Below are 56,468 nucleotides of genomic sequence, written 5' to 3'. Positions count from 1 at the left end.
CGCAATACCGCGTCCCGAATGATCCTCAAGACTATGCCAAAGCGATGATGCCGAAGAGCAAAGGAAACGCGAAATGACTGATGTGAAGACCCAAATTGACGATACGGTCAAAGCCAACGATGTCGTGCTGTATATGAAAGGCACGAAAGAGATGCCTCAATGCGGGTTCTCGTCGCGCGTGGCTGGTGTTTTGAACTTTATGGGTGTCGAGTACACCGACGTGAACGTGCTGGCCGATGAAAATGTTCGCCAGGGCATCAAGGACTATTCCGATTGGCCGACCGTTCCCCAGCTTTATGTAAAGGGCGAATTCGTAGGCGGCTGCGACATCATCACCGAGATGACCTTGTCTGGTGAGCTGGACACCTTGTTTGACGATAACGGTGTTGGCTACAATAAGGACGCAGCCGACAAGATCCGCGAAGCAAACGCCTGATCAGCGGCTTTCACAGCCTTCCAAAACAACCTGTTCACTGGCGGCATCTGAACCTGTCGCCAGGAAACTGACGTTCGCGTCCCAACCTTTCGATCGCAATATGTATGTGCCAGCACTGCCATCTGATTCATAGCGGATGCCCGAGCCACTCGGGACTTGGCGCAGTGTGACCAACTGATTGTCTAACACCATCGCCGCTGCACTCGACCCGTCTGTCGCGTTGAAATAGGCGACTTTCAGTTCAACACCGTTCTCACAAGTGAATGTAACCGGCAGAATATCCATGTCAGCGGATGCCACCGCTGGCGGCAGTGCGAACAGCGCAACAACAGCCGCCGGTTTCAGTGCGTTCATCCGGCGGACCTCTCCTCGATCACGGATGCAATCGCCTCTGCCCGAGCGGCAACCTCTGCTAGCGTATCCGTCACTGATGGTGGCACCACGGCGACCTCAAACCGCTCTGGTTCGGGTTGCGGCATGTTCTTAACGGCTTGCAATTCGGCCTCGACCTCGGCCAGCTTGGCCTCAAGCGCTTTGATCCTGTCATCTGTACCAGCCACCTTATCGGCCAGCATCAGACCTGCCATCAGCAGCATACGGGATTCGGGCATGCGTCCGATCTGATCGGACAAAATTTGCGCCTCATCATCCAGCATCTTGGCTGCAGAATGCAGGAATGGCTCTTCCCCCTCCTGGCACGAGACGTCAAAACCGCGCCCACCGATTTGGATCGTTACTTCGGGCATTATTCAACCTCTCCTTCCGCAAGTTTCGCTTTGGACAGCAATGGTTCAAGCCGGGCGAGAACCGCACGCGCTTCGGCGGCATCCGTCGCCTGTGCGGCACGGGTTGCCTCAAGCTCGGCAACCGTTGCGCGATTTAGCAGATCCGCATCAGGCACGCCGTCTTCTGCCGCTTCTCGCAACTCGTCAATCGACCGGCGCAGCTGTTCGTTCGCCTTGCGCATCCGCTGCAAATCGTCATCCAACCGTGACATCGCTGCGCCGTGGCTTGACCGCTCGGCGCGCAGCATATCCAGCTCAGCGCTCAGTTCGGTCACGCGCTCACTATCTGCCAATTCGGCCCGCAGACGGGCATTCTCGGCTTTAAATTCCTCGGCCGAGGCGGCAACGGCTTTCAGCTGTGCATTCTCGGATTTCAAAGCCTCAAGCTCGTCCTGGTTTTCAAGCGCCGCCTTGGCCTCAGCAAGTTCGGCGCGTGCGGCCTCGACCGCCGCAATTTTTTCATGCGCCTCAGCCAGTTGCTCTTGCAATGCAGCGCTTTCGGTGTCGCCCGCTGGTGCCGTTCGCAGGCTTTCCAGTTCTGCGCGCATCGCGTCAGCTTCCTGCTCATGGCGTTCTTTCAGAACTTTAAGCCGCTCTTCCAACTGCGCATTGGCGATACGTTCATCCTCCAGCGCTGCGCGAAGAGCGTCATCCCCACCACTGTCAGCTGGAGCCGCATCCAGCGTCGCATCCAGTAGCGTGTCGACACCGGTCCCGATCCGATCCATCGCGGCAACAATACGGCGCTGTAGTTCTTCGATCTGGCTCATGCCCCTGCCACCTCTTACCCAAGGTTCGTTTCTATCGCGGGTTTGTCCGAATCAATTTCGGCCGCAACTTGCCCTAGTGTATCCTAACGGTACTGAAAATACCCACTGTTTGCTTTCAACGGCTTGGGCTGTTTTCTTGAACCATACTGGCATTAAAACGCGGGGTTCCGCTTGCACTTTGGGGGGTGGATGGTATTGAGCGGCCCATCTGCCTGTAATCCAAAGGAACAACGCCCGTGGACCTGACTGCGCTGCGCAATGCAAACCCTGAACACTGGGACAAAGCTGCGGCCATCCGCACCCTGACCCTTGACGCCGTCGCTGCCGCCAATTCTGGCCATTCCGGCATGCCGATGGGCATGGCCGACGTCGCGACCGTACTGTTCGAAAAGCACCTGAAGTTCGACGCCTCTGCCCCAAACTGGCCCGACCGCGACCGGTTTATTCTGTCGGCAGGTCACGGCTCGATGCTGGTTTATTCGCTGCTGTACCTGACAGGTCATGCGGATGTGACACTGGACGAGATCAAGAATTTCAGACAGTTGGGTGCAAAAACTGCGGGCCATCCGGAAAACTTTCTGATCAACGGGATTGAAACCACAACCGGGCCGCTGGGCCAGGGCATTGCGAATGCTGTCGGTTTTGCAATGGCCGAGGAAATCCAGCGCGCGCATTACGGCAAGAAGGTCGTCGATCACTATACCTATGTGATCGCGGGCGACGGCTGCCTTATGGAAGGCGTCAGCCAAGAGGCCATCACCCTGGCCGGTCGCCACGAACTGAGCAAGCTGATCGTCTTTTGGGACAACAACAACATCACCATCGATGGTACCGTTGATATCGCTGATCGCACCGATCAGGTGCGCCGGTTCGCAGCTTCTGGCTGGCATGTGATAGAGATCGACGGTCATGACCCGAAGGCGATCGATGCGGCCATCGTGCAGGCAAAAAAATCGAACAAACCGACCATGATCGCGTGTGAAAGCCACATAGCTCTGGGTCACGCGGCGCAGGATACATCAAAAGGCCATGGCGCCCTGACCGATCAAGACCAGTTGAAGGCGGCCAAAGACGGCTATGGCTGGCCGCATGGCCCGTTCGAAGTTCCTGCGTCGGTAAAGTCCGCATGGGAGTCCATCGGTACCCGCGGTACAACCGAACGGGCAGCATGGGAAGAGCGGTTCGCCGAGCTGTCCGAGCGTAAGCAGGCGGAATTCAACCGTGCATACGCGTTCGAAGCGCCCAAAAGACTCGCGGGTGCGATCCGCGCATTTAAAAAGCAGATGTCGGAAGAGCAGCCGAAACTGGCCACGCGCGCCTCGTCCGAGAAAGTTCTGAATGTCGTGAACCCGATCATGACCGAGACCGTGGGCGGCTCGGCCGACCTGACCGGTTCGAACAACACCAAATCCGCAGACATGGGCGTATTCCTGCCGGAGAATCGCAAGGGTCGCTACATCCACTACGGTATCCGCGAACACGGCATGGCCGCTGCAATGAACGGCATGGCCTTGCACGGCGGTATCCGTCCCTATGGTGGCACCTTCATGGCCTTCACCGACTATGCACGCCCGGCGATGCGTTTGGCGGCGCTGATGAAAATCCCGTCGGTTTTCGTGATGACACATGACTCGATTGGCCTCGGTGAAGATGGCCCGACCCACCAGCCGGTTGAACATCTGGCCATCTCGCGCGCAACGCCGAACACCTATGTGTTCCGCCCCGCGGATACCATTGAAACCGCAGAAGCCTGGGAATTGGCACTGAGCTTCCAGAACAGCCCCTCGGTCCTGTCACTGACGCGTCAGGGGGTGCCGACCGTGCGCACCCAGCACAAGACCAAGAACATGGTTGCTCAGGGCGCTTACGTGCTGGCAGAAGCGGACGCCAAGCGTCAGGCGATCTTGATCGCCACGGGCTCTGAGGTTTCGCTGGCGATGGAAGCCAAAGCGATGCTTGAAGCCGAAGGCATCGGCACCCGCGTCGTCTCCATGCCCTGCATGGAACTTTTCGCGCGGCAAGACGAGGCCTACCGCAAGCGCGTACTGCCAGCAGGTCCTGTGCGTGTTGGCATCGAGGCCGCTGTTCGCGCTGGTGGCTGGGACCGTTGGCTATTGGGTGAGCGTGGCCGTGAGGCAAAGGCCGGGTTTATCGGCATGTCGAGCTTTGGTGCATCAGCCCCTGCAGGTGAATTGTACAAGCATTTCGGCATAACGGCCGAGGCAACAGTGGCCAAGGTCAAGGACTTGCTTGGGCTTTAAACCCGTTCAGAAAACAAGCAAAGGGCGGCATTGGTCGCCCTTTTGATTTGGAACTTAGTGCGCTTTGGGTGTCTTGGACAGCATCGGTCCGATCACCTTGGTTGCCACGGGGATCAAGACAAATCCCCATGCCAAACCAAACACGCCATCCATTGTGGCCTTGGATATCCACTCAACTGCCCCGACCCATTGTTCCGAGACCGAATGCCCAATGGCATAGGCCCAGTCATGAATGTGGTGCCCAAGCCAGGTAAAGCCTAAAACCTCCATCCCGTGGATGATGATCGACCCACCGACCCACAGCATTGCCGCCGTGCCGACAATCGAAAGAGTCTTCATAACGCTCGGCATCGCCCTGACTAAACCGCGGCCAAATCCTCTGCCGATTGGAGTCGGCGCATTCTGGGCCAAGAATAGCCCGACATCATCCATTTTAACGATCAGCGCGACCGATCCATAAACGGCAATCGTCACGCCAAGCCCAACAACTGCCAAGGTAGCCGCTTGCATCCAAAGGTTCGGTGCCTCAATAGCGGCAAGGGCGATGGTCATGATTTCCGCGGACAGAATGAAATCGGTCTTGATTGCACCCTTGACCTTTTGTTCTTCAAGATGGCCAGGATCCTTCACGCTCATATCTTCTTCGATTGCCTGACTGCCGTGCGGGAAAAGGACGTGGAATATCTTTTCTGCCCCCTCGAAACACAAATACGAGCCACCAATCATCAAAAGTGGCGTAATCAGCCAAGGCGCGAAATTTGCCAGCAACAGCGCCACCGGCAGCAGTAGAACGATTTTGTTGAAGACCGACCCGCGGGCGATGCGCCAGATAATTGGTAACTCGCGCGCTGGCGCAAAACCTTGCACGTATTTCGGCGTGACAGCCGCATCGTCGATGATGACCCCAGCCGTTTTTGTGCCTGCCTTACCCGCCGCTGCAACCACATCGTCCACCGAAGCTGCCGCCACTTTGGCAATGCCCGCCACGTCATCCAAAAGGGCCAGTAGACCGCTCATCGCGCATCCTTTCGTGTCACCTGCCGCACTCGGACCCTACCCGATCTCACAGCTAGCGCAAGCGTTAGCGCAATCGCGTGAGGTTTGCGCTAACACCTTAAAAATATGCCGTTTTTAGTCTTTTGAGATTCAGAAATCACCGCTATACGGCCTGCAACGCAAGCGCATTTGGAGACGTCACATGACCATCAAGGTCGGGATCAACGGATTTGGCCGCATCGGCCGCTGCACCCTGTCGCACATCGCCGCGTCAGGACGGAACGACATCGAAGTGATCAAGGTCAATGCAACCGGCCCGCTGGAAACCTCGGCGCATCTTTTGAAATACGACAGCATCCACGGGCGCTTTCCGCGCGACATCGCCGTCAACGGCAATACGATGGATCTGGGGCGCGGCCCGATGGAGATGTTTTCGACCTACGACATGGCTGAATTGGACTGGCAGGGCTGCGACGTCGTTCTGGAATGCACCGGCAAGTTCAATGACGGCAACAAGGCGAAAACCCATCTCGAGCGTGGTGCAGCCAAGGTTCTGCTGTCGGCGCCCGGAAAGAATGTCGATAAAACCATCGTGTTTGGCGTGAACCACAACACTCTGACCGCGAACGATAATATGGTTTCGAACGGCTCCTGCACCACGAACTGCCTTGCTCCGCTTGCGAAGGTTCTGGATGAGGGTATCGGCATCGAGAACGGAATAATGACGACAATCCACGCCTACACGGGCGACCAGCCGACGCTGGACCGTCGCCACAGCGATCTGTACCGCGCCCGTGCGGCCGCTATGTCGATGATCCCGACCTCGACGGGCGCGGCGAAGGCTTTGGGCGAGGTTCTGCCCAATCTGAAAGGTCGTTTGGACGGCTCAGCCATCCGCGTGCCGACCCCGAACGTGTCGGCGGTGGACCTGACTTTCCGCGCCGCGCGCGATGTAACGGTTGACGAAGTCAACGAAATCGTGCGCCACGCCGCACAAGGCCCGATGCAGCGTGTTTTGGGATATGAACCTGCCCCTCTGGTTTCGACCGATTTTAACCATACTGAGGAAAGCTCGATCTTCGCGCCGGATCAAACGCGTGTTGTCGACAACCGCCTAGTACGCGTTCTGGCGTGGTACGACAATGAATGGGGTTTTTCGGTTCGAATGGCCGATGTCGCTGTGGCCATGGGTCGGCTTAACTAAGGGCGATTTGATTTCTTGAACCTATTTGCCCGCTCAGGTTATCTGGGCGGGCATATTCGTTTGGGGCCGCAATGACCAACCAAATCGCTATCTGGCTTGGCCTTTTGATTCTTGGTGGAATTATTTTAGACTTAACCATGTTTGGACCCGAGCATTTGGTCTTCCTTGGCAAGAAGCTTTTTGCCTTTTTGGACTGGCTCGCATTCTGGCGCTGATAGATGTTTTACTTGACATTTCTGCCCATCTGGATTTGTTAGCGCTAACTCGTCAACAGCCGACATTCGGACGGAGCAGAACATGACACTAAAGCTGGCAATCAACGGATTTGGACGGATCGGACGCGGAGTTCTTCGCGCAGTGATGGAGAACAAGCGTACTGATCTGGAAGTCGTCGCAATCAACGACCTTGGCAAACCCGAAATGAACGCGCACCTGTTTGAGTTTGATAGCGTTCATGGCCGTTACCCTCATAAAGTCACACTGACCGAAGCGGGCTTGGATGTTGGCGCCGGCCCGATCCGTCTGACCAGCGAACGCGACCCCGAAGCGCTGAATTGGTCGGATGTAGATGTCGTTCTGGAATGCACCGGCGTGTTTCGCACGCGCGAAGCGGCGGAACGCCACCTGAAAAACGGCGCGAAAAAGGTTTTGATCTCTGCGCCTGCACGCGGAGATGCTGCCGTAAAAACGATTGTTTTTGGTGTGAACGATCACGAGCTGACGGCCGAAGACACAGTCGTTTCAAATGCGTCCTGCACCACCAACTGCCTGTCACCTGTCGCTGCTGCTCTTGACGCGGGTCTTGGCATTGTACATGGCAACATGACAACCGTACACGCCTACACCGCCAGCCAGCCAGTTCATGACACTGTAGGCAAGGACCCTTATCTTTCCCGCGCTGCAGCCCTGTCGATGATCCCAACCACCACCGGCGCCGCTGCTGCAGTTGGTCTGGTTCTACCGCAACTGGTGGGTAAACTGACAGGTCAGGCCATTCGCGTTCCCACACCGAACGTGTCGGTTGTTGATCTTGTGGCAGAGGTTTCGCGCCCAACCACAGATGAAGAGGTAAATGCGCTGTTTGTTGAAGCGGCTGCAAAAATCCCCGGTGTTCTGGCCGCCGAAAACCGCCCGCTGGTGTCGATTGATTTCAATCACGATTCACACAGCTCGACCGTGTCGCTGGCTGAAACCAAAGTCACCGATGGAACACTGGTGCGTGTGTTGGCCTGGTACGACAATGAGTGGGGATTTGCGAACCGCATGCTGGACACCGCGGCCGCAATGGGTGCCCTAGCCTAATCTCTCTCGCAAGGCTTCATTAACCTGGGGCGTGACGAATTTCGACACGTCCCCATCAAGACGAGCGATCTCTTTCACAAGCTTTGAGGCGATGGCCTGGTGCCGCGCCTCAGCCATCAGAAAGACAGTCTCGATCGAGTCATCCAGTGCGCGGTTCATGCCAACCATCTGGAATTCATACTCGAAATCCGCCACAGCCCGCAGCCCACGTACGATGATTTGAGCACCCACATCACGGGCGCAATCGATCAGCAGGTTTTCAAACGGGTGGGCTACAATCTCGGTTCCGGTCTGCTGCGAAAGATGCGCGCATTCTGCTTCGATCATGGCCACGCGTTCCTCCAATGAGAATAACGGCCCTTTGTCGCGGTTAATGGCGACGCCAATAACCAGTTTGTCCACCAAGGCCGAGGCGCGGCGAATGATATCTATATGGCCCAGAGTAATCGGGTCAAAGGTTCCTGGGTACAGAGCAACCCGCATCGCACTCTCCTGCGTCCTGGAAATTACGCGTCAGCAAACACAACTTTGCTGACAGCGCAAGAGGTCGCAAAGAAACCGGGCCTGTTAGTGCCCCATAATCATGCCCTGAAGGGCGTCTTTTTCCATAGCAAGTTCGGTCAGTTGCGCTTTAACCACGTCACCAATAGTCACGATGCCAATCAGCTTTCCGTCTTCGACAATTGGCATGTGGCGAAAACGGCCTTCGGTCATGCGGGTCATTATATCCTGCACGCTTTCTTGTTGCGTCGCAGTCATCAACTCGCGCGTCATGTAAGATTCGACCGGTTGGTTCAGACACCCGCTGCCGCTGGCGGCCAATTCTCGCACGATATCTCTTTCGGACAGGATGCCGATGGCCGTTTTGCCTTCATCCTCTGACACGACAACCGTACCGATCCGTTTTTGGGCCAGAATCTTAGCGGCCTCAGAAACTGTCGCTGTCGGGGCAACCGTAACCACTCCGTCCGCCGCCTTGGATGTAAGAATAGCCTGAACAAGCATATAAAAACCTCCGGAAAATAACGTACTGTTTTCCAAAGCGTTGCCGGAATGGCCAACCCTGTCAAGCGTCGGCTTCGGCTTCAAGTCGCGCAATCTCTTCCCGGATGCCCTGCATCAACGCGTCGGCAAAGCGGTTCAACCTTTCGTTGCGTTGATCCCCCTGATGCCGGACAAGGTAGAAACTTCGCGTCAAACTCACTTGATCCGTCAGGATTTTCCGCAGTGCCGGATGGAACGGCAAAGTAAAGTCATGCGCCACGCAGATACCGGTGCCCAGCGAAACCTGTCGCAGCTGAACCGAAACCGAATTCGATGCAAGGGCGACACGGTCAATGCCAATGTCGCTGAGATAGTCCAGCTCTCGGTCAAAGATCATATCCGGGATATATCCGATCAGGCGATGGCCCTTAAGGTCCTCGACTGACCGAATTGGATCGTGAAGATCCAGGTAGTTTTGCGTCGCCACCAAATGCAGTCTGTAGTCACTGATTTTCTTGATTAGTAGCTTGCCAGCGGTGGGCGCGCTGACGGTGACGGCCATGTCCGCCTCTCGTCGGGACAGGTTTATGATTCGCGGCAAGGCGAGGATTTGGATATCCAGATCCGGGTTGGCATCGCTGATTTTCGCGCAAACCTGCGGTAGCAAGTAGTTGGCGCTACCGTCCGGGGCGCCGATCCGTATCTGACCGCTGAGTGATTTGGCAGAACCCGCAACGGCCCCCGCCGCCGCGCGCATCGCTTCTTCCGCATGCAAGCCGTGATCCAGCAGACGTTCACCCGAGGCGGTCAACACGTATCCTTGTTGTGACTTCGTAAATAAAGTTGTGTCCAAAGATGCCTCAAGCCGGGCAATCCGCCGCCCGACCGTGGCCGGATCTATCTTTAGGATACGCCCTGCGGAAGACAGACTTTCCTCGCGTGCGACGGCCAGAAAAATCCGCATGTCATCCCAGTTCGGGGTCATGGTGTTCCTTTTGCATTTTTGCAAAGCAATTTTGAAACATTGCCTCTGTTCGTGCGATTTATGCAAGCCTATTCTAGCCGCAAATTATCGGAGGAGTTTTCGATGCAAGACCTGACACACTTCCTGAATGGTGAATATGTCGCTGGCACGTCGGGCCGGTTCGACGACGTCTTCAACCCTGCCACGGGTGAAGTACAATATAAGTGTCCGATGGCAAGCGCGGCTGAAACCACCGCGGCGATTGAACAGGCGGCGATCGCACAGCCCGCATGGGGCGCGACCAATCCGCAAAAGCGCGCGCGCGTCATGATGGCGATGGTCAACCTGATGAACCGCGACATGGACAAGCTGGCCGAAGCGCTGAGCCGAGAGCATGGCAAAACGCTGCCGGATGCAAAAGGCGATTTGCAGCGTGGCTTGGAAGTGATCGAGTATTGCATCGGCGCGCCCCAGATGCTGAAGGGAGAGTTCACTGACAGCGCGGGTCCCGGTATCGATATGTATTCGATGCGTCAGCCTCTGGGTGTCGTGGCTTCGATCATGCCGTTCAACTTTCCAGCCATGATGCCCTTGTGGCACGTGGGCCCGGCGCTGGCCTGTGGTAACGCTGTCGTTCTGAAACCGTCTGAGCGTGACCCCTCAGTGCCGCTCATGTTGGCTGAATTGTTCGTCGAAGCCGGCCTGCCAAAAGGTGTCTTCCAGGTCGTAAATGGCGACAAAGAGGCCGTGGACACCCTGCTTGATAGTGAGATCATTCAAGGCGTTTCCTTTGTCGGTTCAACGCCGATCGCGCAGTACATCTATTCCCGCGCGACGGCGAACGGTAAGCGCGCGCAGTGTTTCGGTGGCGCCAAGAACCACATGATTGTTATGCCGGATGCAGACATGGATCAGGCCGCTGACGCTCTGGTCGGTGCTGGGTTCGGTGCTGCGGGCGAACGCTGCATGGCCGTGTCCGTTGCTGTGCCCGTGGGTGAGGAAACAGCCGATGCGCTGATAGAAAAGCTGGTGCCGCGGATCGAAAAGCTGAAGGTTGCGCCGTACACCGCTGGCGATGACGTTGACATGGGTCCCGTTGTGACTAAAGCTGCGAAAGAGCGTATTCTCGGGCTGATCAACTCGGGAGTCGAGCAAGGCGCGAAACTGGTCGTCGATAACCGCGATTTCAGCTTGCAAGGGTATGAGGACGGCTTCTTTGTCGGCCCCCATTTGTTCGACCACGTCACACCGGATATGGACATCTACAAACAGGAAATCTTTGGGCCCGTACTTAGCACCGTCCGCGCCGGATCGTATGAAGAAGCGCTGAAACTGGCCATGGACCACGAATACGGCAACGGAACAGCAATCTTTACCCGTGATGGTGACACCGCGCGCGATTTCGCCAGCCGGGTTAACATTGGTATGGTCGGTATCAACGTTCCGATCCCCGTGCCGCTGGCCTATCACACTTTCGGTGGCTGGAAAAAATCCATGTTTGGCGATCTGAACCAGCACGGACCGGATAGCTTCAAGTTCTACACGCGCACAAAAACCGTCACGTCGCGTTGGCCTTCTGGCATCAAGGAAGGTGGCGAGTTCAACTTTAAAGCGATGGATTAAATCAGGCGCTTTAAGCAAATGAGGAACCCGGCCCTAATACGGTCGGGTTTTCTTGGCTTCTTAACTCCAAAAAACAGCCTAACTCACAAAGATTTCAGACTGCGAACTCTGGAAAATCGAGGCGGTAACTTATATTTTACCGAATTATTAACACTCGAGCAGTCCCTGAACCGGAGGCTAATTTGTCAAACCATCGAATGACTCGCCGCTCTGCTTTGTTGGGCGCTGCATCTCTTGTTGCGACGCCCGCAATTGTGCGTGCGCAAAGCACCGATGCATTTCCGCAGAGCGAAGAAGCCATCAGCACGCAATTGCCCGTGCGCCGAAACGTATCCTCGTTCTCTCATCAGAACTGGGAGGATCATTTCAGCGAGATTGGCGTTGGTTGTTTGCTGGCCGATATCACAAGCCGTGCAGTGCATTACTGGGGTTCGGACGGAACATACAAATTGTATCCCAGTTCAGTTCCAATGAGTGAAGAACTGACAAAGCGCGGCTATACCAAAGTTGTGCGTAAAACCGAATACCCAAGCTGGACCCCAACCGCGTCCATGCGCGAACGTGATCCATCCTTGCCCGTTCGCATGGAAGGCGGCGACCCTGGAAACCCTCTGGGTACACGCGCGATGTATTTGGATTGGCCTGCTTACCTTGTGCATGGCACCCACGACACGCGCAAGATTGGCCGTCAAAGCTCATCTGGCTGCATCGGCCTGTATAATCAGCACGTTGAGGAGTTGTATCCTCTGGTACAGATCGGAACTCAGGTCAGATTGGTCTGATAGAAAAAGCCCCGGCCAAACGGACCGGGGCTTTTTTTGGGTAGGAATTACTCTGGCAAGATTACTGCATCCACTACGTGGATCACTCCGTTGGTGGCCTCGATGTCAGCCTGAACCACTTCGGCGTCATTGACCTTGACGCCACGCCTTGCATTAACGCTCAGACGGTCGCCCTGAACGGTCAGGACCTGCGCACGCTTACCCGCGATGTCGCTTGACATAACTTTGGCAGGGACGACGTGATATGTCAGGATTTCAATCAGTTGATCTTTGTTTTCGGGCAAAAGCAACGTTTCTACCGTGCCCTCGGGCAGCGCGGCAAATGCTTCGTCCGTTGGGGCGAATACGGTAAACGGACCATCCCCTTTCAGCGTATCAACCAGACCGGCAGCCTGAACAGCAGCGACCAAAGTGTTGAACGACCCGGCCGATACGGCGGTATCCACGATATCGGCCTCCTGCGCCTGTGCAGGCAGTGCAAGGGCAAGTGCGGCGGCGGCGCCCATGAATGTGCGACGGAACATTGCTGTTGTCTCCTCTCCAGCTTGTTACGGAAGGGAGTACGGGCATTTTGCCGCACTGGATCACTAATTGATCAATTTTCCTTTACCTGAAACCAGAGACTCTGCGCGCGACCCTCTTTTAGGAACGGCAAAGCCTTGACAGCATCGGGCCGGTCTTGTTGCAGATAATATCCTGGCCAAAGCATCCAATAGAAATCGGATTGCAACAAGGCGTGCAGTACATACTGTTCGCCCCACCCTGGACAATCATAGAAGAAACGCTTGGGGTATTCGTAAGGCAGGAAAACATCGTGGACATGGACGACGACACCCGGTTTCAACGATGGAATGATGCGGCAGAAAAGATGCGCAACATCGTTGCTGATCCGAACCACGTGGCTGGAGTCAATGAACAGCACGTCGCCTGACTCAAGCTGTTCAAATACGGCTGGATCAACGTCCTCTAGCCGTTTTTGTTCGAATTGATCGACGACATGGGCGATATCAGCCCGTGGATGAGGATCAATCGCAGTTATCTTGGTGTCTAGCGCACCGTCAATAATCGCTTGCCGAGTCACACGGGTTGAGTTGCCACAGCCAACCTCGATCACCCGTTTGGGTTCAAACCGACGTATCATAAGGTAAAGCGCGTCAGCATCCGGACTGTCGTAGTACCCGTTTCCCGGGCGATAGCCCGTCTGATTTCGCGCAGGGTCTTTGAGCGCCGTCAACGCATCAGAATGGCGCGTATACTCAGAAACGATCTGGCTGATATCAAACCCCTCCATCCCCGGCGACAGGGCATAGGCCGGGCGAGTCAATCCGCCCGCATTCTCAAACGCCTCAAGCCTAGCGCGCTCTTCCCGCTCAACGGCCTTGTCAACCAGCTTAACCCCCAGTTCATCAAGGGCGTCGTTGATCTTTGGGAATTTTCTGGGTTTCACGGGCGGCTCCACTTTTCGGTACGCCTGTTCCATACCGTTGCTTGACCGGGCTCTGCAAGTTGTGCAGCGCCAAACGCTTGGCAAAACAGAAATTTGCGTATTCACTGGTCGGACCGGAAAAAATCGAGGGCAGCCATGCAGCAGGAATTCACATTGGGTATCGAGGAAGAATATCTGCTGGTCGATCGCGACAGCCTTGAACTCGCCGAAGCGCCTGCCGCGTTGATGGAAGCTTGTCAGTCAGATTTTGAAGGACAGGTTAGTCCTGAGTTCTTGCAGTGCCAGATCGAAGTCGGTACCCGGCCTCATACTACTGTGGACTCAGCCCGCGAAGATTTGAAACGCCTGCGGTTTTGCGTGGCTGAGAGGGCCGCTGAATTCAATCTTGCCCCAATTGCCGTGTCCTGCCATCCATTCGCAGACTGGAAGAAGCAGCATCATACCCGAAAGGATCGCTACGACGCGCTGCATCATGCCCTTGGGGGCGTTGCACGGCGCATGTTGATCTGCGGTATGCATGTCCACGTCGGTGTCGAGGACCCTGCTCTGCGCGCTGACCTAATGCCTCAGCTCTCGTATTTTCTGCCGCATTTGTTGGCGCTGTCTACATCCTCACCGTATTGGAACGGCGAGGATTCGGGCCTGTCATCCTATCGTCTGACCGTGTTCGACAACCTTCCGCGTACCGGGTTACCTCCGGTTCTGGCCAGTTGGACGGATTATGAACGCACCACTGGTATTCTGGTTGATCTCGGCGTGATTGAGGACACTACCAAAATCTGGTGGGATCTGCGGCCGTCTCATCGTTTTCCGACGCTGGAAACGCGGATCATGGATGTACAGCCAAGGTTAGAGGACACCCTGTCTCTGGCAGCAATGGTTCAGGCGCTGACACGCATGCTGTGCCGTTTGAAAGATCGCAACCTCCGCTGGCGGCACTATGATCGATTTCTTATCGGTGAAAACCGCTGGCGGGCGCAACGATATGGGGTTGGTGAAGGTCTGATTGATTTTGGCGACCGTTCGATCAAACCAATGCCCGAGTTAATGGGCGAATTGATGGGCTTGCTGGCCGAAGATGCCGAAGCCCTTGGTACCATGACAGAATTGGCGCGCCTGCAGCAGATTGCACAGAACGGAACCTCAGCAACCCGACAACGCCGCGCCTATGCCGAAGCCGCAGCACGGGATGAAGACCCGGGAAAGGCCGTCGTAAAGCACCTGATAGACGAGTATCATCATGACCTTTAAACCCCATGTGCCAATGATTGCCGGACCTGCAAAATTTCTGTAAGGATTGCGAAATAAACACTCGTTCAATTCATCCGGCAGCGTGGGAGGCAAGCCTTGGATTTTGCACTGACAGAAGAGCAAACCGCAATCTTCGACATGGCGTATGATTTCGGACAGGACAACATCGCCCCGTTCGCCCGCCAGTGGGAGGCCGACGGAACCATCCCCAAGGAGCTTTGGCCGCAGATTGGCGAACTGGGTTTTGGTGCGCTTTATGTGTCCGAAGACAGTGGAGGTTCCGGCTTAAGCCGTCTGGACGCGACCCTTGTGTTCGAGGCGCTGTCGATGGCTTGCCCCTCGGTCGCGGCATTCTTGTCGATCCACAATATGTGCGCCAAGATGCTGGACAGTTTCGCCAGCGACGCGCTGAAATCCCGCATCATGCCGGACGTGTTGAGCCTGAATACAGTGCTTAGCTATTGCCTGACCGAGCCGGGCTCGGGCTCGGACGCTGCGGCGCTGAAAACCCGCGCGGACCGTACCAATGAAGGCTATACCCTGAACGGGACCAAGGCGTTCATCTCAGGTGGCGGGTATTCCGACGCCTATGTTTGCATGGTTCGCACCGGTCAGGACGGGCCAAAGGGGATCTCGACTGTGTATGTCGAGGATGGCACACCGGGTCTGAGCTTTGGGGCATTGGAGCAAAAGATGGGTTGGAAAAGCCAGCCCACGGCGCAGGTGCAATTCGATGACTGTCACATTCCATCCGGAAACTTGGTCGGCACCGAGGGCGACGGGTTTAAGTATGCGATGATGGGTCTGGATGGCGGGCGGCTGAACATCGCGTCGTGCTCGTTGGGCGCCGCGCAAGCCGGGCTGAACATGACGCTTCAATACATGTCTGAACGCAAAGCCTTTGGACAGTCCATCGACCAATTCCAAGCGCTTCAGTTCCGGCTGGCCGATATGGAGATTGAGCTTCAGGCCGCCCGCACGTTTCTGCGGCACGCCGCGTGGAAACTGGATCAGGGCGCACCAGACGCCACAAAGTTCTGCGCTATGGCCAAGAAGTTCGTGACTGAGACAGGATCGAAAGTCGTCGATCAGTGTCTTCAGTTGCATGGCGGCTATGGGTATCTGGCTGATTACGGTATCGAAAAACTTGTCCGCGATCTGCGCGTCCATCAGATCCTTGAAGGAACAAATGAAATCATGCGGGTTATCGTGGCCCGGCAAATACTCGCTGACCGCTGAGGACCCTATGCCCGATATCGAAATATGCACCACTGGTCGCGCAGGACGTATCACACTGACGCGTCCGAAAGCTCTGAATGCGTTGACCTATGAAATGTGCCTAGCGATCGACACGGCTCTGCGCAACTGGCGTGAAGACGACGGTGTGGATCTGGTGATTATGGACGCCGAAGGCGACAAGGCTTTTTGCGCTGGCGGAGATATTGCTGAGCTTTACGAAACGGGCATCAAAGGCGACTACGATTTTGGTAGAAAGTTCTGGCGTGACGAATACCGCCTGAACGCGATGATTTTTGAGTATCCCAAACCGGTGATCAGCTTCCTTCAAGGTTTCACGATGGGTGGGGGTGTTGGCATAGGGTGTCACGGCAGCCACCGTGTCGTTGGCGAAAGCTCAAAAATCGCACTGCCGGAATGCTCGATCGGACTGGTTCCTGACGTGGGCAGCACACTGATGCTGGCCCTGGCCCCCGGACGTTTGGGTGAATACCTGGGCACCACGGGCTATCGCATGGGACCAGGAGACGCCATTTTCGCTGGCTTCGCCGATCACTTCATCCCCATCGCAGAATGGTCTGACCTGATCGAAATGCTTGAGGCCTCAGGCAACGCGGAACTGATCAAAACACACGCCAGAACGCCGCCGAAAAGCGAACTTACAGAACAACAGCCCGAAATTGACTCCTATTTTGCCGGGGAAAGCCTGGGTGATATCCTAAACACCCTGTCGCATTCGGAACATGAAACGCCGGCTGAAATACTGAGGTTGATGGGACGCAATTCACCACTGTCCATGGCCTGCATCGTTGAGATGCTACACCGGCTGCGCGGCCCCAGCCTGACACAGCGCAAAGCGTTAGAGCTTGAATACCGATTCACATACCGCGCCATGGAGCACGGAGATTTTCTGGAGGGCATTCGCGCCCAGATCATCGACAAGGATCGCAGCCCAAGGTGGCAGTTTTCGGATCAGTCCGTGCCCCCAGTGGCGGTGTCAAAAATGCTCCAACCATTGGGCCAGAATATGCTGACATTTGAGGAGACCTAAGAGATGAAGATCGGGTTTATCGGCCTGGGCAATATGGGCAATCCGATGGCCGCCAACCTTGCCAAAGCCGGGCATGACGTGACCGGTTTCGACATGGCAGATGTCGCCGTTGAGGGTGTCACCCTGGTTGGATCAGGCGCCGAAGCTGCTGCCGACGCCGAGGTTGTTATCACCATGCTGCCAAACGGAAAAATCCTGCGCGCAGTCGCGGATGAGATCATCCCCGCGATGCAGCCCGGCGCCGTTTGGGTTGATTGTTCGACAGTAGACGTCGATAGCGCCCGCGCAGTTGCGGATCAGGCTCAGAACGCTGGTGTCCTTGCGGTTGATGCACCGGTTTCGGGTGGAATAGGCGGTGCGGCCGCGGGTACGCTGACCTTTATGGCCGGTGGCAGCGAAGAGGCTTTTGCCAAAGCCGCCCCCTTATTCGACATAATGGGCCAAAAGGCCGTTCATTGCGGCAAGTCCGGGGCCGGCCAGGCCGCTAAGATTTGCAACAACATGATTCTGGGCGTCACCATGATCGCCACGTGCGAGGCTTTCGCCCTTGCTGACAAGCTAGGGTTAGACCGGCAGAAGATGTTCGACGTGGTCAGTACCTCTTCAGGCTATAGCTGGACAATGAACGCCTATTGCCCTGCCCCGGGCGTCGGTCCTCAAAGCCCTGCGGACAACGACTACAAGCCCGGATTTGCCGCTGAACTGATGCTGAAGGACCTGCGACTAAGCCAGCAGGCCGCCGAAAGTTCAGATGCCGACACACCACTTGGTCAGACCGCAACCGCGCTGTATGAACAATTTGTCGAAGCTGAGGACGGATTGGGCAAAGACTTCAGCGCCATGCTTCCTCGGTTCGAAAAGCGCGGACGGAGCTGACCTGATCTACGTCTTTTGACGCCGTGCATCGCAGTTTGCAGTGCACGACCCTTTTGGCGTTGCTACCCATCCTTGCAGCCAGTGCGTGATCGACTTTGAAAGTTGTTGTATGCCCTACTCCGCCGCGACCCGGTCCGGGTTCAACATGGGTTTCAGGTAACGTCCGGTATGGCTGCGTTCGACCTGCGCGACTTCTTCGGGCGTTCCTGTTGCTACGATCTCACCACCGCCATCACCACCCTCAGGCCCGATATCAATGATGTGGTCCGCCGTTTTCACAACGTCCAGGTTATGCTCGATCACGACAACCGTATTGCCCTGATCGACCAACTCGTGAAGCACCTCTAACAACTTACGCACATCCTCAAAATGCAGCCCGGTTGTCGGTTCGTCCAAGATGTACAAAGTCCGCCCGGTCGAGCGTTTCGACAGCTCTTTGGATAGCTTCACCCGCTGCGCTTCACCGCCTGACAAGGTTGTCGCTTGCTGGCCAACTTTGATATAACCCAGACCGACCCGTGCAAGCGCGTCCATCTTGTCCCGGATCGAAGGTACGGCCTTAAAGAACTCCTGCGCGTCTTCTACCGTCATATCAAGCACATCCGCTATGGACTTGCCCTTAAACTTGATTTCAAGCGTTTCGCGGTTGTACCGCGCGCCCTTGCAGGTTTCACAGGTGACATAGACGTCAGGCAGGAAGTGCATCTCGATTTTAATGACGCCGTCGCCCTGGCACGCCTCACACCGGCCACCTTTGACGTTGAAGCTGAAGCGGCCGGGCTTGTAACCGCGCGTTTTGGCTTCGGGTAAACCGGCGAACCAGTCGCGGATTGGCGTGAAAGCCCCGGTGTAAGTCGCTGGATTTGAACGCGGAGTTCGGCCGATAGGACGCTGGTCGATATCAATGACCTTGTCCAGATGTTCCAGACCTTTGATCGTTTCACAAGGTGCCGGGGTTTGCCGCGCCCCATTTAAGCGCATCGACGCTGTTTTGAACAAAGTTTCGATCGTCAGGGTCGATTTTCCACCGCCAGACACGCCAGCCACGCAGACAAACTTACCCAGAGGGAAATCGGCAGTGACGTTTTTAAGGTTGTTTCCAGTCGCCTTAACGACCGAAACTTTTTTCCCATTCCCCTTGCGACGCTCGGACGGAATGGGAATTTCACGCGTACCCGCCAGATATTGACCCGTTAATGAGGCGGCATCGGATGAAATATCAGCAGGTGTACCCTTGCTGACCACCTGACCGCCATGTACGCCCGCGCCGGGACCAATATCAAAAACGTAATCAGCCTCGCGGATGGCTTCCTCATCATGCTCTACCACGATCACGGTGTTGCCCTGATCACGGAGGTTTTTCAGAGTGCCAAGCAGGCGGTCATTATCGCGTTGGTGCAACCCAATTGAAGGCTCGTCCAGCACGTACAAAACGCCGGTCAGGCCCGACCCGATCTGACTTGCCAAGCGGATGCGCTGGCTTTCCCCACCGGACAACGTACCACTTGAACGTGACAGTGTAAGATATTCCAACCCCACATTATTCAGAAAGCCGAGCCTTTCGCGGATTTCTTTTAGTATAGCCCGCGCAATTTCGTTCTTTTGAGCGCTTAGGTGGTTCGGCGCATCTTCGACCCAGGCCAAAGCCTCTTTGATCGACATTTGAACCACCTGCCCCACATGAAGCCCGGCTATCTTTACAGCCAGTGCCTCAGGCCGAAGCCGGTAGCCATGGCAGGTACCGCAAGGGCGATTGTTTTGATAGCGCTCGAATTCCTCACGAATCCAGGCGCTGTCCGTCTCGCGGTAACGGCGCTCCATGTTCGGAATGACGCCCTCAAAGCTGCGCGTGACCTGATAGACCCGACCACCTTCATCATAGCGAAACTGGATTTCTTCATCGCCAGAGCCACGCAGGAATACCTGCTGTACGTTCTCGGGCAGGTCTTTCCACGGGGTGTTTTTGTCAAATTCGTAGTGCCGGGCGATAGCTTCAATCGTTTGCAGGAAATACGGCGACTTTCCCTTGCGCCACGGTGCTAATGCCCCATCGTAGAGCTTCAGCGTCTGGTCAGGGACTACAAGCCGTTCGTCAAAAAACAGTTCGACCCCCAACCCATCACAGTCCGGACACGCACCAAAAGGGGCGTTAAACGAAAACAGGCGGGGTTCAATCTCGGGGATCGTGAAGCCGCTGACAGGACAGGCAAAATTCTCGCTGAACGTGATACGCTCTGGGTCACCTTCACGCGGTGCAGTCTCCAGAACCGCAATGCCATCCGCAAGGTCCAGAGCGGTGCGCAGGCTGTCGGCAAGCCGCGTCTCCATACCGTCGCGAACGACCAGGCGATCGACCACAACATCAATATCGTGGCGGAATTTCTTGTCTAACGTTGGCGGTTCGTCAAGTTCGTAGAACTCACCATCCACCTTCACGCGCTGGAAACCCTGCTTGCGCAGTTCTATGAATTCCTTTTTGTATTCGCCCTTACGGTCGCGCACGATGGGTGCCAAGAGATAGCCACGCGTGCCCTCCTCCATCGACATGATCCGATCGACCATGTCTTGCACCTGCTGTGCCTCGATCGGCAAACCGGTCGCTGGGCTGTAGGGTGTGCCGGCACGTGCGAACAAAAGACGCAAATAGTCGTAAATCTCGGTTACTGTCCCAACCGTCGAACGCGGGTTTTTCGAGGTTGTTTTCTGCTCAATCGAAATCGCTGGAGACAAGCCGCTGATATGATCCACATCCGGCTTTTCCATCATATCGAGAAACTGACGCGCGTAAGCCGACAAGCTTTCGACATAGCGACGCTGGCCTTCCGCGTAGATCGTATCGAATGCTAGTGACGACTTACCCGAGCCAGACAACCCGGTGATCACCACCAACTGATCGCGCGGAATATCCACGTCGATGCCTTTGAGGTTGTGTTCACGCGCGCCGCGCACTTCGATATTCTTCAGCTCAGCCATTTTGGCCCCCAACACACAAGTGTCCTAGAAATAGGCGAGCAGCACCGAGTCTCCAACAGAAAAGTTAGAACAAAGTGTGAACGAACGAATTATTGCCGACATCTCCTGACAACGTGACCCATTTCCGATCAGGTTCCCCAAGAGAGGGGCTGTATTAAGCAAATCGAAAGAAAGTGGCGCGGTTGACGGGGCTCGAACCCGCGACCCCCGGCGTGACAGGCCGGTACTCTAACCAACTGAGCTACAACCGCGCATTAGGGTCTATGTCTGATCCATTGACCCGGATCAAAGGCTGGCAGCGATGGCGCGGTTGACGGGGCTCGAACCCGCGACCCCCGGCGTGACAGGCCGGTACTCTAACCAACTGAGCTACAACCGCCCGCTGCCCGTTCGTTGCTGAACGTTGGGGTGTATTATGGCTACGCTTGGACATCGTCAAGCGGCGTTTTGAAGTTTTTTCCGAATTCCCAGAATTATCTGGCGGTGTCGTTTGTCTGACTGTGCTGACGGCAGGTCGAATCGAAGAAATTGGCAGCTCGCGCTCCGCTTACCTGTCTACGGCTTCAAAGGTTTCAACTTTAGACTGTGTTTGCCTTGCGACATTACGTACCAATTTGAACTTCGCGGTCCACAATCCCAATGTATCGAACTAAAGCAGCCCTGCTCACTTAGTCTCAAAAAGACTCTATAGCAAAAACAGAAATGACGGAGCAGAATCATGAGAAAATCTTTTATTTATAGCCTTCTGGCATCCACAGCTTTGGTCGGCGCAGGAGAAGCCGCCGAGTTTTCCGGCGCTTATTTGAACCTGGACTACTCAACGTTTACAGATACTGATTTCGGAGATGTATACAGCTTTAACGGGTCCGGAGAGCTTGCCTTTAGCCGAGCGTTCAGCACCCAACTGGATCTTGGTGTCCAACGGTTTCAGGACCTTGGAGAGACGTCCGAGAACTGGACGCTACATGGTAACTGGCACACAGCAAACAACGTGTCTTTCGGTGTCTTCTACGGCCAAGAAGACTTTGACGAAGCTGACTTTGAATTCTACGGCCTGGAAGCCGGATTTGACGCCGGGCCAGCCGAAATCGAAGGATACATCGGCCGTCAAGATGAGACGAACTTCTCTAATCTGGACGGCATGTTGTTCGGCATTTCCGGATCAACTGACCTGAATGACTCATGGGAATTTACCGGCAGTTTTGACATCATCCGGGACTTGGGTGGTGTGCTTGATTTCAATCTGTTCTCGGTTGGCGCATCTTATGCCGCGACTGACCAGGCGGAAGTCTACGGCAACATCGGTGTCGCCCACATCTCGTCCCCCATTGTTTCAGGAAGTGAAAATGAGGCTTATGTCAGCTTTGGCGTTCGCATGAATTTTGGCAACGAACGCGGAACGACCTTCGGCCGTCGTGGACCACTGGCGAAACTTCCTGGCCTACCGGGATAATCCACAAACCCTTAGGCATTTCCTAACGGAGACCTTGCTGATCGGTTCTGATCTGTAATGCTCATCAATCTGTCTTGCAGCGGGTTAGAACTCGCTGTAAGACGCGTCCCTACGGGTGATTAGCTCAGTGGTAGAGCGCTTCGTTCACATCGAAGATGTCAGGAGTTCAAATCTCTTATCACCCACCACGCCTTCTTTCATTTAAAATCAAATACTTATATGAAAAGTCAATATACCTTCCTTGGTACTTTTGCCACAATTTCCATGGTACTTTTGAGCGAGTTGACTGGGATTTTCCCGCCTTAGCGGGCGTCGGTTTCGTCCCTTTCATCATCCGATCCCGCTTCCTGATCCTGACGTCGGATCGGAAAGCCCTTCTCATCCAGCCCGAGTTCCTGACGCCGTTTGACGATCTTCGGGTAGTGCATGCCGGTCGGATGCCCCGGAATCTTCATTTCGTATGCCATGTGTTTTCCCTATCTGTTCGAATGAAGCGCTTTCTGCGCCGCTGCCAGACCTTCCGCCGCAATCTGCTTTTGCGATTTTCGGAAGCTGTCCGCGTTGGGGGTTTGGATGTGGTAGATCGGGCGAAAATCAATTGTGTTTCCACCGCCTGCGCCTTCTGCGCCGCCCAGATCGACGGGAATCTTTCGCCCTTTGCTGAGCGGAATCACTGCCTCGTTCGGGTGCAGAACCGCCGGGATTCCGCTAGTGTTCGCTGTGCCCTCTGAGAAGTGTGGCGCGTTTCGCCACGCCGTGATCGGCGCGACGGTCTGAGCGGGTGCATCGGTGCTATATCCGCCCTCCGCCAGCGATCCGACTGCGGCTCCGATGAGGTTCCCGAGGAATCCGCCGCCGCCTTCACCGCCGCCATTCAGTAGGCCCCCGAAAAGCTCCTTGACGGCGAGCTTAGCGGCGAGCTGCGTCATCGTGGCCAAAATCGAGTCGGCAAGGCGCTCAAAATCGAATTTTCCACTCTGGACGAAGCTGGCGAATTCACTACTCAGGCTGTCCAATACATCGGTCTGAATCTTGTCCGCAGCTTCCTTGTAGCTGGGCACCGCAGCGAGCCACCCCGCCGCACCGCTGTTGGCGGCGTTCTTCATTTCGTTTGCCGACTTTTGAGCGGCGTCCACCTGCCGAATGAGCGCCTCGGTGGTCTTGTCTACTGACGAACCCATAGACGCCTGAGCCTCGGCCATCAGGCGCGCAGCTTCGACCGTCTGGAATTGCCCCGACGCCACCAGCTCAAGCTCAAGCTTTTCGGCCTGCAAGCTGGTCAGGCGATCCTTGAGGCTCTTGTTCAGGTCTTCGATAGCCCGTTGCTCTTCGGACAGTGCAGCACTCCGTCCCCCGCCGCCGCTGGACTTGGTCAACTGATCAATCAGATCACTTACTGAGGTGTAGTTCTGGTCCGCTTGATAATTCGAACCGGACAGTCGCCCGCCATCGCCGAATGCGCGTGGGTCCTGACCCCTACCGCCGTATTCTTTGGAAGATTGCGCGTTGCTCAAGGAAGCTGCGGCATCCACGGCAACTCCTAGATTCCGCGCAAGAGTGGCAGCGGCCTGCGATGCGCTGGAAATCGTACCGGTCATATTCGACGCCGCAACGCCGTTCGCGGCTTCCCATGCGTCCAAAAGTTCGGTCTTCATGGACTCCGATACATCAAGGGCACGGGTCGTTTCTGCAAACGCGGCGCGTTCGGCCCGAATGCGCGCTTCTGCCACCTGAACAGAGTCACGCCCATATGTTGCGGTAAGCCGGTTCATCTCAGCCTGCTGACGCAGGCCTGTAAGCAATTCCTGCGCAGACGCGGTAGCTTTCTGAGCCTCAATTCGCGATTTTGCATAGCTCTCGTGCATGCGGGAAATTTTGTCAGCGGCTTTGTCTGTTTCGTTGCCGATTTCTGCGACCTGTAGGGCCACCAGAAGGGCTTCGCGCTGGACGTTCAGAAGCTCTTCGGGAATGGCTTCGACTGATCCAAATACCCGAACGAACGCTTCGTTCAAGGAATTCGCCGCCGCGACCTTTTCCTGCATGGTGTCAGCAGTCGCCAAGCCTTCAAGCGACTTGACCACAGTCGCGGCCTGTACATCGGTCAGCGCCAGTGTGTCGCGAAGATTGTAGAACGTATCGTCAATCTCCTTGATGATCCCGCCCTGCGTCGAGACTAGCGACGTGCGGGATAGACCGCCAAACCGCTCTGTCAGGTCGGCAACAGCCGAGTCCGCCGCCCTGATCGCGTCGAGTCGTCCAATGGTGGCAAGAGCGGCATTTACTGACCCGGCCTGAGCGCCGAATGCGCCAAATTTAGCAGTAAGTTCGCTGGTGCTTTGTGATGCAATGTCGGCGTGTTGTTTATACGCCGTCACCGCCGCCGAGAGGTCGTTCAGACGATCTTCGAAACTCTTGGACTCTTCAGCCGCTTCAAACGCTGATAGGCCCCACTGGATCAGCACAGCGGCCCCGCCGGTGGCTGCAAGGGTCAGCAAGGTCATAGGGCTGATCATTGACGATAGGCCCGTCACAAGGCCTGATAGCGCCCCCTTCGCCCCACCGGAAGTCCGGGCCATGTCATCCATGACCATGGACAATTGAAGGCCCTGTTGAGTCATGATGCGAAATGGATTCATGCCCATTTCAGCGGTCACAAAAACGTCCTGAATCTGGAATGCAGCGTTCGTGGACTGGTGACCTGCGACGCGCATTGCGTCGCCATAGTCGCGCATCTGCCCTGATGCCGCCGCCAACGTCTGGGAAGCCCGTTCTCTGGCTTGTGCAGCCCGTTGTGCACTCAAAATTCCGGCGTCTTCAAGTTGCTGAATCTCGGACAAGGAATTTTCATAGGCCTTCGATGCGGCCCGGAGGGGATCATGGCGTTGTGCGAGACGTTCAAGGGCAGCAGCGTGGGTGGTGGCCGCGTTAGCGGCTGTTTCCTGCGCGTTGGCTGATGCGATGGTTTCTGCACGCAGGCGCTCCGCTTCGCGGGCCGTCCGATTCAACTCGCTTGCAAGGTCTGAGTACCCGGCGCGGGCTTCGCGCACATCCAGCCCGGACGTCGCGTTGGTCAGGCCTGCGCGCAGGCGTTCGAGGCCGTCTTCAAGCCGTGCCAACCCTGCCGTGTCACCAATTGAAAGGAGGCGGTCACGCAGGCGGCTGGCCTGATCCGTACTGACACGTAGGGCGTTGCTGGATTGTACAGCTAGGGTGCGGATACGTTCTGCCGCGCGGTCTGAGGCGTTGCCAAGCTTTTCGGTCTCGGTACGTGCGGATTTGATAGGAGTCACGTCGAACTGCGGTTTCGCGCCTTTGCGCAGCTTGGCAAATGCGCCTGTGCTGTCCCGTTCTAGATCACGGACGGCTTGTTTTACGGCATTGACAGCAGCGGTGAATTCGCGACTGCCGCGCTTGGCGGCAGTAGAGTCAATTTTTAGGCGTAGTTCATGGGTTTCAGCCATAGCTGGTTCTTTCTTGTCTGCTCGGAAAGGAGGTGGCGAGGATCAGGGGACAGTGGCAGACATGACGCCCTGACCCTCGCCTAAGTTGCGCGCGACCAAAGGAAGAAAAAACCGCGCGCTCTGACTTTGGATAACCCGATTTTACCACAGACGGCGGATTATCCGAAGCGATCTGGCGGGACGGTTCTCAACTGGAAAGTTGCCGTTGAATACAACCTTTTGGCCAAATTTTGGAATCTAACTGAAACCCCGAACAACGCCATTTTTCTCAATAAAATATCGGCTTGGGTCCCCGGTCGCTCTTTTGTCAGGTGGGATGTACAACCGGCAGTTTCTAACATCACTTTGAGGCAGGTTGCTCCGTTATTGGCCGGAGGCATCTACGCGCCTCCCCGAGCAAGGCACCCTCCCCAATTGGGCCCCTAAGTGATTGTTTTACATCATTATTATACATCGATTCGCTGTCGAAAGCCAAAGGAATCTTATTGTTTTTCAGGCCGCTGACGCGGCGACGAACCAAGCCGATGTGATGTTAAGCTGCCTGTGCCAATCGCTTGCGGAGATTGGATACACTGGACGGATGCCAGCGACCACCCCGAGCCGTCTTGATGCCTCGTTTGTTTAGCTCATTCGCTTGCTCTTTCAGGGTGCTGAAACCGTTCGCTTCGAGGTCTTCCAACACTTCTGCCAGATCGTTGGCGCGCGCGTTAGCTCGGTCTTTCATGACCTGCACAGATGCCGTGTTGCCCTTGCCTGCGCGGCGTAGAGCGGCAGCACCATTGGGATTACCAAGTTTGGTTCCTTTGGCCTTTGTTGCCGCAAGCGCAGCTTTTATGCGAGCACTGATAGCCTCTGCCTCGGTTTGTGCCACCAGCGCCAGCACACCTATCGTAAGCGGTGTAGCATGAGGGTTATCACAGCAGACGAAATCAACGCCGGACTCCTGTAAACTAAGGAGAAAAGCAGCCGAACGGGACAAGCGGTCGAGACGGGCAATAACCAACGTCGCGCCTGTCACGCGTGCCAGCTTCATTGCTTTGGCAAGTTCCGGTCGGTCGTTCTTGCGCCCCGACTCCACTTCGGTAAACGCACCGACGATATGAGCCGCGTTAGCGGCGGCGTAGGCCTCAATAGCAGTGGTCTGCCCTGCAAGGCCCAGCCCAGACGCGCCTTGCTTCGCTGTGGATACCCGGATGTAGCTAACAATCTTCATCGCCATACGCCTTTTCCAAAATGGCCTTTCTACTGTCACCCCATTTTGTAACGCGGCGAGGCATGATTCTCGAGTCTTTTCAATGGTTTATTTAAGTTACTGGTGTTTTGACCCCCTAAACATAACCGCTCCTCGCAAGTTGTAAGTTGTCTTATCGGGGGCGGCTGAGAGGGAGTTTCATCATCTTGGAATACGTCTTGACGCTACCGAATGCCACTGTCAGACCTCGCACCATGTCAGGCAAATGGATAATCCCTTTCAAGGGTCGGAAACATTCGGGCTCAGTGAACCAGAATTTTCTGTGGAAGCATGAAAACGTCTACGTCATGGACAATCACCGCGCCGCGTTGTGGTGTTGGCTGCAAGAGCTAGATTTGTCCAAGCCTCATTCAATCACCCACATCGACCGACACTATGATGCGTTGACAGCAAACCTCACGACTGAGCTAAAGCATCTTCCTAATTTGAATGAATCGATAGATGACTATTTAGAAAAGACCTACCCCTCAGGGTGTCATGACTTTCCAGTCATTCGCTGGGACAACTACCTGTCCATCTACCTGTCAAAATTTGGTTCGAACTTGAACACGCTTCACATGTTCACTCACGCCGACGGCGAAAAACCAGAGTTTGAAAACTCGAAGACTGGTGAACTTTGGGAACTACCGGACAACCTGCATTTCTGGCTATCGTTTGGAGACGTTCCATGGATCGTAAACATCGACCTAGATTACTTCTGCTGTAGAATAGATGACTCATACATTACGATGGTGACTGACGACTACTTACGTCTCGTTGGGCAGCAGTTGCGGTTCTCAATGGATGCAGGGAAAGTTGGTGTCGTCACGCTCTGCCTAACACCTGACTACTACACCCCCGGTTGGGAAGAAACTGAGCGTATGGCAACGCTACTACTCGAGGAGTTGGGTATTTCTTTCAAGCTACCTTAGGTCTGAAATCTAGCAATCTATTGTTAACGCATTTCGGCAAACCGGCACCACACCCCAAGGGCGATTATACCGCCCAAAAATTGCCCCTTTAGTTGCGCATTCGCGCCACACACGCCTTACACTTCCTGACTTGAAGAAGAGGTGTAATTTATGAAGAAACTATTTTCGATCTTAGTGTTAGCCGCATTAATTGCTGCCCCCGCAAACGCATTCATCAACCCAAGGACCTTTGCATCCGTGCTACCAGACAAACAGAATCCGGGGTACGGTATAATTCGCATTACGGTTCATGGGAATGCATGGACTTGCGCCGGACGCGTCAAGTTCCCAGACGGGAAGCTTGTAGCCCAGAACTTCACGATGGAGTGCAGAGGATGGGTGAAATCCGGCGTGGGCACAGTCGTGCCGCAGGGCGAGTTCTTTTCTCGGGTGAACTACAAACTCAGCAACGGGATTAAAGGACACGTGGAACTGTCCTGAGTACTGGCCCGCTAACGCGGGCAAGGGCGTATAAGGCAAATCTGAAAACGGAACTTGTTTGCGGGGTTTTACGGGGTTTGGACCAAAACCCCGCAAACTTGATGTGCGCATAACTCATTGTTTTTATTACAGCTTCCTATTCCTTGCGGGGTTGCAGGGTTTGCGGGGTTACTACTAAATCCATATGGGAAAGGAATTTCCGAGGATTGTAAGCCGTATCGGTAAAACAGATGGCGTTTATATGTATAAATTCCGCACCCACAGTCGTGAACAATCCCCGCAACGCCGCAAACCCCGCACATATAATGATTTCAATGGGTTATCCTTGCGGGGTTCTAATCCAAACCCCGCAATACCCCGCAAAACACAAGAGGCGCTAACGCGCCTCCTGCCTATCACAGCTCTTGAGCGTCTTCTTGACGAGCCGCCAGAGCTTTGCGCCTGATGTGTTGGGCACAACTTCAAACGAAACTTCTACATCACCCACTAGATGAGGTTCCCCCTCAACGTCACGCTTGAAGCCGTGGGCCAACTTTTCGGGTACGAAATAATCACCACTCTGTAAGTCATACCCCCATCCGCTCAGTCTAAGTGACTTGGCTTCGCCCTCTTCGTCTTCGTGAAATTCTTCCAGAATGGACTTGAGTGACTGGGTGCCTACAGGATGGCGTTTCTGGATCGTGCCAGTCACAAAATGGGTGCCGTCTGGAAACTCTGACAGACGTTCAATCAACATCTTAATTGGGGTTTCGACAGTCGATGAGCGCGCCTTCATATCCTCTTCGTTGCCCAAGAAACCCTTGATCCCGGCAGCATCAAGTATACCGCCCATGACGCCAGCCCATTGGCTATAGCTGGCCTTGTCCTTGCCTCCGGGCTTACGCCCGCCAGCAATCCAATTCTGGATCAGCGTCAAACAAGCCCAGATCAATCTGCCCCGATTGTCACGCACCCAAGCTTCAATGTCAGGGTGACGGAATCCGGTTCTCTTCTCCGGCGTTGCAGTCTTCGGGTCAATGTAGATGAGAACAAACCGCCGGATCAGTTCTGCAGACAGGTTCAACTTGATGCCAGCAATGACCCACTGACACCGCACATCAACTTCAACCAAGTCTGAATTGTGAAGTGGACGCGCCTGATAGGTGGGTGCGGTCATCGCTGATGCCAGTTCGCCTGAATAGACTGTATTGCTGATGTTGTCGAAAAAGACATTGGGGTGCCCGCTGCGCAATGCAGGCAACAGGACCTTAGTCATCTCTTCCGGCGACGTCGGCAATGCCATCGCTGCGGTACCACGGCCTCCAAAGATGCTGCTCATGGCTGCTTCCAGCTTACCGGCCCCCGCGCCGGGTTTCTGCTTGTCGATAGCAATTCCAGCGGCGTTTCCGGGGATCATGTCACGCACGAAAGGGAACAACGCCATGACAATGGCATGAGCAAGGCTAGGTGCCGGTAGTGGTTCAGCATCTGGGATGGGGACCAGTTCCCCATTCTCTTCGGTGCAGCGCAGAGCCGCCCGGATCGTCTCTGCACGGTCCATTCCGTCCAGCATGAAATCGGCAAGGATTTCCTGCACCAGCAAGCGCTTGGCTTCGAATACTTCTTCTTCAGTGGGCTTCTGACTCACGTCGGGGATATTCAGGTTTTCGTCTGGCTTAAAGAATAGCTTACTTTCCCAATCGTATCCCGGCTGCGTCAGCAGCGTGCCCGATGCGGTGAAGCTGGGCGTAGTTATCATGCCCTGCAAAGCTGGAAACTGAGAACGGTCGGCTGAATACAAATGGTTGACGACGTCGTGTGGTGCGGACACGCCAATGCACTTTTCAGAGGTTTCCCGCTGGAAAGACACGACTGTGTTCAAGAGATGAGCGAACCCATCCTTATCCAGTGTGCGGATGGCGTATCGACCATCAGAACCCGCGCGGATCACACACAAGTCATGCATGTTGTGAAACAACGTTGGCTCTGTCTGGTTCACTTCGTGCAACCGGCGGCTGGCTTCCGAATGCTGCTCATCGAAGTGCCAGTCATTTACGACGATCACACGACCTTCATCAGCCTTTTGAGTTTCCTTGTCACGACGCTTCTGCGCGTCTTCCAGTTCCTTCCAGAATTTCTTGACGTCCCGCTTCCCAAGATTGGTGTTGCGGGCGATGACAGCCGTGACATTCGCCTGCGTGGACATGTCCGCACCGTCGCGCCATAGGCTCCTGATAAACTTTCGGATATCGTCATCTGTGGCATCTGTAGTGAAGGCCTCGGCACGTTCTTCAGGCGTCAGTCTTTCGTTACCCAGATCACCGTCCAGTGGTGCGAACGGATCGCTTTCACCGTCCGCCACGTCCAGAAGAAATCCGGCGTCTGGATCAGTCAGGGCGGCTTCGTCGAACCACCCCTGACGTAATGCCTCTTCAAGGAATTCCAGCTTGTGACGGCCCTGACAGGCGTCGTGGTGGCAGAACCAAGTCCAGTATTCGGTCTGGCCGTCGATGGCATTGACCGCCATGGTGGCGGTGCCGCCCTCAGACGTGTGCTCATGTTCGAACGGGCATTCAACGTGAACGTGGCCCTGCGCCTCGCCACCCGCAACCCTGATCTTGTCGGGACACAGAGTTTCCAGTAAGTCCGCCATCAAGAAACGGTCCTTGGCATCACGGTGCCATTCGTTCAGCGATGCGCCAGACGGGGTTCGACACTGGGGCACTCGATTGTCGTCAGCGCCAGCCATCGTGAAAGCGTTGCTGTTGCGGTCACGAGCATATGCAGCTTTCTTCATCGGCTGGATATCATCGAAGTTGAGTGGGTTGCCCTGCACGATGGCTGCATACCAATCGTCAGTCCCCTTGGGGTGACGAGCGGTGTAGAATAGACGCGACGGGTCGGTACACGACGTATCGAAGTGAACACCCAAGATGTTTCTGGCCAGACCGGTGATCTTGTTCTCCCAGATCGCAAGCGCAGCCTCGTGAGTTTCCGCCAGTTCAATGATCTTGACCGGCACCGCCAGCGGGAAAATCAGACGAAACTTTTCTAGCGGAGGCGTGTCGAGAATGATCTTAACGCCGTCCGTGGTCTGATGCTTCTGCTCCTTGATCGTGCATTCTGCGATGAAGGACTCTTCGTAGCGGTTCTTGTCGTGCTCTCGCAGGAACTGCCGGACTTCGGATTCTTCCGGGTCCCGCGTGATCTGCATCTTGCGGAGGACTTCGTCCCGCTTCAGCTCAATTCCACGCTTACCGTTGTTGAACGAGGTGTAAACGAAGCACAGAATGCCTTCCGCTTCCAACGTGTCCAGAACGTCGTCTAGCTTGGCACCGGAGTCCACATCGAGGCCCATGGCGAACATCGTGTCCATGGCCTTGGCCTTACGAGCACCGCCGATGGATGAACCCAGAACAATAGATGATCCAGCCTTGTCCTTGCCCACAGGGTGACGTGAGAAACCCCACGCAGCCGTGTTCTTGGTGCCTTCCTGCCCGCCGATCCACGCGCCCCATGGCAGAGTGACCTGCTTCCAATCACCGTCCTGCGTATTGCGGCGATCCTTGGCCCCCCACAACTCGCCGGTCAGCAGTGAGGCCTCTCGGGACAGGAACTCGCCCAGCCCTTCAGGCTCCGTGCCGAGGATGTCGGCATCGTTCAGAAGCTGGGGTCCAGCATCCGGCTCCGGCTGACGCCGGTCAACAGCCTCCTGCCAATCGGGCAGATAGTCGTGGTCCTCGTCCACATTCCATTGCTTCAACAATTCCTGCGCTTCTGTACACGGCGTATCAAGATCGTTGCCATAAGTTTCGATCTGACGAGTAATCAAGTCGTCAAAGATTTCGTTCAGGTCCTTGTCGTCGCAAAAATCCCGGTCGATATCAGCCCACGCGAAGGGCGTATCAGGTTCGTTTTCAAGTACCGGGTCGGTGTCTCTGGGCATTCAATATTCTCCTAGTCAGTTTCTTTTCCCCTTCTGTTTGTCTGGGCGGCTAACGCCGCCCATTGCTGTCACGCAGCTTCCAACTCATCGAGCAGTCCGGAAGCCTCGCGGAACAAAGCCCGCAAACGCGCTGTCATTTCTGGTGTCCGCTCAAGCTCCGAAACCTGCTTGATCTGTTCGCACGCTACCAAGAGTTGATTTTCCATATCCCTTATCCTTCCTTCTGATTTTGACATGCCGGTCTGCCCGACACCGGGAAGCTGCAACCGATTCACCTTCAAATCAATACCTAGTGCATTGTTATTACTGTGTGTTTTCAGCGTCTTGTAAGGTCACGGAAAATGGCATTATTTGCAAAATGTCACATCTGCTTGCATCTGATCGGGGCTGTCAGGCGCACTTTCCCCAACCATGGATTGAGCAATTCTAAGTGACAAAAACCGCCCAAGAATTGTGCAATTGCAAAATCACACAACTGAGGTCAGACAAAATGGCATTGGGAACATTGATGAGATGCGACAGCCCGTCGCACCTCATGAGGGTCCTGCGCTGCTTACTTGATCGCCGAAATGACCGACAATCGCCTGCAACAGCGGCCAAGGGGGCTCAAAACGAATCTTCGCGCCGTCACCGCCGGGTGCCCGTGGGCCAGTCCAAAGCTGATGTTTATGCCGAGGATGCGGTTCAAACCCGGCAGCGGTCATCGCTGCGTCGAAGTCCTCACCAAGAAGCGCGCGCAGTTTTTCGGCGTCCTGCCGGTTGATGTGGTAGCCCCCGAGGCCATCGCGCTTGTCGCGATTGTAAATACGCGCCAAGAGTACGCGAGCGGTTTCTCCGGCAACTGTGCCGGGGTGCTCGATATCGAACATTTCATTTTCTCCAAGTCAGGTTTGGTTGTTAGATTTTGTCTGCTGCCAAGAGCGCCGTTAGCTCTTGAACCGTTACGCCAAACATCCCGGCTGGGGATCGCGGCTTATAAGGCGCTCTGGGTAGTGCCCCCGCTTCCAAACCATCGATATGAGGTGCTCGGTTGGTGATGTAGAAGGATTGATAGGGGTTCGAGAAATCCACGGCGGCGAGCGTCGCCATGGCGTCAGCCGAAGCCTTGGCGCGGTTTTCTTCGCCACCCAACGGCATGCTGTTCGTCCCCGGCTGGGGTGCGTACCCCGGCCTCACGGGACCCGAATACGGTACGCCGCCAGTGGCAACGTAGTTCGCCACCGCCTGCCCGGAATGAACAGGTGTTTTCTCAATTAGTCGGCGCAGCGCTTCGCTGACCAACCGGCGCACCTTGTTTCGAAACATCACTTCGACGCGCTCTTCAGCCCGCTCAATGTCGTTGATAAATCGGCTGGCGTTCAACACCCGCATCACATGTTCCTTTTTGAGGGGGGAATTCGTCGAGTAGCCGTTTTTCGACGGCCTCGGCAATTTCAGCCCATGCGTTTCTGAATGATGTGTAGTCCGGATAGAAAAGCTGGTGAGCATGCCACAACTGGGCGCGTCTGAGCGCACGCTGCAAAGCACGAGGCATCTTGTTAATCTGCCGCATTGCGAGCCTCCAAGATGGCGTCGATCTCCGCAAGGAGACGCACCTCCTCATCATCCTTCTCAGCTTGCGACATGCCGGAGCGAAGCTCAGATACTGCGCGCCACTTGTCGTCGCGCGCGATCTTGCGTTTCTCCTGCGCAGCAGTGAGCGACGGCGGGATTGGACCCCCTGCAAACAGTGATTTCTCTGGGGCAATCATTGCGCCACCGCCTTATGCCAAGCCATGGCGGCGCGCCCAGTTGATCTTTTCCGCAGGCGGCAAGTCATCCCAGTTCGCAGGCTGCTGGTGTTCGTCAGCCGCTTCTCGCGCCCAGTTTCCAGCGGCGTAGGCCACGGATGGGACCTTGTTGCGCGCGCTGGAAATGATCGTATCGCGGTCGACATCGACGTTTGCCAATACCGCCGATTTAACGCCGGGAAGCGTCAATGCCTGATCGGTGGTGATTTCCACCCCGTATTCGGTAGCCACGATGGCAGTGACCTTCGCAAGGACTGATGGCAACCGGGCACCGGCGCTAGCGCTGTTCAAGTTTTCCAACAGGGCTTCCGTTGCCCCGGTCGCCTCTTCGTGAAAGGCAATCATTTCGTCTGTAATGACGAACTCTGCGTCATGCGGCATGTTTATATCCTTCGTAGTGGTTGTTGGTTTTAGCCATGTTCCAAATGGCTGTGGTCGAGCTGTTCTTGATGGTGAACGCGATGCAAAAATCTTCCCAATCAGCGGGAAGATCATCGCCAAAGATTGCGTGAATGGTCGCGGGGTGGATCAAAAGAGCGTCGGTGAGAAAGGCGGAATCCAGATGTACAACTTTCTCCCAGAACGCCCGTGCTACAACTTCCCGAAACTCAGCCTGAATCTCTGCGGCTCGTTCGCGTTCAGCATCACCGAGGGAGACCCATAGGCGCTTCGAGCGAGACTGTGGCGCAGGTCCCAAATCCATATCGGCAGGCGCGGCAACACGAGCCTGCCGCGAGAGATGCAGCAAGGGCGGCAGATCGGGAACGCGAGGGATCAAATCCGCAAGCGCATAGAAATGCTCAGTGCCCTCACGATGGCGCAACACCGGATCGCGCTCATTTAGCCAGCGATGCGCGGTACGTGAAGTTATACTGTACGCACGGCACATTTCAGCCGTGCTGATATAATGGAGTCCGTGGCTCATAAGCCCTCCAAGTGTTTGATTATGAGATGAAATAACAACGCCCCCGGCGTTGGTTTAGACACCCCCGGTGCCTCAGATTTCTAAGAGAAACATGCCATAAAAACGAGAAAATGTCAAAGGCCAGACGGTTAACGGTCTGGGAGTTGTCGTGTCTTTCTGACGCTCGATCAAACAAACAAATGGTGCCGGTTGCAAAGTTTCTGTTCAGCGGATTGTGATCTTTCGGGGCGCACTCTAATGCGATCTGTGAACAAACAAGAGAGTTTGGCATGATTCCAACTGAACAGATTCTGGAGTGCCCAGATTTTATGGCGCTCATGCAGTACATTGCAGTCGAACATGGACTACCGAAATACAGATTTCACAACGATGAACTGCTGTTTCACTATACGGATGCCGCAGGTTTGCTGGGAATGGTGCAAAGTGGGCGTCTCTGAGCTACGGACATGAGATTTCTAAATGACCCATCTGAGCGCAGCGTTTTCCCTGCCGAATTGTTCAACCTTATGAGAAATTCCGACGTTGGAACTGCTGAGTGCCGAAATCAAATCATAGATGGTGTTGAAAGCAGAATCCGCGATGCTCATGAAAACGAACAAGCATTCTGTGTCAGCCTGTCCCGCCAAGGCGACTTGCTAAGTCAATGGCGCGGGTATGGCAATTTTGGAAAAGGTTATGCCATTGGCTTTAAGCTATCATCTGGTTTGCCACATCCACAAATCGGCCTGCTTTATGATGTTCTTTATCAGGGTGTGGATCTCGAACCCTTTGCCGAAGACCTGATGAAGGTGTTCGTCGACGCGTACGGGAAATGGAAAGATGACCTTTTTGATGAATGGGCACGCGTAATTTCGGTGCTTTCCTACTCATTCAAAGATGCCTCTTACTCGGAGGAACAGGAGGTAAGAATTGTGAGCCACTATCGTGACCCATCGAAGGGTGGCGCAGATTTTTCGAAAGAGGCTCCACTGTTCTTTCGCCCGCGCGGAAGCGACATCATCCCTTATCTATCACTCTCGCTTGGTTTGCTTCGCGAAGAGAAAGAGCGCCCAATTCTTCCAATCCAAAGAGTAATCGTAGGCCCCGGAGTGGAATATGACCTGAACTCTCGGGCCATTTCTCAACTGCTTATTGCAAACGGATACCACGATGTGGATGTGGTCCCTTCGTCAATTCCCTTTCGTCCGTAGTCAGGTATCTTCGTGTAAAAGCTTTGCCCAAAATAGTAGCCAAATCCCTTCGGGTCGGTGTGCATAGAGCTACCGTTCAAGCCAACTGCGGTTCCAAGCAAGCCGATACCCTTTCCACAATTCAATAGTTGATCCAAGAATATCAGGCGACTTAATTCTATTTAGCCTCTGGAGTCGGACCGTTCCAACAAGGTCTTCCCCAAGTCCGTAGCTCGCCAGACGTCTTGCACGATGGTCTGCACAGAACACGTTGATTTGTGCAAATCCTAGTGGCAGGTATCTAACTAACGAATAAAGTGGTAGTTTTCGCTGAGCCTGCTTCTTGGCGCGCCGAATTGCGGCGCGGCAATTTCTTCTAACCATGTTTTGGTTAAGTGCTTGGCCGTCTGTTTCGATGATCACATCCGCGTTTAGAACTGCACCCCACGAGTTGCGATGAATGGTGGAATTTCGAACGACAATCGCGGGCCTACCCGTTTGCTTGCGGTAGTTAGATATAGCTACTGGCAGTCCCACCTGCACTACATACTTCAACGTGCCCAAGCGATGGATAATGGTACGATTTCTTTTACGTGCTAGAAACAGCGGCAAATAGTCTATTTTAACGTCAGAGTACTTCTCGATGCCGTGACCATTCTCACGATGGTCTGCAAGTTTTCTTCCATCGAAACTGGCCAATCCCGGTAGTTCGTTTCTTGCCTTCATGGATATGAAGTACCGGTCGAATCCCGGAGCTGACGCCTCGGCTTGCACGGCTGTCTGCACCGTTGAAAACCTTACTTTGGCTTCGTCCATGGTTCGAACTTCGCAGTAGACAATCAATTGGCTTTTGTTTCCCAATATTGTGGAGGGCAACGCACCTGTCACTTCCCAGTAAGGTGTTTTTGTTTCGGCGCAAAGTTCTTCGACCATCAGGTTCTGGGGAACCAGTTTAGCTTTGTCGCGTCGAGACAGCACGAACACTGAGTAGGCAAGTAAGAGACCGTTGCACGTGTCCAACATATCGTCGAACTTTCGAACAACTTCATAACCTTTCAGGGTTAGTTCGTTTGACTTGCTATCACGGTAGATAATTTCGTTGGCGGAATATCTGACGCCACCGTGTGCGATCCCATTTCTCACCAAATGGACGTATGAGGATATAACATCCGAGTATTGGTCATCGGGTAATTCGGCGACAACATTGAAGAGGTTTAATCCTTGTGTTCCCTTTCCTGCGGCCAGCCTAGAGAAATGGGCTACTATTCGAAGCATCGGCTGAAAGACCGCTTCTGTGAGCCGCAGGTATGCTGGGTGGATTTCCCGGTCTATCAAAATTAACGACTGGTAGTCATCTCGTTCTTTCATCTCTCTATCATGCCAGCCAAACGCATTTATTTCCTGCGCGTGGCGAAACGCATTGTCGATAGCTATCGAATGCTCATCAATGTAATCGTGCAGTTGTTGCCTGTGGGATGCATCAATATCTTGCAAGGTGCGATAGAATGCATGAAACGCGCTTTGTGAAAAGAATCTTTCGGGACGGTCGTCTAGAAATTTGTGTAAGACAAGTGCGGCCGAACCGCCGCCGCCCACAAGCTCAGGAAAGGCAGCAAAAACTTTTCTATTTTGCAACTCGTGTATTGCAGAAAGCAGTGGGTTCTTCATCTTGCTAAAAAAGTAACTTGCTGTTCGAGTATTGCCTCCTGTGTTTCACGAGCTGCTGGACTTAGCAGTATGGTCTTGCTGACTAAATTTGTGAGAAGGCTGCAACGATCCGCTTATGTCAGTCAGAACACCTACGATTATACCAAAGACGACAGTGTATAGCCCTTGGTCGATTGCCTGACCTGTGGTCTTTGACCCAAGATACGCTTGAGCCGCATACGCAGGGTCATCCGAATTCAATACAGTGATTGCCATCACGATACGCAAGACGCCAAATGCGATTGCTAGCACAGCAAGAATTCGACCTAATTTCGTGAATACCATGTACGCGCCCTATGGATTATTTCGATTTCTAAATGCACCTTGTGGTAGATCGGCGAAGGCAGGAATTCAATATCGCAATGAGAAACAAAATCACATCAGAGGCACGTGGATGATTATTAACTTGGAACTAAAAGAGGAAATGGTCCCACCAGAAGATCACCACACCTTCACCTTGTATTATACAGGTGGGTTAACCACACGGCGACTGAAAAAAGGGTGGGCATTAGAGCCGGTACCGATCAATGGAAAGCCGCACATCATCGGGACTTTCTCCGATCAAGAAATTCAGTCTGTGATCGAAAACATCGGTGTAAAGCCGATCTGTTATGAACAGCAAGGTATCAGTAGCGGCGTTGGTCACCGGTTTTTCCGCCCTTGGTCATCTTGGGCACTCACAAGGACGCAAAGTGCTGGCGACCTTTGGTCTTCTATAGTGAGCAACATGGACACTGAAGGAGAAAGAGAGAAGGAGCTCGCCCGCCACATAGCGCTCGGAATACGGAGCGTTGAGGTCCACATGGGAAGAATATCAAGCTTTTATGGCATGCAGCTCTATGGTGCTATCGCTAGCGGGAAGACTGCCGGAAATCGGTTTTCGATGGGGGCCGGCTTAGAGATTTCTGCGAGCGTACATGACTTTTATTCTTCGGTAGGCTCGCTTCGCGATTATTTGGCCGCTCTTATCGCTGAACGGAATGGAATGTCGAACAAGGTCAACGACTTCACCAAACTGATGTCAGGTTTCAAAGGAGAGCGGTTCTTTTCAGATCGTATGATGGGTGTTTTCTTTGCCGGTAATCACCTGACTCAAGTACAAGGGGCGTGGGTCGCGTCGGGTGTCCTGAATGAAATTCGATTGCTCCGTAAGCGAATGGTCCACGGGAAGCCGTACGGGTCGTTCGAGGATGAACAATGGGGGCGAGTAGTCGACGTGCTTGGCGGAGAAAATCTACCCGTCCAACTCTATGAGCAATGCTTAGTCGGGGATGATGGGAAAAAGTACGAGCTACTTGTGATCGTTCGGCGTCACTATTTGTACATGATGAAGCTGCTCGAAGAAATGGCCCGCGCATCCGGCTACTCTTCAGAAATTCCGATATTCGACGACAGCAACGCATCCTTCATCAACTTTAGTGGGCGATGAAGCGTTCTTACATTTCTTTGATCGCGACGGTGGCCCGCTAACGTGGGCTATCGGCATATTCACCACACCACCGAATTGTAGATTGATAGCTGAACTCAATCTCTGGAACACGCCTCTGAACTTTGAAAAAAGAGCTTCAAAGGCAAAGGCCTACATGAAGCTTGGATTCCTGAACACAAGGCTAATATGAACTACTCTTGGTGTGATTTTTACTTTTTTGCGAAAGACTGGCAGACCCTGATCGGGGCGTTGATCGCCCTTTGTGCTGCATTGTGGACAATACATTTAATGCGCCGACAGGCAGCAAGAGAAGAAAAACGGCACCAAAACCTACTACATCGGAAGAAAATGGCCGCACGTGCGAGAATGCCCGATGCCCTTAGTGAAATATGCCAGTACGCACGCGCGACTGGTAGATTTCTTACTGGCCAAGTCGATAACAGGCCAGATGCACCAACGGCGTCAATTGAGGAACTGAAGCAGGTTATCGAACACATCGACGATGATGCAGCGGCTAGGTCGTTTGAGCTGGTATCTTGGTACCAAGTCCAATGGGCACGCATGCAGGGCCTTAACAACCCGCAGCATGACACTGGTTCGCTCTATGACATCGCTCTGCTACACGCCTATGCAGACAGCCTTTTTGACTACGCAAGAAACGAAGCACAGACTACTTCAAGCGAACTACCATCTCAGCGTGAAATGACAACAGCACTTAGAAACACTTTTGGTTTCGAATATGTGGTGAGACACGAAGAACAGCTTTTTCCGTTGGTTGAACGAATTCAAAGGCGGCACCAAAGTTAGCCCGCGTTAGCGGGCGTACCCTACCCCTAGCAGCAAATCATCAGAATGAAACTTTGTTCATGGCGTTAACCAACGCGTCCAAGTTTTCTGGGCTCGCGTAGCGTCGGAACTCGGAACCGCGATTGAACGGGGCACGACGCAAGCAAAGAAAGGCCCTGCTAACGAGGGTCACTTGAAAATATCCCCGCAACTTCAATCCTAGATTGAAATCCAAGAAACACTCGGCTTAAAGCACCTTCAAGCAAAAAAGTAGAAAACGACGGAAACCATGACTGAGATGAACTACGCGGATGAACAGGGGCTATCAGCCAAAATCAAGCGGCATAAAAAATTCCTCTCACCGAGGCTCGATTGTGCGGTGAAAGGCCTTGTCATTGGCACACTCAGCGCTCCACCTTCTCTAATTTTGCACTGGTCAAAAGACGACCCGGAGGAGCTAAACCGAGGCGTTAACGCTGTATTTAGTGTTGAGACTCAAGTCTTTATGTTTGCCATGCTATTGGGAACTTTAGCGCTTGTTCCGTTAGTGCCCCTCATACTACGTCTAAGTGTATTCATCTATGACACGATCCTGTTTGGGTTAGCGTTTTTGTTTGCAACAGCGGGTTGGTTCGGCATTGCATCGTACGTTTTGGAAGACCCGGAAAAGGCAAAAAATGTGCTACTGGGTCTTTGTATCGCACTCGTTCCGATAACCCTCGCGATTTTGGCAATTGGCCCCCTCATTTTAGAAGACCTTGGAGAATACACCGTCCATAGAAACCGCTGGCGCGCATTTAAAGGGAAAAAACGGCTTTGGTGCTTGTTCTGTGTAGTATGGGTCGCGGCATTCGCAGGTATTGCATATTACGCATCTTCAATAATTCAGTCGGCACCGAGGTAGTCCATCATCGGAGAAGAAAATGAACAGATTTATCGTAAGCATTTGTTTAACAATATCTTTATCCGGTGCATCACTTGCTAACCCAGAACGCTTGCAGGGGCGTCATTTGTACCAAGCCTGCAATCCCAACTTTGTAACGGCAGATATCCCTTGGTGCCACGGCTATGTGCGTGGCGTTGTAGACGGGCAAATGATTTTGGAACTTTTCGGCGCGGCTAGGAATGAAAACATGCGCGCCCCGTATTGCTTACCCGAAGCGACTGGAACAACGCAAATGGCAGAAGCGGTGTCAAAGTGGATGCAGCAGACGAAGGAATCCCCCAGCCAGTCAGCGTTTTTGGTAGTCACACAAGCGTTGATGGAAAGCTACCCCTGCCCGCAATGAGCTTACCAATATTCAACAGCGTCCAACGCTTCCCGAAGGATCGCCAAACCTTCGGGCGTATCGTTCAAACGTGTCTTGTAGTTCCTCAAATGCCCCTGCCCCGACACGTGCCCTGTGATGCCTCGGATAATGTCATCGCTGCGCTGAGCGCGTTGCAAGCGATCCACAAGCGTGTCCTTCGTGCTGTAGAGAACATGCCGGTCATTGGTGAACCCAGCCGCCCTGATTGCCTTGGTAAACGAGTCTGACATGGTTCCAGCGGCGCTTTCAGGCTTGCCGTTCAGTTTCCATCCCCGCTCCTGCATGAACGAATGGAAGTCGGCGATATGCTTTGACAAAGGCAGCTTACGGCTGATTTTGGTCTTGGTTTCCGTGATGTTAATGAATTCAGGTGTTACGTTCTCCGGCTTCAATCTGAAAATCTCAACAGGACGCGCCGCAGAATACAAAGCGACACGGAATGCCATTTGGAATGCCGCCTGACGATCTTCATCATACCGGGAACTTCCCCCCCAGCATTGCTGAACCACACCCCAGACGCGCTTGATTTCGTCATCGTCGAAGCGCTGCCACCGTGACTCCTCTACTGGGGTGTCACTACGCGGCATTTTCACTTTGTCGGTCGGCATAGCATCGAAGCCGGGGACAAGTTCCTCTGACAGTGCCCATTTCATAATGGCCTTGGCGGGCGCAAAATACTGAGCCACGGAATCCGGTTTCAATCCTTCGTCCAACAGGTAGTCCCGATGTAGGCGCAACTTTTCCGGAGTGAACTGATGCAAGGGCAAATCACCCAGATAGTCCGTTAGGCGCTTATTCTTGTTCTTGTAACTGCGTTTCGTGGCATCAGATGAATTTTGAAGCTGGAAGTATTTCTCTTGCAAAGTAGACAGCCGGTATTCGTCGCTTTCCGCCGATTGTCCCACCAATTCTGCAAGGCGCGCGTTCAATGCGGACTGCATCGCAGTGTATAGCGTTTGCTCAAACGTATCGCCCCCGTTAGGGGGCGAAGCCACAGGCAGTTTCAGTGACTGTCTCAGCAGCGGAGACGGGTCATTGAACTGATCGATGTGTGAACGGTCCCCGAATGCCTGATAGGCAAAAATAGCTAGGGACTCCTGCTCGTACCTTGGAGACAGGCTGCGCGCGCCCTTCATGTGCTCTTCGGTGTCCCGCCATGTCAGAGCCAAAGAGTCCGGTTTTTCTTCAAGGTCATTTTTTAGTTTATGAGCGACTATAGACTCTATGCTTTCTCGAGCCACATCAGACCGGATTTCCTCATTTTTCAGAAGGGCAATGATCCGATCATGTTCCTTGGCGTATGCCTTGCACCGATCTTCAGCTTTACTGAAATTGCTACCCAAAGACAGATCCCATCGTTTGCGCCCTAGCAGCGTCTGCAATGCCCTCGGAACATCCCGCTGATACTTGAATGCAGCACGACCTCTACGGGTGTACGCCGTCATGTATTTGGGCAGCTCGATTTTGTCTTTGGCAGTTGTCATCGAAAAGAGAATCCATGGTACTTTTCCTTCAAAATCCATGGTACTTTTCGAAACTCGAGGCAACAAAATAAGGCATTTATGGAGATTTTGTCCGTGAGACCGTACAAATCTCTTATCACCCACCATTTTTTCCAGTGTTTGCTTTCTGGACGCGCCTATAGTTTGGCCAAGCCACACTGTTTAACGTCTCTACGATTTCCAGAAAACCGAACGATCACTTCAGCGTTAGGTCCGTCGATACAGAATAAGACGCTCAAGCGTCGTAGCCGTGACGGTAGAGAAGATAATCAGCCTCACGCAGCCACCCTGCATCTGCATGATACAGCAAGACATGATCGCACGTCTTAATCAGTACCCAAATTTGTTCTGAAAACACGCTCTTGAACACGTGACTTTCCCGGCCGCCGAGTGATGTCGCGGGAGGACCTCAAAAGCACAGACACGAAACGCATCGCTAGCTTTCGAAAAAAAAGGCGGGGATGAACCCGCCTTTTTTTGTGTCAATGTGCTGTCTGAGACGGCCCTGAACTCTCCGCCGATTTGGCTGCGGCCGCGGCAGCCTCCTCCGCCGCCTCGTCCCATTCGACAGGCTCTGGCACACTCACCAAGGCGTGCTTGAGAACCTCGGAAACATGTGTGACAGGGATGATTTCCAGCCCTTCCTTCACGTTGTCCGGTATCTCAGCCAGGTCCTTTTCGTTTTCCTCTGGTATCAACACTGTTTTGATACCACCGCGAAGGGCCGCTAGCAGTTTCTCTTTCAATCCGCCAATCGGCATCGCATTACCACGCAGAGATACCTCTCCGGTCATGGCAATGTCTTTTCGCACCGGAATGCCGGTCAGTACGGATACAATCGACGTTACCATCGCCAACCCGGCAGAAGGGCCGTCCTTGGGCGTTGCTCCATCCGGCACGTGGACATGGATATCCAGAGAGTCGAATTTCGGCGGCTTTACCCCAATCTGGGGCGAGATCGAGCGAACATAAGACGACGCCGCGTCAATGGACTCCTTCATAACATCGCCCAGCTTACCGGTGGTCTTCATCCGGCCCTTACCGGGCAGCTTCAGCGCTTCGATATGCAGCAGGTCGCCGCCCACGGACGTGTAGGCCAGGCCGGTTACAACGCCAACCTGATCATCCTGCTCGGCCAAGCCGTAGCGGTACTTTGGAACGCCAAGAAATTCATCAAGATTTTCGGGCGTTACCGTTATGGAGTCGGCTTCTTTCTTGATGATCTTGGTCAGCGACTTACGGGCCACCTTGGCGATCTCGCGTTCAAGGTTACGTACACCTGCTTCGCGGGTATAAGTGCGAATGATCTTCTGCAACGCCTCGTCTGTCAGTTCAAATTCCTTGGCCTTCAGACCATGGTTTTTGACCTGCTTGCCGATCAGGTGCTGTTTCGCGATCTCACTCTTTTCCTCTTCGGTATAACCGGCCAGCGGAATGATCTCCATCCGGTCCAGCAGTGGCCCGGGCATGTTATAGCTGTTGGACGTCGTCAGGAACATCACGTTGGACAGGTCATATTCGACCTCAAGATAGTGGTCCATGAACGTGTTGTTCTGTTCGGGATCCAACACCTCAAGCATTGCCGAGGCCGGGTCGCCGCGGAAATCCTGGCCCATCTTGTCGATCTCATCGAGCAGGATTAGCGGGTTCGTGGTTTTTGCCTTTTTCAACGACTGGATGATCTTGCCCGGCATTGAGCCGATATAGGTCCGGCGGTGACCCCTAATCTCGGATTCATCACGTACGCCGCCAAGCGAGATGCGAATAAACTCGCGTCCAGTGGCCTTTGCCACCGACTTGCCCAAGCTGGTTTTACCGACGCCCGGCGGGCCTACAAGGCACAAGATCGGGCCCTTCAGCTTTTTCGAACGCTGCTGGACAGCCAGGTACTCAACGATCCGTTCCTTGACCTTTTCAAGGCCGTAGTGATCGTCATCCAGAATATCCTGCGCGCGGCCAAGATCTTTTTTAACGCGGGATTTATTCCCCCACGGCAGCGACAGAATCCAGTCCAGATAGTTGCGCACAACCGTCGCCTCGGCGGACATCGGGCTCATGTTACGAAGCTTTTTCAGCTCACCCTCTGCCTTTTCGCGCGCTTCTTTCGACAGCTTGGTTTCAGCGATCTTGGCTTCCAGCTCGGCCACTTCGTTCGAGCCGTCCTCGCCATCGCCCAGCTCTTTCTGAATGGCCTTCATTTGCTCATTCAGATAGTACTCGCGCTGCGTTTTCTCCATTTGGGATTTGACGCGCGTTTTGATCTTTTTCTCGACCTGCAGAACCGACATTTCGCCCTGCATCAGGCCGTAGACCTTTTCAAGCCGCTCGCTAACGCTGAGGGTTTCCAGAAGTTCCTGCTTTTGCTCGACCTCAATACCCAAGTGGCCCGAGACGAGATCAGCCAATTTCGCCGGTTCCGTCGTTTCCCCGACAGCTGACAAGGCTTCCTCAGGGATGTTCTTGCGCACTTTGGCATAACGCTCGAACTCATCGGCAACCGTGCGCAGCAACGCTTCGGTTGTCGTCACATCGCCGGGGATTTCAGTCAGATACTCTGCGCGGGCTTCGAAAAACTCTTCGTTTTCCAAAAACTCGGTGATCTGCACGCGCGCCTGTCCTTCCACAAGAACCTTCACGGTACCATCGGGCAGTTTCAGCAGTTGCAGGACGTTCGCCAAAACCCCAGCGCGGAAAATGCCATCGGTTGTTGGGTCATCGTCGCCCGGATCAATTTGGCTGGACAGCAAAATTTGCTTGTCGTCCTGCATCACTTCTTCCAGCGCGCGGACGGATTTTTCCCGACCCACGAACAGCGGCACGATCATATGCGGAAAAACCACAATATCGCGCAGCGGCAGTACAGGGTACGAGGAGTTAAGGGGCTCTTGCATGCTCAATCCTTATCGTTGGCAAGATGGCTCTGGTCCCTTCTGAGGCAACCTTTGGCCATCTCCTGTCTTGGACGATAAAGGTGGGGCCGCGATGCCCTTTTTCAACCTTACCGCCAATTGTCAGGAGTCAGAATGACCCGAGCTTTTCCGGACTGCAAGGCATCCGGTGCATATATCCACCGAATTTAGCAAAATCGGTCAACTGCTCGCGGCAACAAAATGTCGTGACGTCCTCAGTTTGATTGTTCGCGCCCGTATTCGAAGTTTCGAAACAGAAGTCATCAGCTTTGGTGGGCTCATTTTGTGTTAACCCGGCGGGCAGTTTGATGGCTTAAAGGAAAAACCAAGGCCGAAACGAGTATCCGGTCACAGCGGCTCAATATCGCCCTGCGCCCTCTGCGCATGGAACTCTGCTTGCCATGCCTCAAAGGTTCCGGCTGCAATTGCGTCGCGCATGCCCTGCATGATTTCTTGGAAATAGTGCAGGTTGTGCCAAGTTAGCAGCATTCCTGAGATCATCTCGTTCGAACGAAACACGTGATGCAAGTAGGCGCGCGAGTAATTCGAGCATGCCGGACACGAGCAGTTTTCATCCAACGGTCGCGGATCGTCCGCATGGCGAGCGTTCTTGATATTCACCACACCGTGTCGAGTGAATGCTTGCCCAGTGCGGCCTGAGCGAGACGGAAGAACACAATCCATCATGTCGATCCCGCGCGCGACCGCGCCGACGATGTCATCCGGTTTACCAACACCCATGAGGTATCTGGGCTTATCAACCGGAAGGAAATCTGGTGCGTAATCGAGGCAACCGAACATGGCCTCCTGCCCCTCGCCCACAGCCAGACCACCAACGGCGTATCCTTCAAAACCGATCTTCCTAAGCGCCTCGGCACTTTCTTCGCGCAGGTCTTTCTCTAGCCCGCCCTGCATGATGCCAAACAGTGCGTGGCCCGGACGATCCCCGAACGCTTCGCGCGATCGCTCGGCCCATCGCATCGACAGGCGCATCGACTCGGCAATCCGTTCCCGGTCAGCGGGCAAGGCGGGACATTCATCGAAACACATCACGATGTCTGAACCCAGCAGGCGCTGAATTTCCATCGATCTTTCGGGTGTCAGCTCGTGTTTTGACCCGTCGATATGAGATTTGAATGTCACGCCCTTTTCAGTGAGCTTTCGCAACCCGGCCAGCGACATGACCTGAAACCCGCCCGAGTCTGTCAGAATAGGCCGTTCCCAGTTCATGAATTTATGCAGTCCACCCAGCCGGTCGATCCGCTCGGCCGTTGGCCGCAACATCAGGTGATAGGTGTTGCCCAATAGAATATCTGCGCCCGTTTCGCGGACGCTTTCTGGCATCATCGCTTTGACCGTCGCCGCGGTTCCGACAGGCATGAAAGCCGGTGTGCGCACTTCGCCACGCGGCGTTTTGATAACACCGGTCCTGGCTTTGCCGTCGGTGGCTTTCAGGTCAAAGGAAAAACGCTTGCTCATCTGGATGCCTCGGGGTCACTGAACCGGGCAGCATTTGCCTGATCTGCCGGGTTATTGCAACCCAAGTGGTCGGCTGTCACGCATTCTACAGACTGTTGCGCAGCCCCTTGACCGCCAGACACGGAGCGGTAGTTGAAAACCACGCACCATATGGGATGCAAAGCGGTCACAATCGCTAACTTCTGCCATGTATTCACCGCGTCAATGACTTGTATTTACGCCCGTTTCCCTCATACCGAAGTTGAATTTATTCAACTCAACTCCTAAATGTATACGACAGTACACAAAAATGAGGGCAGAAATGACCGAAGACCAGATTATCGGATTACTGACGTCAAACATTATCTATCTACTTGCGGCGGTCCTGATCGTCATTGTCACCTTTAAAGGTGTGAAGATCGTTCCGCAGTCAGAAAAATTCGTGGTCGAGCGGTTCGGGCGCCTGCACTCGGTGCTTGGCCCCGGTATCAACTTTATTGTTCCTTTTCTAGATGTTGCGCGTCATCAGATATCTATTCTGGAACGTCAGCTTCCAAACGCGACGCAGGACGCAATCACCAAGGACAACGTTCTGGTCCAGATCGACACGTCCGTGTTTTACCGCATTCTCGAACCGGAAAAGACAGTGTATCGTATCCGTGATGTGGATGGTGCCATCGCAACAACGGTTGCCGGCATCGTGCGGGCCGAAATCGGTAAAATGGATCTGGACGAGGTCCAATCGAACCGATCGCAGTTGATCGCCCGCATTCAGGAAAGCGTTGAAACTGCGGTCGACGATTGGGGCATTGAAGTCACCCGTGCCGAGATTCTGGACGTCAACCTGGATCAGGCCACCCGCGATGCGATGCTGCAACAACTGAATGCCGAGCGCGCGCGCCGAGCGCAGGTAACCGAGGCGGAAGGACAAAAACGTGCTGTCGAACTGCAGGCCGATGCCGAGCTTTACGCGGCCGAACAGTCGGCCAAGGCCCGCCGCATACAAGCGGACGCCGAAGCTTATGCAACGGGAGTTGTTGCCAAGGCCATTCAGGACAATGGCATGGAGGCTGCGCAATATCAGGTTGCGCTTAAACAGGTCGAGGCGCTGAATGCATTGGGTAATGGTACCGGTTCGCAAACGATCGTAGTCCCCGCCAACGCGCTAGAGGCCTTTGGTGACGCATTCAAGATGCTGAAAGGAGGTAAATAATGGCTGATCTCTTTTGGATGACCTGGTGGATCTGGCTGGCCGGGGCGCTGTTGCTCGCCATACTTGAGATCGCCCTGCCCGGCTTTATCTTCCTAGGCTTTGCAATTGGCGCAGCTGTGACGGGCTTGATGCTGCTCATACCTGGAATTTCGCCGTCACTGCCCGTTTTGGTGATGATCTTTGCGGCGCTATCATTGGCCGCCTGGTTGCTCTTGCGGCGTGTCTACGCCTTGCCCCGCGGTCAGGTGAAAACATTTCGACACGACATAAACGACTAGTCGCATCTGTTGCTCGATGCTTAGGTTATCGCACCACTGGACGCTGACAAAATCGTTTACTATATAACTCAGGAAACAGACCCGAGGCACAAATGACTCATCCGAGTGAACAATTGGAAGGCACGCCGCTGATCGCGCCCTCAACCGTTGAGCATCCTCTGTACGATTCAGTGGTAGAAGCCTGCCGTTCGGTTTTCGACCCTGAAATACCGGTGAACATCTATGATTTGGGTCTGATCTACACCATCGACATCACCTCGGAAAACGCGGTGAAAGTCATCATGACACTGACAGCGCCCGGCTGCCCAGTTGCAGGCGAAATGCCCGGCTGGATTGTAGAAGCAATTGAACCCGTCGCGGGCGTCAAAGAGGTTGACGTTGAACTAACTTGGGAGCCGCCCTGGGGAATGGACATGATGTCTGATGAGGCGCGTCTGGAACTGGGTTTCATGTAGCCCAACCTTCACGCTTGAAAGGTTTACAGGACGGCCATTGCCCGGATGAACCGCGCCCAAAATCAATGACTAGCGCTCTATACTGAAAATAGTTTGTAAAAACAACCTATTGCACGCCGCACTTAGTCTTTATTTCAGTCGCACGTTCATCCAGAGCCTTAACGTAGTCGCCTGATAACATGGACAAACGCTTTTGTTCGGTTCCGGTCACCAATCCCAAAAGCGCACCGGCTGGCGTGATTGCAACCACGCTTTCAACCTGCTGATCCTGAGCATGCTTTTTTTCAGCTGCAATCGCCCTCAGATCACCCTCAGCAGTGGCGCAGTTGACCGGGTGTGTTTTTTGGGTAGTTTCGGCAAACACGCCCCCTGCAGTCAGCGTAACAACTGTAAAAGTCAATGACAGTTGCCTGTTTACAAACGTGATTTTTGACTTTCCCATTTTTTACACCAATTCTGTTCTGCTAAAAACATCTATACATTCAGCTAAGGTCAGCACGGTAAAAAACGCAACAGCTTTCCCCTCAGAACACCAAAATTCAACAGAGCGCCCAAGCTATGCCTTGAGCCTTCGTAGCGTCAGTACTAAATTGAATGCAACGCGTGACAATGGAGATCACAATGTTCGGCATTCCCGGCAAACAGGCCGTAACCATTACGCCCAAAGCGGCAGAGCAAATTGCCCGGCTTATGAAGTCAGGCAATCATGCGGGCTTGCGTATTGGTGTCAAGAAAGGTGGCTGTGCCGGCATGGAATACACCATGGACTACGTGGAACAACCTGACCCTAATGATGAAGTTGTCGAGCAGGACGGTGCCAAGATCATCATTGCCCCGATGGCCCAAATGTTCCTGTTCGGAACTGAAATCGACTATGAGGTCTCGCTGCTGGAATCGGGTTTCAAGTTCCGCAACCCGAATGTCGTCGACGCCTGTGGCTGTGGTGAATCGATCAAGTTCGATGAAGGACTGTCCTCCCAGCTTTAGGACACTTGCAGATGCACATACGTTTCATTGAAACGGCGTGTCAGGTGTTCGCCTGCCAAAATTGTCTCACCCGATCCGGGCGGTGCGACATTGGTGTCGTAGGACGGGTTGAAGAATAGCGGCACAGACAACCGTTCCTCGGTCCCGCCAATCACGCGGTGCAAGGTGGCTTTGACTTGGCCGCCTGTCCAGAACTCCAACATTTCACCGAAATTAATGACGAATACCCCCGGCTCGGCTTCAACCGCGTCCCATCTGCCGTTGGGCATGCGAACCTCTAACCCTGCGGTTCCATCCGTGGCCAACAAAGTGAGGCAACCATAATCCGTATGCGCGCCGATGCCGAAATCGCGCGCTCCGGCCCAAGACGGACGTTTCGGATAGTAGTTTCCCCGCAGTAAAGCCATCGGTGGATCAAAAGCGTTGTCAAAACTATCAGCTTCGCGACCTAATGCTACGGCAATCGCTTGTAACACTCGCATGGCAACGGCACCGGCGTCCTTGAAATAGTCTTGTACTGTCTGTTTGAACCCGACCGGCGATTGCGGCCAAAGGTTAGGTGCATAAACGCTCAGATCGGAGTAAGGGCTACCCGCAGGCAGTTCATAGCCACAGTCGAACACTTCCTTATAGTCCGGATTGGCGTCCGGATCGACCTGTTCGGACCGCGGCGCGCCCCAACCACGGTTGGACCCGGTAACGGACATATCGACCTTCTGCTTTTCCACTTCAGGCAGATGGAAAAAATTGCTGTAGGCCGCAAGTACCCGGCGCACGCGATCACCATCAAGCCCAGTATTTGAAACTGTCAGGAAACCCACCTCAGCCACCGCGTGCAGCAGCTTCGCAAGCTCGTGCGGATCACGCTGATCCAATTTCGCAAGATCAAGGTTTTCGATCATTTTTCCAGCCAAACTTTCGCGCGGATACTGCCGATTTGACCCCCGCTGCGCAACCACAATTGTCAGGGCTTACTGGCGGTGCTATCCGGTTCCCAGACATACGAAAATCAGGGAGATCGGGACATGGGGCGCAAGCTGGCGGCTGGAAACTGGAAGATGAACGGCACCTCAGCGGCGCTAGGTGAGCTGGAGGCTCTGGCCCGGGATTTCCCCTCGTCGGAGATCGACATTTTGATCTGCCCGCCGGCCACACTGCTGCATCGCGCTGAAGGTATTGTTCGCGAAACCAGCGTCACTGTTGGCGGGCAGGATTGCCACACAGCGGTTTCGGGCGCGCATACGGGAGACATCGGCGCTGACATGTTGGTCGACGCCGGGGCAAGCGCAGTCATCGTGGGCCACTCTGAAAGGAGAGAGGATCACGGTGAGCAGAATGAAACCGTTCAGGCCAAGGCCAGCGCGGTCATGGATGCCGGGATAAAAGCGATTGTCTGCGTCGGTGAAAGCCTCGAGCAACGTGAGACCGCCAAGACACTGGACGTTATCGCCGATCAAGTAGCTGGCTCGGTCCCGGACCAATCAACAGGTGATAACCTAGTAGTCGCGTATGAACCAATCTGGGCAATCGGCACAGGCAAAGTTCCATCACTAAGCGATATCCAAGAAGTTCACGATTTCATTCGCGCCCTGCTGGAACGGCGTTTCGGCAAAGAAACCGCCCAATCTGTGCCTCTGCTTTATGGCGGATCAGTCAAACCTGACAACGCCTCGGATATTTTTGGCGTGCCGAATGTGGACGGTGCGTTGGTCGGTGGGGCCAGCCTGAAAGCTTCGGATTTTTCGGTCATCGTCAAAGCTCTGGAAGCAGTCTGAGCATCTTAAATCTCAAGACCATTCAGAGAATATGAAGCGGTTGATTTCTCGGCTCTTGTCGTCAAACTGACGCAGGGGACTGCTATCGCGACCATTCGAAAGTGATAGAGGGCCCAAAGACGTCATTTTTTGAGGATGTCATGGATAGCAGTCTACGTCGGCCAAACAAGAGCTCATCTCTTGAAAAACTCCTTGCTGCCGGATTTCCAATTGAGTGCGTGCTCGATGTTGGTATCCACTTCTGCACGATAGAGTTGATGCAAGTCTTTCCAGATAAGAAGCATTATCTGTTCGAACCAATTCATGAGCACTACGAGGGCATTGAAAAGAACTACAACAATGCGCGCATTGACTTTGACTTGGTCAAGGTGGCGGTTTCGAACTCGGATGGAACAGCAGAACTCGAAGTTTCCTCTGTGATGGACGGCCAGGAAATTACTCATGCCCGTTTTTCGCAATCTGACACGCCGAATGAGGTCTTGCGCAGCGTTCCAACGTTGAAGCTCGATACCTTTGTCGCGAACCAGAAGCCGCCTGCCCCCTTTCTTTTGAAAATTGATGTGGATGGGGCGGAAGAGATGATTCTGGAAGGCGCGCAAGAAGCGCTGAAGAATTGTTCCATTCTGGTTCTTGAATGCCCTCGGACACGAGTCGCTGAACGTATTCAACTGCTCAACGCGGCGGGGTTTGAGTTGTTGGATATTATCGATTTCTGCTACTACGATGGCTACCTATGGCAGTTTGATCTTGTTTTCATCAACCCGCGATTTGCCCCGTCCGACTACACTGAAGTGCTGAAGGACGGGTTTTCCGTAGACAAATGGTACACATACAAGGAACAGCAGGCCGAAGCTGCAAGCGACAGCGCCGCCAAGAAAGCGCAGACCGCAAAACAGCTAAAAGAGAACTTATCCGACAACGGCGTTTTGAGCATGATCAGACAGCCTTTGCGTCGAAGGGGTATATTTCGATTGTTCCGCAAGCGTAAATAACGGCGTCGACTAATCAGGGGCTGCTTTCCTCGCTACAAAGACTAATTTTCCGCCCCTGATGCGGCTTTGACTATGCGAGTTTCATGGCCACCAAGCCAGATACAATCAGCACGGCGGCAAAGATGCGCTGCGGCGTTACAGCCTCACCCATGAAGATTGCTCCGACCAGAAACGCTCCGACGGCACCAATACCGGTCCAGATAACATACGCAGTGCCAAGCGGAAGTGTGCGCATCGCCATCGCCAGCAATCCAAACGATCCGATCATGGACACGCCCATGATTGCGGTCGGCCAAATTCGCGTGAACCCGGCAGATTGCTTCATGGCAACTGCCCAAACAATTTCCAGAAGGCCAGCAAACAACAACAATATCCAGGACATGAGAACACCTGTTCATCTTTCGGGTCGTCCCGAATGATTGCCCATTGTGGGGAGGTCGTCCTCAGCCCCCAACGTAAGCACTCATCGCCCGGCTTCAAGGGCGTGTCGCCAAGCCCATTGAGAAACTGTCTGACAAAAGCCTACGTACTCGGTTATTTCAACGGCCATAGAGATGAATAAGGCCGAGCCCTTTTCAGGACCCGGCCTCGTCTTCAGCAGGTCAAGCCCGCTAATTCGTTACGATTTCCGGCCCCATGAAGGTATTGGGCAAGAAAGTCGAAATCCACGGTATGTATGTCACCATGATCAGGAAAACGAAGAGCACGGCCAGGAACGGCAGCGCCGCCTTGACGACGCTCATCATCGGCATGCCAGCCACACCTGATGTCACGAACAGGTTCAGACCAACCGGCGGCGTGATCATCCCAATCTCCATGTTCACGACCATGATGATACCCAAATGGATCGGGTCGATGCCCAACTCGATCGCGATCGGGAACACCAGCGGCGCAACGATGACCAACAGGCCCGAAGGCTCCATGAACTGACCGCCGATCAGAAGGATCACGTTCACCACGATCAGGAAAGTGATTGGCCCCAGCCCAGCGGACAGCATGGCACTGGCGATATGCTGGGGCACCTGCTCATCGGTCAGCACGTGTTTCAGGATCAGCGCGTTGGCAATGACGAACAGAAGCGTGACGGTCAGTTTGCCCGCCTCGAACAGCGTATGTTTCGTATCCGGGTGGAAAAAGGCGGTGATCAGTGCGTAGGGCTTCTTCATCAGGGACAGGTTGGCTGCGCCATCCTCGGTGCTAAGCGGCCCCATGTCCTTGTAGACAAAACTTGCGATAAAAAAGGCGTAAACAGCAGCCACAGCTGCGGCCTCTGTCGGGGTAAAAATCCCGCCATAGATACCGCCCAGAATGATCACGATCAGGAACAACCCCCAGCCGGCTTCTCGTGCCGAGACAAAGATCTCACTCCAGCCCTTCCAGTCACCTTTTGGCAAGTTTTTGACTTTCGCCATCACGTAGATGGTGATCATCAGCATAAGCCCTGCCATCAGGCCCGGAATGACGCCAGCAAGGAACATGCGCCCAACCGAGACCTCAACGGCGGCTGCGTAAACAACCATCACGATCGAGGGCGGGATCAGGATACCCAAAGTACCTGCATTACAGATCACACCGGCGGCAAATTCTTTGGAGTACCCCACCTGCCGCATCCCTGCGATCACGATGGAGCCAATGGCCACAACAGTCGCCGGAGAAGACCCGGACAGCGCCGCAAACAGCATACAAGCAAACACGCCGGCAATCGCCAGACCACCCGGCAGGTGCCCCACGCAGGCAATCGAGAACCGGATGATCCGCCGCGCCACACCGCCCGTCGTCATGAAAGACGAGGCCAGAATGAAGAACGGGATCGCCAACAGGGTGAAGTGCCCTTCGAACGCTTCGAACAACGTGCCCGCAACAGATGCTAGGGAACTGTCAGAATAGATCAGCAGGAACAGGGTCGAGCTTAGGCCCAGAGCCACTGCAATCGGAACACCGATCAGCAACAGCCCGATGACCATCGAGAAAAGAAGTATCACGTCCATCAGTCATGTCCCCCTTGCTGCGCGCGCACTTCTTCGATCTCGTCCTCGACCTCGTGGCTGGCGACCAGACGATCCGTCTCGCCACGCCATATCTGGACGGCAACCTGCGCAAACCGGATCACCAGCAGCAGCATCGACAAAGGCAGGATGAAGTAGGGAACCACCTTTGGGAGTTTTTCGTAGGATTCGCCGTAGTTGATCATGTCCTCCAGAAACCGCAGCGGTGCGACCATGGGGATATCATCAACCTCGTAAAAGCTCTGACTACGTGCGTCGAAATTAAAGCCCGTCGGGAACCAGCGGCCCGATGTTGGCGGCAGGTCGGCAAACACCGCCCAGTAGTCATAGGCGCCCTTTAGCATCAGCAGTGAAAATACGAGACAGCAGCCAACGGCGATCAGGGCCAAGACACGCCTCGGCGCTGGGGCCAGCATGTTCAGGATTGCGTCGACTCCCAGATGCGCGTGCTTCTTCACCGCGTAGGACGCACCGAGCAACACCAGCCAGCCAAATGTGAACACTGTAAGCTCAAGCGCCCACAGGATGTTCGAGTTGAATACGAACCGTGCGATCACATTGGCAAATGTTACAGCCGTCATAAGGCCCAACAACAACGCAATCAGGGTTTCTTCGATATGGTCGACCAGCCCGCCTTGGCCGGATTTCGCACCAGACATCCCTCTGTCCCCGCATTTTTATTGTGAGAATAATAGCGGGCGGACCATTACCTGGCCCGCCCGGCCAGCGCGTCGATAACTCCCCAGTCTGGGACGCGCGGCCTGAGCCGGTGGTTTAGAACCCGGCGTTGATCGCCTGTGCCGCGTCGATCTTATCCTGACCAACGTCGTCGGCGAACTTGTCCCAAACCGGCTTCATCGCATCCACCCACGCCTGGCGCTGCTCTGGCGTCAGTTCACGAATGATGCCGCCCGCATCCGTGATCGAGGCCTTGGCCGCCTCGTTCACTGAGAAGGACTCCTTGTTCCGCATCTCGGTCACTTCGCCAAGAATGGTGAGGAACTGTTCGCGAACCTCCGGGTCAAGGCTGTCCAGCCAGTCAACCGAGGTCACGACGAGATAGTCGATGATGCCGTGGTTGGTTTCGGTGATACCGTCCTGAACCTCAAAGAACTTCTTGCCGTAGATGTTCGACCAAGTGTTCTCCTGCCCGTCCACAACGCCCTGTTGCAGCGCGCCGTACACTTCCGAGAACGCCATCTTCTGCGGGCTACCACCAATGGCCTCCATCTGCGCCACCAGCACGTCCGAGGATTGAACGCGGAATTTCAGGCCATTTGCATCAGACGGATCAACCAGCGGTTTGTTGGCTGACATCTGCTTCATGCCATTGTGCCAGAAGGCCAGGCCTTGC

General features: G+C 54.4%; 56 protein-coding genes and 3 tRNA genes (1 of these 59 only partly in view). 26 read left to right on the top strand and 33 right to left on the bottom strand.

The genetic code is table 11. The features are described from left to right. Positions 1-73: 73 nt before the first annotated feature. A complete protein-coding gene (gene grxD / locus ACXAET_RS04370; RefSeq protein WP_475181653.1) occupies positions 74-436 on the top strand; it encodes a Grx4 family monothiol glutaredoxin in 363 nt (120 codons plus the stop codon). On the opposite strand, the gene ACXAET_RS04365 is transcribed toward grxD, so the two are convergent. From ACXAET_RS04365 to ACXAET_RS04355, 3 genes are read right to left on the bottom strand one after another with little or no spacing between them, the layout of a single operon-like run. Then, a complete protein-coding gene (locus tag ACXAET_RS04365) occupies positions 437-790 on the bottom strand; it encodes an MliC family protein (protein ID WP_475181650.1) in 354 nt (117 codons plus the stop codon). Continuing rightward, positions 787-1,182 (bottom strand): cell division protein ZapA, encoded by a 396-nt coding sequence (locus ACXAET_RS04360; RefSeq protein WP_475181645.1) that lies wholly within the window; start codon positions 1,180-1,182, stop codon positions 787-789. Before ACXAET_RS04360 ends, ACXAET_RS04365 begins: the two co-directional genes overlap by 4 nt. Continuing rightward, entirely contained in the window at positions 1,182-1,991 is an 810-nt protein-coding gene (locus tag ACXAET_RS04355) for a hypothetical protein (RefSeq protein WP_475181642.1), read from the bottom strand. The genes ACXAET_RS04360 and ACXAET_RS04355 overlap by 1 nt, the downstream gene beginning before the upstream one ends. A 236-nt stretch (positions 1,992-2,227) precedes the next feature. Between ACXAET_RS04355 and tkt the strand changes: the two genes are divergently transcribed. After that, positions 2,228-4,252 (top strand): transketolase, encoded by a 2,025-nt coding sequence (gene tkt / locus ACXAET_RS04350; protein WP_475181639.1) that lies wholly within the window; start codon positions 2,228-2,230, stop codon positions 4,250-4,252. A gap of 54 nt (positions 4,253-4,306) precedes the next feature. Here the strand turns inward: tkt and ACXAET_RS04345 are convergent, their stop codons facing one another. After that, positions 4,307-5,269 carry a DUF808 domain-containing protein gene (locus tag ACXAET_RS04345; RefSeq protein ID WP_475181636.1) on the bottom strand — a complete coding sequence of 321 codons (963 nt, stop codon included), beginning with the start codon at positions 5,267-5,269 and terminating at the stop codon, positions 4,307-4,309. Between the two features lie 181 nt (positions 5,270-5,450). Here ACXAET_RS04345 and gap (ACXAET_RS04340) point away from each other — a divergent pair, with 181 nt between their 5' ends. The 3 genes from gap (ACXAET_RS04340) (at position 5,451) to gap (ACXAET_RS04330) (ending at position 7,754) form a co-directional block, all read left to right on the top strand. Beyond that, on the top strand, positions 5,451-6,452 hold the full coding sequence (gene gap, locus ACXAET_RS04340) for a type I glyceraldehyde-3-phosphate dehydrogenase (RefSeq protein ID WP_475181633.1): 1,002 nt from the start codon (positions 5,451-5,453) through the stop codon (positions 6,450-6,452). 71 nt (positions 6,453-6,523) lie between these two features. Beyond that, positions 6,524-6,667: a hypothetical protein gene (locus ACXAET_RS04335; RefSeq protein WP_475181628.1), complete on the top strand. Its 144-nt coding sequence runs from the start codon at positions 6,524-6,526 to the stop codon at positions 6,665-6,667. 82 nt (positions 6,668-6,749) lie between these two features. Then, the gene (gap, locus tag ACXAET_RS04330) at positions 6,750-7,754 is read left to right on the top strand and encodes a type I glyceraldehyde-3-phosphate dehydrogenase (protein ID WP_475181625.1); all 1,005 of its coding nucleotides are present in this window, start codon (positions 6,750-6,752) and stop codon (positions 7,752-7,754) included. On the opposite strand, the gene coaD is transcribed toward gap (ACXAET_RS04330), so the two are convergent. The 3 genes from coaD to ACXAET_RS04315 all read right to left on the bottom strand — a co-directional run bounded on the left by coaD (position 7,746) and on the right by ACXAET_RS04315 (position 9,723). Next, complete coding sequence (gene coaD / locus ACXAET_RS04325; RefSeq protein WP_475181621.1) at positions 7,746-8,237, bottom strand: pantetheine-phosphate adenylyltransferase; 492 nt, start codon at positions 8,235-8,237, stop codon at positions 7,746-7,748. The two genes, gap (ACXAET_RS04330) and coaD, sit on opposite strands and share 9 nt — an antisense overlap. 84 nt (positions 8,238-8,321) lie before the next feature. Then, positions 8,322-8,759: a CBS domain-containing protein gene (locus ACXAET_RS04320; RefSeq protein WP_475181617.1), complete on the bottom strand. Its 438-nt coding sequence runs from the start codon at positions 8,757-8,759 to the stop codon at positions 8,322-8,324. A gap of 61 nt (positions 8,760-8,820) precedes the next feature. Then, entirely contained in the window at positions 8,821-9,723 is a 903-nt protein-coding gene (locus ACXAET_RS04315; RefSeq protein ID WP_475181614.1) for a LysR family transcriptional regulator, read from the bottom strand. A gap of 102 nt (positions 9,724-9,825) precedes the next feature. On the opposite strand from ACXAET_RS04315, the gene ACXAET_RS04310 reads away from it, so the two are divergent. Together ACXAET_RS04310 and ACXAET_RS04305 are read left to right on the top strand one after the other, a co-directional pair. Beyond that, positions 9,826-11,325 carry a CoA-acylating methylmalonate-semialdehyde dehydrogenase gene (locus ACXAET_RS04310; RefSeq protein ID WP_068331042.1) on the top strand — a complete coding sequence of 500 codons (1,500 nt, stop codon included), beginning with the start codon at positions 9,826-9,828 and terminating at the stop codon, positions 11,323-11,325. Positions 11,326-11,522: 197 nt separating this feature from the next. Then, entirely contained in the window at positions 11,523-12,107 is a 585-nt protein-coding gene (locus ACXAET_RS04305) for a L,D-transpeptidase (RefSeq protein WP_475181607.1), read from the top strand. Between the two features lie 47 nt (positions 12,108-12,154). Here the strand turns inward: ACXAET_RS04305 and ACXAET_RS04300 are convergent, their stop codons facing one another. Together ACXAET_RS04300 and ACXAET_RS04295 are read right to left on the bottom strand one after the other, a co-directional pair. Then, entirely contained in the window at positions 12,155-12,631 is a 477-nt protein-coding gene (locus ACXAET_RS04300) for a fasciclin domain-containing protein (protein ID WP_475181604.1), read from the bottom strand. Positions 12,632-12,702: 71 nt separating this feature from the next. Beyond that, positions 12,703-13,554, bottom strand: coding sequence for a class I SAM-dependent methyltransferase (locus ACXAET_RS04295; protein WP_475181602.1), 852 nt, complete (start codon positions 13,552-13,554; stop codon positions 12,703-12,705). Positions 13,555-13,689: 135 nt separating this feature from the next. Between ACXAET_RS04295 and ACXAET_RS04290 the strand changes: the two genes are divergently transcribed. From ACXAET_RS04290 to mmsB, 4 genes are all read left to right on the top strand, one after another. Continuing rightward, positions 13,690-14,805, top strand: coding sequence for a carboxylate-amine ligase (locus ACXAET_RS04290; RefSeq protein WP_475181600.1), 1,116 nt, complete (start codon positions 13,690-13,692; stop codon positions 14,803-14,805). Between the two features lie 96 nt (positions 14,806-14,901). After that, entirely contained in the window at positions 14,902-16,044 is a 1,143-nt protein-coding gene (locus tag ACXAET_RS04285) for an acyl-CoA dehydrogenase family protein (protein ID WP_475181599.1), read from the top strand. Between the two features lie 7 nt (positions 16,045-16,051). Next, a complete protein-coding gene (locus ACXAET_RS04280) occupies positions 16,052-17,092 on the top strand; it encodes an enoyl-CoA hydratase/isomerase family protein (protein WP_475181595.1) in 1,041 nt (346 codons plus the stop codon). A gap of 3 nt (positions 17,093-17,095) precedes the next feature. Further along, positions 17,096-17,968 carry a 3-hydroxyisobutyrate dehydrogenase gene (mmsB, locus tag ACXAET_RS04275; RefSeq protein WP_475181589.1) on the top strand — a complete coding sequence of 291 codons (873 nt, stop codon included), beginning with the start codon at positions 17,096-17,098 and terminating at the stop codon, positions 17,966-17,968. Between the two features lie 114 nt (positions 17,969-18,082). Here the strand turns inward: mmsB and uvrA are convergent, their stop codons facing one another. The 3 genes from uvrA to ACXAET_RS04260 all read right to left on the bottom strand — a co-directional run bounded on the left by uvrA (position 18,083) and on the right by ACXAET_RS04260 (position 21,320). After that, complete coding sequence (uvrA, locus tag ACXAET_RS04270; protein ID WP_475181585.1) at positions 18,083-20,941, bottom strand: excinuclease ABC subunit UvrA; 2,859 nt, start codon at positions 20,939-20,941, stop codon at positions 18,083-18,085. A gap of 174 nt (positions 20,942-21,115) precedes the next feature. Next, a tRNA-Asp gene (locus tag ACXAET_RS04265) sits at positions 21,116-21,192 on the bottom strand. Between the two features lie 51 nt (positions 21,193-21,243). After that, a tRNA-Asp gene (locus tag ACXAET_RS04260) sits at positions 21,244-21,320 on the bottom strand. A gap of 339 nt (positions 21,321-21,659) precedes the next feature. On the opposite strand from ACXAET_RS04260, the gene ACXAET_RS04255 reads away from it, so the two are divergent. Both ACXAET_RS04255 and ACXAET_RS04250 read left to right on the top strand, forming a co-directional pair. Further along, on the top strand, positions 21,660-22,394 hold the full coding sequence (locus tag ACXAET_RS04255; RefSeq protein ID WP_475181580.1) for a hypothetical protein: 735 nt from the start codon (positions 21,660-21,662) through the stop codon (positions 22,392-22,394). Between the two features lie 113 nt (positions 22,395-22,507). Then, positions 22,508-22,582, top strand: a tRNA-Val gene (locus tag ACXAET_RS04250). Between the two features lie 114 nt (positions 22,583-22,696). On the opposite strand, the gene ACXAET_RS04245 is transcribed toward ACXAET_RS04250, so the two are convergent. The 3 genes from ACXAET_RS04245 to ACXAET_RS04235 form a co-directional block, all read right to left on the bottom strand. Beyond that, entirely contained in the window at positions 22,697-22,861 is a 165-nt protein-coding gene (locus ACXAET_RS04245) for a hypothetical protein (protein WP_475181576.1), read from the bottom strand. Positions 22,862-22,870: 9 nt separating this feature from the next. Next, complete coding sequence (locus tag ACXAET_RS04240; protein WP_475181572.1) at positions 22,871-25,855, bottom strand: phage tail length tape measure family protein; 2,985 nt, start codon at positions 25,853-25,855, stop codon at positions 22,871-22,873. A gap of 532 nt (positions 25,856-26,387) precedes the next feature. Beyond that, positions 26,388-27,074, bottom strand: coding sequence for a recombinase family protein (locus tag ACXAET_RS04235; RefSeq protein WP_475181570.1), 687 nt, complete (start codon positions 27,072-27,074; stop codon positions 26,388-26,390). A gap of 320 nt (positions 27,075-27,394) precedes the next feature. On the opposite strand from ACXAET_RS04235, the gene ACXAET_RS04230 reads away from it, so the two are divergent. Beyond that, the gene (locus tag ACXAET_RS04230; protein WP_475181566.1) at positions 27,395-28,018 is read left to right on the top strand and encodes a peptide arginase family protein; all 624 of its coding nucleotides are present in this window, start codon (positions 27,395-27,397) and stop codon (positions 28,016-28,018) included. Between the two features lie 856 nt (positions 28,019-28,874). Here the strand turns inward: ACXAET_RS04230 and ACXAET_RS04225 are convergent. From ACXAET_RS04225 to ACXAET_RS04190, 8 genes are all read right to left on the bottom strand, one after another. Next, positions 28,875-32,423 carry a hypothetical protein gene (locus tag ACXAET_RS04225; RefSeq protein WP_475181563.1) on the bottom strand — a complete coding sequence of 1,183 codons (3,549 nt, stop codon included), beginning with the start codon at positions 32,421-32,423 and terminating at the stop codon, positions 28,875-28,877. A 68-nt stretch (positions 32,424-32,491) separates the two neighbouring features. Beyond that, positions 32,492-32,629, bottom strand: coding sequence for a hypothetical protein (locus ACXAET_RS04220; RefSeq protein WP_475181560.1), 138 nt, complete (start codon positions 32,627-32,629; stop codon positions 32,492-32,494). 327 nt (positions 32,630-32,956) lie between these two features. Beyond that, on the bottom strand, positions 32,957-33,292 hold the full coding sequence (locus ACXAET_RS04215) for a hypothetical protein (protein WP_475181557.1): 336 nt from the start codon (positions 33,290-33,292) through the stop codon (positions 32,957-32,959). A gap of 28 nt (positions 33,293-33,320) precedes the next feature. Further along, on the bottom strand, positions 33,321-33,794 hold the full coding sequence (locus ACXAET_RS04210; protein WP_475181553.1) for a hypothetical protein: 474 nt from the start codon (positions 33,792-33,794) through the stop codon (positions 33,321-33,323). After that, entirely contained in the window at positions 33,754-33,975 is a 222-nt protein-coding gene (locus tag ACXAET_RS04205; protein WP_475181549.1) for a hypothetical protein, read from the bottom strand. Before ACXAET_RS04205 ends, ACXAET_RS04210 begins: the two co-directional genes overlap by 41 nt. After that, positions 33,962-34,174, bottom strand: a complete 213-nt coding sequence (locus ACXAET_RS04200) for a hypothetical protein (RefSeq protein ID WP_475181546.1) — start codon at positions 34,172-34,174, stop codon at positions 33,962-33,964. Before ACXAET_RS04200 ends, ACXAET_RS04205 begins: the two co-directional genes overlap by 14 nt. 12 nt (positions 34,175-34,186) lie before the next feature. Further along, a complete protein-coding gene (locus ACXAET_RS04195; protein WP_475181543.1) occupies positions 34,187-34,594 on the bottom strand; it encodes a hypothetical protein in 408 nt (135 codons plus the stop codon). Beyond that, positions 34,584-35,138: a hypothetical protein gene (locus ACXAET_RS04190; RefSeq protein ID WP_475181539.1), complete on the bottom strand. Its 555-nt coding sequence runs from the start codon at positions 35,136-35,138 to the stop codon at positions 34,584-34,586. The genes ACXAET_RS04195 and ACXAET_RS04190 overlap by 11 nt, the downstream gene beginning before the upstream one ends. A gap of 269 nt (positions 35,139-35,407) precedes the next feature. On the opposite strand from ACXAET_RS04190, the gene ACXAET_RS04185 reads away from it, so the two are divergent. Together ACXAET_RS04185 and ACXAET_RS04180 are read left to right on the top strand one after the other, a co-directional pair. Further along, positions 35,408-35,575 carry a hypothetical protein gene (locus ACXAET_RS04185; RefSeq protein WP_475181537.1) on the top strand — a complete coding sequence of 56 codons (168 nt, stop codon included), beginning with the start codon at positions 35,408-35,410 and terminating at the stop codon, positions 35,573-35,575. Between the two features lie 9 nt (positions 35,576-35,584). Continuing rightward, positions 35,585-36,328 (top strand): DUF2971 domain-containing protein, encoded by a 744-nt coding sequence (locus ACXAET_RS04180; protein ID WP_475181533.1) that lies wholly within the window; start codon positions 35,585-35,587, stop codon positions 36,326-36,328. A 69-nt stretch (positions 36,329-36,397) separates the two neighbouring features. On the opposite strand, the gene ACXAET_RS04175 is transcribed toward ACXAET_RS04180, so the two are convergent. Then, positions 36,398-37,975: a hypothetical protein gene (locus ACXAET_RS04175; RefSeq protein ID WP_475181528.1), complete on the bottom strand. Its 1,578-nt coding sequence runs from the start codon at positions 37,973-37,975 to the stop codon at positions 36,398-36,400. Positions 37,976-38,408: 433 nt separating this feature from the next. Here ACXAET_RS04175 and ACXAET_RS04170 point away from each other — a divergent pair, with 433 nt between their 5' ends. The 4 genes from ACXAET_RS04170 to ACXAET_RS04155 all read left to right on the top strand — a co-directional run bounded on the left by ACXAET_RS04170 (position 38,409) and on the right by ACXAET_RS04155 (position 41,518). Then, positions 38,409-39,443, top strand: a complete 1,035-nt coding sequence (locus tag ACXAET_RS04170) for a hypothetical protein (RefSeq protein ID WP_475181525.1) — start codon at positions 38,409-38,411, stop codon at positions 39,441-39,443. Positions 39,444-39,629: 186 nt separating this feature from the next. Continuing rightward, on the top strand, positions 39,630-40,250 hold the full coding sequence (locus ACXAET_RS04165) for a hypothetical protein (RefSeq protein WP_475181521.1): 621 nt from the start codon (positions 39,630-39,632) through the stop codon (positions 40,248-40,250). Between the two features lie 268 nt (positions 40,251-40,518). Further along, positions 40,519-41,133 carry a hypothetical protein gene (locus ACXAET_RS04160; RefSeq protein ID WP_475181517.1) on the top strand — a complete coding sequence of 205 codons (615 nt, stop codon included), beginning with the start codon at positions 40,519-40,521 and terminating at the stop codon, positions 41,131-41,133. A 19-nt stretch (positions 41,134-41,152) separates the two neighbouring features. Next, positions 41,153-41,518, top strand: coding sequence for a Rap1a/Tai family immunity protein (locus tag ACXAET_RS04155; protein WP_475181513.1), 366 nt, complete (start codon positions 41,153-41,155; stop codon positions 41,516-41,518). Between the two features lie 2 nt (positions 41,519-41,520). Here the strand turns inward: ACXAET_RS04155 and ACXAET_RS04150 are convergent, their stop codons facing one another. The 3 genes from ACXAET_RS04150 to tgt form a co-directional block, all read right to left on the bottom strand. Further along, positions 41,521-43,200: a DUF6538 domain-containing protein gene (locus ACXAET_RS04150; protein WP_475181508.1), complete on the bottom strand. Its 1,680-nt coding sequence runs from the start codon at positions 43,198-43,200 to the stop codon at positions 41,521-41,523. A gap of 323 nt (positions 43,201-43,523) precedes the next feature. Next, positions 43,524-45,932 carry an endopeptidase La gene (gene lon / locus ACXAET_RS04145; RefSeq protein WP_475181505.1) on the bottom strand — a complete coding sequence of 803 codons (2,409 nt, stop codon included), beginning with the start codon at positions 45,930-45,932 and terminating at the stop codon, positions 43,524-43,526. Between the two features lie 366 nt (positions 45,933-46,298). Beyond that, on the bottom strand, positions 46,299-47,429 hold the full coding sequence (gene tgt / locus ACXAET_RS04140; RefSeq protein WP_475181502.1) for a tRNA guanosine(34) transglycosylase Tgt: 1,131 nt from the start codon (positions 47,427-47,429) through the stop codon (positions 46,299-46,301). A gap of 301 nt (positions 47,430-47,730) precedes the next feature. Between tgt and ACXAET_RS04135 the strand changes: the two genes are divergently transcribed. The 3 genes from ACXAET_RS04135 (at position 47,731) to ACXAET_RS04125 (ending at position 49,354) form a co-directional block, all read left to right on the top strand. After that, positions 47,731-48,621, top strand: a complete 891-nt coding sequence (locus tag ACXAET_RS04135) for an SPFH domain-containing protein (protein WP_475181498.1) — start codon at positions 47,731-47,733, stop codon at positions 48,619-48,621. Continuing rightward, the gene (locus ACXAET_RS04130; RefSeq protein ID WP_475181495.1) at positions 48,621-48,899 is read left to right on the top strand and encodes a hypothetical protein; all 279 of its coding nucleotides are present in this window, start codon (positions 48,621-48,623) and stop codon (positions 48,897-48,899) included. The genes ACXAET_RS04135 and ACXAET_RS04130 overlap by 1 nt, the downstream gene beginning before the upstream one ends. 92 nt (positions 48,900-48,991) lie before the next feature. Continuing rightward, positions 48,992-49,354, top strand: coding sequence for an SUF system Fe-S cluster assembly protein (locus ACXAET_RS04125; protein WP_475181493.1), 363 nt, complete (start codon positions 48,992-48,994; stop codon positions 49,352-49,354). A 106-nt stretch (positions 49,355-49,460) separates the two neighbouring features. Here ACXAET_RS04125 and ACXAET_RS04120 read toward each other — a convergent pair whose 3' ends face one another. Continuing rightward, positions 49,461-49,796 carry a hypothetical protein gene (locus ACXAET_RS04120; protein WP_475181491.1) on the bottom strand — a complete coding sequence of 112 codons (336 nt, stop codon included), beginning with the start codon at positions 49,794-49,796 and terminating at the stop codon, positions 49,461-49,463. A 179-nt stretch (positions 49,797-49,975) separates the two neighbouring features. Here ACXAET_RS04120 and ACXAET_RS04115 point away from each other — a divergent pair, with 179 nt between their 5' ends. Continuing rightward, positions 49,976-50,341 carry a HesB/IscA family protein gene (locus ACXAET_RS04115; protein ID WP_475187088.1) on the top strand — a complete coding sequence of 122 codons (366 nt, stop codon included), beginning with the start codon at positions 49,976-49,978 and terminating at the stop codon, positions 50,339-50,341. Here the strand turns inward: ACXAET_RS04115 and ACXAET_RS04110 are convergent. Next, a complete protein-coding gene (locus tag ACXAET_RS04110; protein WP_475181488.1) occupies positions 50,338-51,243 on the bottom strand; it encodes an isopenicillin N synthase family dioxygenase in 906 nt (301 codons plus the stop codon). The two genes, ACXAET_RS04115 and ACXAET_RS04110, sit on opposite strands and share 4 nt — an antisense overlap. A gap of 123 nt (positions 51,244-51,366) precedes the next feature. Here ACXAET_RS04110 and tpiA point away from each other — a divergent pair, with 123 nt between their 5' ends. Together tpiA and ACXAET_RS04100 are read left to right on the top strand one after the other, a co-directional pair. After that, positions 51,367-52,116, top strand: a complete 750-nt coding sequence (gene tpiA, locus ACXAET_RS04105; RefSeq protein ID WP_475181485.1) for a triose-phosphate isomerase — start codon at positions 51,367-51,369, stop codon at positions 52,114-52,116. A 140-nt stretch (positions 52,117-52,256) separates the two neighbouring features. Further along, positions 52,257-53,108 carry an FkbM family methyltransferase gene (locus ACXAET_RS04100; protein ID WP_475181483.1) on the top strand — a complete coding sequence of 284 codons (852 nt, stop codon included), beginning with the start codon at positions 52,257-52,259 and terminating at the stop codon, positions 53,106-53,108. A gap of 70 nt (positions 53,109-53,178) precedes the next feature. Here ACXAET_RS04100 and ACXAET_RS04095 read toward each other — a convergent pair whose 3' ends face one another. From ACXAET_RS04095 to ACXAET_RS04080, 4 genes are all read right to left on the bottom strand, one after another. Beyond that, positions 53,179-53,490, bottom strand: coding sequence for a DMT family transporter (locus ACXAET_RS04095; RefSeq protein WP_475181480.1), 312 nt, complete (start codon positions 53,488-53,490; stop codon positions 53,179-53,181). 229 nt (positions 53,491-53,719) lie between these two features. Further along, on the bottom strand, positions 53,720-55,096 hold the full coding sequence (locus ACXAET_RS04090) for a TRAP transporter large permease (protein ID WP_068335224.1): 1,377 nt from the start codon (positions 55,094-55,096) through the stop codon (positions 53,720-53,722). After that, positions 55,096-55,773, bottom strand: coding sequence for a TRAP transporter small permease (locus ACXAET_RS04085; protein WP_475181475.1), 678 nt, complete (start codon positions 55,771-55,773; stop codon positions 55,096-55,098). Before ACXAET_RS04085 ends, ACXAET_RS04090 begins: the two co-directional genes overlap by 1 nt. Positions 55,774-55,888: 115 nt before the next feature. Further along, positions 55,889-56,468, bottom strand: the 3' portion of a protein-coding gene (locus ACXAET_RS04080) for a DctP family TRAP transporter solute-binding subunit (RefSeq protein WP_475181471.1). Its footprint extends 422 nt past the window's final position; 580 of the gene's 1,002 nt are visible here — the last part of the coding sequence; its start codon lies off the right edge, out of view; its stop codon occupies positions 55,889-55,891.

This window comes from Ruegeria sp. AWH4_226 (assembly GCF_056159225.1).
The sequence above is the reverse complement of the archived record's forward strand: the minus strand, read 5'-3'. Positions and strand labels throughout refer to the sequence as shown.

Coding starts and splice junctions, on each gene's coding strand:
- ACXAET_RS04095 (WP_475181480.1), bottom strand. CDS start 53,490: ATGTCCTGGATATTGTTGTTGTTTGCTGGCCTTCTGGAAATTGTTTGG.
- ACXAET_RS04190 (WP_475181539.1), bottom strand. CDS start 35,138: ATGAGCCACGGACTCCATTATATCAGCACGGCTGAAATGTGCCGTGCG.
- ACXAET_RS04225 (WP_475181563.1), bottom strand. CDS start 32,423: ATGCCCAGAGACACCGACCCGGTACTTGAAAACGAACCTGATACGCCC.
- ACXAET_RS04165 (WP_475181521.1), top strand. CDS start 39,630: ATGAACTACTCTTGGTGTGATTTTTACTTTTTTGCGAAAGACTGGCAG.
- ACXAET_RS04175 (WP_475181528.1), bottom strand. CDS start 37,975: ATGAAGAACCCACTGCTTTCTGCAATACACGAGTTGCAAAATAGAAAA.
- ACXAET_RS04290 (WP_475181600.1), top strand. CDS start 13,690: ATGCAGCAGGAATTCACATTGGGTATCGAGGAAGAATATCTGCTGGTC.
- ACXAET_RS04125 (WP_475181493.1), top strand. CDS start 48,992: ATGACTCATCCGAGTGAACAATTGGAAGGCACGCCGCTGATCGCGCCC.
- ACXAET_RS04195 (WP_475181543.1), bottom strand. CDS start 34,594: ATGCCGCATGACGCAGAGTTCGTCATTACAGACGAAATGATTGCCTTT.
- ACXAET_RS04280 (WP_475181595.1), top strand. CDS start 16,052: ATGCCCGATATCGAAATATGCACCACTGGTCGCGCAGGACGTATCACA.
- ACXAET_RS04360 (WP_475181645.1), bottom strand. CDS start 1,182: ATGCCCGAAGTAACGATCCAAATCGGTGGGCGCGGTTTTGACGTCTCG.
- gap (WP_475181625.1), top strand. CDS start 6,750: ATGACACTAAAGCTGGCAATCAACGGATTTGGACGGATCGGACGCGGA.
- mmsB (WP_475181589.1), top strand. CDS start 17,096: ATGAAGATCGGGTTTATCGGCCTGGGCAATATGGGCAATCCGATGGCC.
- grxD (WP_475181653.1), top strand. CDS start 74: ATGACTGATGTGAAGACCCAAATTGACGATACGGTCAAAGCCAACGAT.
- ACXAET_RS04115 (WP_475187088.1), top strand. CDS start 49,976: ATGTTCGGCATTCCCGGCAAACAGGCCGTAACCATTACGCCCAAAGCG.
- ACXAET_RS04200 (WP_475181546.1), bottom strand. CDS start 34,174: ATGATTGCCCCAGAGAAATCACTGTTTGCAGGGGGTCCAATCCCGCCG.
- ACXAET_RS04085 (WP_475181475.1), bottom strand. CDS start 55,773: ATGTCTGGTGCGAAATCCGGCCAAGGCGGGCTGGTCGACCATATCGAA.
- ACXAET_RS04155 (WP_475181513.1), top strand. CDS start 41,153: ATGAACAGATTTATCGTAAGCATTTGTTTAACAATATCTTTATCCGGT.
- ACXAET_RS04365 (WP_475181650.1), bottom strand. CDS start 790: ATGAACGCACTGAAACCGGCGGCTGTTGTTGCGCTGTTCGCACTGCCG.
- ACXAET_RS04120 (WP_475181491.1), bottom strand. CDS start 49,796: ATGGGAAAGTCAAAAATCACGTTTGTAAACAGGCAACTGTCATTGACT.
- ACXAET_RS04170 (WP_475181525.1), top strand. CDS start 38,409: ATGATTATTAACTTGGAACTAAAAGAGGAAATGGTCCCACCAGAAGAT.
- ACXAET_RS04355 (WP_475181642.1), bottom strand. CDS start 1,991: ATGAGCCAGATCGAAGAACTACAGCGCCGTATTGTTGCCGCGATGGAT.
- tgt (WP_475181502.1), bottom strand. CDS start 47,429: ATGAGCAAGCGTTTTTCCTTTGACCTGAAAGCCACCGACGGCAAAGCC.
- ACXAET_RS04315 (WP_475181614.1), bottom strand. CDS start 9,723: ATGACCCCGAACTGGGATGACATGCGGATTTTTCTGGCCGTCGCACGC.
- ACXAET_RS04235 (WP_475181570.1), bottom strand. CDS start 27,074: ATGGCGATGAAGATTGTTAGCTACATCCGGGTATCCACAGCGAAGCAA.
- lon (WP_475181505.1), bottom strand. CDS start 45,932: ATGCAAGAGCCCCTTAACTCCTCGTACCCTGTACTGCCGCTGCGCGAT.
- ACXAET_RS04130 (WP_475181495.1), top strand. CDS start 48,621: ATGGCTGATCTCTTTTGGATGACCTGGTGGATCTGGCTGGCCGGGGCG.
- tpiA (WP_475181485.1), top strand. CDS start 51,367: ATGGGGCGCAAGCTGGCGGCTGGAAACTGGAAGATGAACGGCACCTCA.
- ACXAET_RS04100 (WP_475181483.1), top strand. CDS start 52,257: ATGGATAGCAGTCTACGTCGGCCAAACAAGAGCTCATCTCTTGAAAAA.
- ACXAET_RS04300 (WP_475181604.1), bottom strand. CDS start 12,631: ATGTTCCGTCGCACATTCATGGGCGCCGCCGCCGCACTTGCCCTTGCA.
- ACXAET_RS04205 (WP_475181549.1), bottom strand. CDS start 33,975: ATGCGGCAGATTAACAAGATGCCTCGTGCTTTGCAGCGTGCGCTCAGA.
- ACXAET_RS04135 (WP_475181498.1), top strand. CDS start 47,731: ATGACCGAAGACCAGATTATCGGATTACTGACGTCAAACATTATCTAT.
- ACXAET_RS04230 (WP_475181566.1), top strand. CDS start 27,395: ATGGACAATCACCGCGCCGCGTTGTGGTGTTGGCTGCAAGAGCTAGAT.
- uvrA (WP_475181585.1), bottom strand. CDS start 20,941: ATGGCTGAGCTGAAGAATATCGAAGTGCGCGGCGCGCGTGAACACAAC.
- ACXAET_RS04310 (WP_068331042.1), top strand. CDS start 9,826: ATGCAAGACCTGACACACTTCCTGAATGGTGAATATGTCGCTGGCACG.
- ACXAET_RS04110 (WP_475181488.1), bottom strand. CDS start 51,243: ATGATCGAAAACCTTGATCTTGCGAAATTGGATCAGCGTGATCCGCAC.
- ACXAET_RS04245 (WP_475181576.1), bottom strand. CDS start 22,861: ATGGCATACGAAATGAAGATTCCGGGGCATCCGACCGGCATGCACTAC.
- ACXAET_RS04305 (WP_475181607.1), top strand. CDS start 11,523: ATGACTCGCCGCTCTGCTTTGTTGGGCGCTGCATCTCTTGTTGCGACG.
- ACXAET_RS04160 (WP_475181517.1), top strand. CDS start 40,519: ATGACTGAGATGAACTACGCGGATGAACAGGGGCTATCAGCCAAAATC.
- coaD (WP_475181621.1), bottom strand. CDS start 8,237: ATGCGGGTTGCTCTGTACCCAGGAACCTTTGACCCGATTACTCTGGGC.
- ACXAET_RS04180 (WP_475181533.1), top strand. CDS start 35,585: ATGAGATTTCTAAATGACCCATCTGAGCGCAGCGTTTTCCCTGCCGAA.
- ACXAET_RS04320 (WP_475181617.1), bottom strand. CDS start 8,759: ATGCTTGTTCAGGCTATTCTTACATCCAAGGCGGCGGACGGAGTGGTT.
- ACXAET_RS04240 (WP_475181572.1), bottom strand. CDS start 25,855: ATGGCTGAAACCCATGAACTACGCCTAAAAATTGACTCTACTGCCGCC.
- ACXAET_RS04215 (WP_475181557.1), bottom strand. CDS start 33,292: ATGTTCGATATCGAGCACCCCGGCACAGTTGCCGGAGAAACCGCTCGC.
- ACXAET_RS04090 (WP_068335224.1), bottom strand. CDS start 55,096: ATGGACGTGATACTTCTTTTCTCGATGGTCATCGGGCTGTTGCTGATC.
- ACXAET_RS04345 (WP_475181636.1), bottom strand. CDS start 5,269: ATGAGCGGTCTACTGGCCCTTTTGGATGACGTGGCGGGCATTGCCAAA.
- gap (WP_475181633.1), top strand. CDS start 5,451: ATGACCATCAAGGTCGGGATCAACGGATTTGGCCGCATCGGCCGCTGC.
- ACXAET_RS04255 (WP_475181580.1), top strand. CDS start 21,660: ATGAGAAAATCTTTTATTTATAGCCTTCTGGCATCCACAGCTTTGGTC.
- ACXAET_RS04335 (WP_475181628.1), top strand. CDS start 6,524: ATGACCAACCAAATCGCTATCTGGCTTGGCCTTTTGATTCTTGGTGGA.
- ACXAET_RS04185 (WP_475181537.1), top strand. CDS start 35,408: ATGATTCCAACTGAACAGATTCTGGAGTGCCCAGATTTTATGGCGCTC.
- ACXAET_RS04210 (WP_475181553.1), bottom strand. CDS start 33,794: ATGCGGGTGTTGAACGCCAGCCGATTTATCAACGACATTGAGCGGGCT.
- ACXAET_RS04220 (WP_475181560.1), bottom strand. CDS start 32,629: ATGGAAAATCAACTCTTGGTAGCGTGCGAACAGATCAAGCAGGTTTCG.